Here is a 56,527-nt window from a genome sequence, read left to right as displayed (position 1 = left end):
CCTGAGCTCCGCCGCGACGGTGCGCAGATGGCGCGGCCAGGCGGGCGAGCCGACCAGTTCGAGGGCCGCCTCCTGCAGCGGCCGGGACACGAAGAAGGTGTCGACGACCTGGATGGCCCGCAACCGCTCCAGCACCGGCCCGTGCGCGGCCAGCGCGCTCACCCGGAAGCTGGGCGAGGTCGCCTTGGTCAGCGAGCAGACGTGCACGACGACACCGTCCGGGTCGTCGGCGGCCAGCGGCGGCGGCAGCGGCCCCGCGTCCTCGTGCACCAGGCGCCGGACGAAGTCGTCCTCGACCACGAAGGCGCCGGCCGCGCGGGCGATGCGCAGCACCTCGCCGCGCCGCTCGGGGGCGAGGACGGCGCCGGTCGGGTTCTGGAACAGCGGCTGGCAGACGAAGACGCGGGCCCCGGTCGCCCGGAACGCGTCGGCCAGCAGGGCGGGGCGCACCCCGTCGGCGTCCACGGGCACCGGCACCGGGCGCAGCCCGGCCGCGCGGGCGATGGCCAGCATGCCGGGGTAGGTCGGCGACTCGACCAGCACGGGCGCGCCCGGCGGGGCCAGCGCGCGCAGGGCGGTGGTGAGCGCGGACTGACCGCCGGCGGTGATCAGCACCTCGGCGGCGGTCACCGGACGGCCCGGCCCGCCGATGCCCCGGGCGAACCACTCCCGCAGCTCCGGCAGCCCTTCCATCGGCGGCCGCCCCCAGGCGCCGGGGCGGCGTCCCGCCCGGGACAGAGCCGCGGCCATGGCCCGCTCCGGCTGCAGCGACGGGTGCAGATATCCGCCGTTGAACTCCACGACGCCGGGCGGCGGCGCGGCCAGCGACACCAGGACGCCCGAGGCGTCCACGGAGCGCGGGACCAGATCGGCGGCGCCGTCCGCGCTGAGCGTGACCTCCTGCCAGGAGGTGTCCCCGGTGGGGGCTGCGGCGGGGGGCGGCCCGGCCCGGTACGCCCCGGCGCCGGGCCGGGTCACCACCAGGCCCTCGGCCGCCAGCTGGCCCAGGGCGCGGGACACGGTCACGGGACTCACCCGGAACCGCTCCACGAGGGCTCGGCTGGACGGGAGCTTTCCGCCGGGAGAGTAGCGATCCAACTCCTTCCGCAGCTCACCGACCAGATCACCCACACTGCTACGCTGTTGCATGAGAGCACAGAGTAGCGCTATCGCGCCGACCGGGATAGCGGTCGCCGGCGGCACCGAGGGCCGGCGGTCGCTCGGCACGCTGCAGGCCGCCCTCGGCGTCACCGCTTTCTCCCTCACCTTTCCCGCCACCGCATGGGGCCTGGAGGGCTTCGGTGCCTGGTCCCTGGTCGCGGTGCGCAGCGTCCTCGCCGCGGTGATCGCCGGCGGCTGTCTGCTGGCGCTGCGCGTGCCGCTGCCCGACCGGAGACACCGGCCCGGCCTCGCCGTGGTCGCCGCCGGGGTGGTGGTGGGCTTCCCGCTGCTGACCACGCTGGCCCTGCAGACCTCGACGACGGCGCACGCGGCCGTCGTGGTCGGGCTGCTTCCGCTGACCACCGCACTGATGTCCGCCCTGCGCATCGGCACCCGCCCGTCACGCACCTTCTGGACGGCCTCGCTGGCCGGCGCGGCGGCCGTGGTCGCCTTCACCGTGCAGCAGAGCGGCGGCGCGCTGACCGCGGCCGACGGGCTTCTGTTCGCGGCGCTGCTGGTGTGCGCCGCCGGGTACACCGAGGGCGGGCGGCTGGCCCGGGTGATGCCGGGCTGGCAGGTGATCGGCTGGGCGCTGGTGCTGTGCCTGCCGGTGGCCGTACCGGCGGCCGCGGTCGCGCTGGCCCTGGAGCCGGTGCGGCTGACGGTGCACAGTGTGACCGGGCTGCTGTGGGTGGCGGCGGGGTCGCAGTTCCTCGGGCTGGTCGTCTGGTACCGGGGCATGGCGGCCGTCGGGATTCCCAAGGCCAGCCAGTTGCAGCTGGCCCAGCCGCTGCTCACACTGGTGTGGTCGGTGCTGCTCCTGGGCGAGCACCTGACGGTGGCCGCCCCGCTGACGGCCGTGGCGGTGCTGGTGTGCATCGCGGTCACCCAGCGGGCGCGAGGCTGAGCGGCGCGTGTCAGCAGGTCCCCAACCGGCGTCCTGCGCCCTAGACTCAAGGCCACGGACCGCTGCTCCCGCACCAGGTGAGGAGGCCCCCGCAGATGCGCGCAACCAAGGGCGACCAGCTAGTCCAGCACGGCAGGGTGGTCGGACAGCACGACAAGATCGGCGAGATCGTCGAGGTTCTCGGCGACGAGGGCAACCCGCCCTACCGCGTCCGCTTCGAGGACGGTCACGAGGGCGTGTGCTCCCCCGGCCCCGACACCGAGATCCGGCGCCGCAAGGAGACCCGGCGGTAGCGCGCCGCAGGGTCTCCTGGGATCAGCGCGGGGCGCGGGCCGGCTGCCCGTAGTGGTCGGCGGCGACCCGCGCCATCGCGCCGATCCGGTCCATCGCCACGTCCCGCGCGGCGAAGAAGACGTGCCCGGCCACCTCCGGGCGGTCGGCGGCCAGCGCCAGGTGCCGGGAGAGCTCGTCGGTCCGCTGCCAGGCGGCGGGCTGTGCGGGGTCCCCGGCCCGGTACAGCGCCTCACCGATGTACAGCTTCGTCCGGCTGCCCCGGGCCACCCCGGCCCACCAGGGCAGCAGTTCGGCGTAGTCGGCGCCGTCCGCGCCGAGATGCCAGTACAGCTGCGGCACCACGTAGTCGATCCAGCCCTCCCGCACCCAGGTGCGGGTGTCGGCGTACAGGTCGTCGTACGACTGGAGGCCCGCCCGGGTCGCCGAGCCCCGTGCGTCGGTGGCGGCGTGGCGCCACACGCCGAACGGGCTGATGCCGAACTGCGCGGTGGGCCGCAGTGCCCTGACCCCGGCCGCCGTCTCGCGCACCAGCCGGTCGGTGTTGTCCCGCCGCCAGGCCGCCAGGTCGGCGAACCCGCCGCCGTGGGCCGCGAACGCGGCGGCGTCGTCGAAGGTCTCGCCGGTCACCGGATAGGGGTAGAAGTAGTCGTCGAAGTGGAGGCCGTCGACCGGGTACCGGCGCACGGCGTCCAGCATCGCCTCCAGGACGAAGGCGCGGACCTCGGGCAGCCCGGGGTTGTAGTAGAGCCTCCCGCCGTAGGCCACCACCCGGTCCGGGTGCCGGCGGGCGGGGTGGGAGGCCGTGAGCCGGGACGGGTCGGTGTGCAGGGCGATCCGGTACGGGTTGCACCAGGCGTGCAGCTGCAGGCCGCGGGCGTGCGCCTCGCGCACCGCCGTGCCGAGCGGGTCCCAGCCGGGGTCGCGGCCCTGGACACCGGTCAGCCACTCCGACCACGGCTCGTGGGGGGACGGCCACAGCGCGTCGGCGGTGGGCCGCACCTGGAAGAACACCGTGTTCAGGCGGTACCGGACCGCCAGATCGAGGTGGGCGATCAGATCCTGGCGCTGCACGGCCGTGGTCAGCCCGGGCCGGGACGGCCAGTCGCGGTTGGCCACGGTCGCCAGCCACATCCCTCGCATCTCCGTCACCGCGGCGCCGCCGCGCCGGCGGGGTGCCGCCGACGCCCGGGGCGCCGCCGGCAGCGCGCACAGCGCGGCCACGGCGAACGTCCTACGTGAGACCGGGCCCATCGCGGTGACCTCCCGACGCTGCGGATCCGCACGGTCACGGATCGTCCCCGCGCCCCAGCATGCCCGACCCGGCGGCCCGATCACCGCCGCCTCGGGGGTAACGTGCACGATCGGAGCAGGCGCCGGGGCCCCGGCCGGCCTGCCACAGCCGAAGGACAGCGAAAGGGACGATGTGACCGGCATCTCGGGAGATATCACGCGCGTCGGAGTGGTCGGTTGCGGCCAGATGGGGGCGGGCATCGCCGAGGTGTGCGCCCGCGCCGGTCTGGAGGTGATGGTCGCCGAGACCACCGGCGAGGCTCTGGAGATCGGCCGGACCCGGCTGTTCAACTCGCTCGCCAAGGCCGCCGAGCGCGGCAAGATCACCGAGGAGGAGCGGGACGCCACCCAGGCCCGGCTCGGCTTCACCACGGACCTCGGCGAGTTCGCCGACCGTGATCTGGTGATCGAGGCCGTCGTCGAGAACGAGCACGTCAAGACCGAGATCTTCCAGGTCCTCGACCAGATCGTGACCCGCCCGGACGCGATCCTGGCCTCCAACACCTCGTCGATCCCGCTGGTGAAGCTGGCGGTGGCCACCTCCCGCCCGGACCACGTCATCGGCATCCACTTCTTCAACCCGGCCCCGGTGCAGAAGCTGGTCGAGCTGATCCCGGCGCTGACCACCTCCGAGGGCACGCTCAGCCGGACGCAGCTGTTCACCGAGAAGGTGCTCGGCAAGCACGCCATCCGCGCCCAGGACCGCTCCGGGTTCGTGGTGAACGCGCTGCTGATCCCCTATCTGCTGTCCGCGATCCGGATGTTCGAGTCGGGCATCGCCAGCCGCGAGGACATCGACAACGGCATGGAGATGGGCTGCGCCCACCCGATGGGCCCGCTGAAGCTGGCCGACCTGATCGGCCTGGACACGGTCTCCTCCGTCGCGTACTCGATGTACGAGGAGTACAAGGAGCCGCTGTACGCCGCTCCCCCGCTGCTCCAGCGCATGGTCGACGCCGGCCGCCTCGGCCGCAAGAGCGGGTCGGGGTTCTACTCCTACGGCTGATTACGCTCCGCGACGACTGCGGGCCCGGTACCGGAACAGGTGCCGGGCTCGCGGCATTCGCACACCGTGTGCGCACCGGGCCCGCATATGCCGCTCGCACACGCTCCCCACGCGCCCACCAGGCGAGTTGACTCAGCATGCGCATGCAAGGGATGTCAGACGACTACGGAAAGGAGCGGTTCGTGACCGCCGATCCCGAGCATTCCGTCCATCTGGGAGAACTCGCAGAGTTACGGCGCCGGCTCGATGTGGCGTATGCCCGCGTCGAGGGCGGACTGGCTCTGCTGTCCCATCGCACCGAGGAGACCGCCAAGGAGCTCGAGGACCTCAGTACCCGGCTCACCGCGCTGGAGCATGCCCGCTGGCCGCTGCCCTCGATCGCGGTGATCGCGGCCGTGGGCGCTCTGGTCGTCACCGTCTGGCAGGCCCTGGCACGGTAGCCGGGCGCCGGCTCAGCTGCCGGGCACGGTGTCCTGTCCGAGTCTGAGGTGGTGCAGCAGGAGCAGGGCCGCCGCCATGTTGGCGGCCGGGACCTCGCCGCGGGCGACCAGGTCGGGGACGAGCTTGAGCGGGACCCACTCCCGGCGGTCCGACTCGAAGTCGTCCACGGGGTGCCCGACGTACTCGCCGGCGTCGGCCCAGTAGATGTGGTGCCGGGCGTCGGTGAGGCCGTTGGACGGCTCCACGCTCATCAGGTGGTGCAGGGGTCCCGGACGCCAGCCGGTCTCCTCCTCCAGTTCCCGGGCGGCCGCGACCGCGACGTCCTCGCCGTCCTCGACGACGCCGGCGGCGAGTTCCCATCCCCAGCTGTCGGTGATGAAGCGGTGGCGCCACAGCAGGAGGACCTCGTTGGCCTCGTTGACCACCGTGGCCACGGCGACGGGCCGCAGCCGTATGAGGAAGTGGTCGAGATGCCGGCCGTCCGGGAGCTCGACGTCCGCCAGATTGACACTGAACCAGCGATTTGAGTACACAGTTTGCTCGTTCTGTTTCGTCCACTGCACGGTTCTGCCACCTTCCGACGTGTAGATGGCAATATGGCAGCCGCGGCGGGACGGCAGCAGGCGCACGGGGGCCGCTCCGGGCGCAGCGTCGGGCGCAGTCTCCGCACCCGGGGGCGGGGACCGGGCCCCTACAGCGGTACCCGCAGCGCCCCGTCGATGAGTTCGGCCGCCTCGGCCGTCCCCGCGCAGCCGCTGGTCGCCAGGTGCTCGCGGACCGCCCGGAGCCGGTCGCGCAGCCGCTGCGACTCCATGCCCCGGGCCTGCTCGGCCATCTGCACGGCGGTGGCCACCGCCTTGTCGGCGTGGCCCTGGCGCAGTTCGATGGTGCTCAGCATGGCCAGCCGGTGCACCCGGCCCCGGTCGTGCGCCGGGGTGTCGACGGCAGCCGCCGCATGCTCCGCCGCCGCGGCCAGGTCCCCGAGGCTCAGCAGCGCCTCCGCCACCTGGACGTTGACCAGCCCCGGCTGCACATAGCCGGTCTCGTCGGGTTCGTAACCGCGCCGGATGCGTTCGGCGGCCTGCTCGGCGCGCCGGATGCAGGACAGCGCACTGGTGCCGTCGCCCAGGTGCGCGTAGGCCTTCGCCTGCATCGCGTACAGGTCGGAGGCGAGCGCCGGGGTGATGTGCCGGCCCGCCGCACGCAGCGCGGCCTCCGCGAAGGCGACGGACTGGCGGTACTCCCGCATGTACAGCGTCTGGTTGACCAGCAGCGCGATCACATAGGCGCCCAGTCCCCGGTCCCCGCTGGCCTTGGCCAGGCGCAGCGCCTGGTGGAAGTAGCGCTGGGCCAGACCGTGTGCGTCGGAGTCGTAGGCACAGATACCGGCGACCGCCACCAGCCCACCGGTGGCGCGGTGCAGGTGGCGGCCGGTGGCGTCGGTGTAGCCGCCGCGCAGCAGCGGTGCGGCCTCGGTGTTGAGGAAGCCGACGATCCGGGCGCGGGTCGCGATGCCGCCGGCCTTGCGGTACATCTGCTCGTAGTGCGCGCGGGCGGCGCGCAGCGTTTCCAGATCGGCGGGGGTGACCCGGTGCCGGCCGCCCCGGGAGACGTCCACGTCCTCAGGCGGGTTCTCCCACTCCCACACCGGCATCACCGCGGGGGTACCGGTCAGGGCGGGCGCGCCCAGGATGTGCGGGCGCTGCTGCTGGTCGGAGCGCCACAGCGCGGTGGCCCGTTCCACGAACCCGGACAGCGACCCGGTGTGCGGTGCGGAGGGCTCGCCGGGTACTCCGAGGCCGATGTCGTCGAGCGTGACCGGCCGGTGCAGCCGGGCCGCGAGCACCTCGCAGATCAGGTCGGGCACCTGACCCCGGGGCCGCTGCCCCTTCAACCAGCGGGCGACGGCGGTGTGTTCGTACCTCAGGGCGAGACCCCGGGCCCGTCCGGCCTGGTTGACATGGGCGGCCAGACCCGCGTGCGAGATCCCCGCCTCGTCCAGGATCGCGTCGAGCAGGGTGTTGGGCTGCATACGTGCCCCCGGTGGCTCGGTGCGGACAGAGTAGTGGGTGCGTCTTCACACGGGGTGTGAACGGAGTACTCGCATCCGTAGCGTGTGTGCGCTGTTGCGGAGAGTTCCGAACGGGTTGACTGAGCTGCCTCGCAAGAGGCCGGCCGGGCCGCCGGCTCCCCCTCGTACAGTGCGGCGGCCCGTTCTCGGGCCGTCCGTCCAGCTGCCTGCCCGACACTCCGTGGCTGGGCGGACGGCCGCCCGGCGCTCCGTGGGCCCACGCAGGGGGGCCTATGCGCCGTTCACCAGCGGCCGGGTGCCGGCTGCGGGCGCGCCGCGGCCGGCCGCGCGGTTCCCCGCGCCCCCGGGCTGATGCTCGCAGCCCAGCACCAACAGGGCCACGTCGTCCGCGGGCGCGCCGCGCGCGTGGTGCAGCAGCATGGCGAACGCCCGGCCGAGTACGGCCCGTGCGGTTCCCGGCTCGGCCTGTGCGGCGTCGGCGAGCACCTCCCGCAGCGGGAAGAAGCGGCCGTGCGGGTCCCGGGCGTCCTCCACGCCGTCCGTGTGCAGGACGAGCAGTTCGCCCGGGCGGAGCCGTCCGCAGGGTGCCGCGGGCAGCTCGGCGGGGAGCGGGAGGACACCGAGGGGCGGCAGGGGGTCGTCGCGGGCCACGGGGTCGACCTCGGTGCCGCGTATCAGATGGGGCCACGGGTGGCCGCAGTTCAGGGCGTGCAGGGTGCCGTCGGGGCGGATCTCCAGCAGCAGGACGGTGACGAACTCCTCGGCCGCTGTACCGCCCGGGCCGTCGCGCAGATGCCGGGCGAGGGTGCGGTCCAGCCGGCGCAGCACCCCGTCGAGGGCCGGTTCGTCGTGCACGGCCTCACGGAAGCTGCCCAGGACCGCGGCGGCCGTGCCGAGGGCGGCGAGACCGTGGCCGCGGGCGTCGCCCATCACCACCCGTACGCCGTGCTCGGTGCGGGCCACGTCGTACAGGTCCCCGCCGACCTGCGCACCGCGGTCGGCGGACAGCTGGGCGGCGGCGACATCCAGTCCGCCGATCCGCGGCGCCGGCGGACGCAGCAGCACCTGCTGGGCGGCTCCGGCGGCCTGTCGCGCCCGGCGCAGCTCGCGCAGCAGCGTCCGCCGGACGTGCAGCACCAGGCCGGTGCCGACCGCGAAGAACACGGCGCTGGTGACGATTCTGGGCCCGAGCCCGTCCTGCTGGGCGAGCGGGCAGGTCAGTTTGTAGGTGACGGCCGTGGCGCCCCAGAAGGTGGGCAGCCCGAGCGCGAGCACCCTGCGGGGAGCCCGAGCCTTGATGTGGAACATGCTGGTGGCCCCCCAGTCAGGCCCAGACAGCGCGGACCGGCCCCGAAGGGCCGGTCCGATTCTGTCCACGGGCATGGCCGGGACGGGCCAGATCGCCCGGAATTGTCACCCGTACGAGTGATGTGTCCCTGGTATTCCGGCGAACTAGCTGCGGAGCACCGCCCCGGTCCGCTCACCGGCGAGGGCCACCGCGGCGTCGCGGGCGGCGGACGCCTCGTCGACCGTCAGCGTCCGGTCCCCGGCCCGGAAGCGCAGCGCGTACGCGAGGGACTTGCGCCCCTCCCCCAGCTGCTCGGCATTGTCGTACACGTCGAACAGCCGGATGGCCTCCAGCAGTTCACCGGCGCCCTCGCGCAGTGCCGCCTCGACCTCCGCGGCCGGCACGAAGGCGTCGACGACGAGGGCGACGTCCTGGGTGGCGACCGGGAAGGTGGAGATGCCCGGTGCCTGCGGGGTGGCCCGACCGGCCTTCGCCACGACGTCGAGGTCCAGCTCCATCGCGCAGCTGCGCGCCGGCAGGCCGAGCGTCTTCAGCACCCTCGGGTGCAGCTCGCCGGCGTGGCCGACGATGTGCTCGGTGCCGTCGAGGTCGACCGCCAGCTCTGCGCAGCGGCCCGGGTGCCAGGGACCGTACTGGCCCTTGCGGACGATCAGCTCGGTGCCGGCCTCGCGGGCGACGGTCCGGGCGGCCTCGACCGCGTCGGCCCAGTCGGCCGGGCGGCCCCTGCCCCACCAGCCGGCCTGCTCGCGGGCCCCGGCCAGGACGGCGGCGACATGCCGCGGCTGGTCGGGCAGCGCAGCGTTCAGCGCGGCGAGGTCCTCGTCGCCGGGGCGCCGGTCGACGGGGAGGTGACCGGCGGCGTGCCGCTCCTCGCGCGGCCGGAAGACCAGCCCGGTCTCGAACAGCGCCAGGTCGTGGCCGCCCCGGCCGTCGTTGCGGCGCAGCGCGCCGAGCAGGCCCGGCAGCAGCGAGGTGCGGAGCGCGGGCTCCTCGTCGCTGAGCGGGTTGACCAGCTTCACGACGCGGCGGGCCGGGTCGTCGGCCGCCAGCCCGAGCTGGTCGAAGACCCGCTCGCTGACGAACGGGTAGTTCGGCGCCTCCACGTATCCGGCGCCGGCCAGGGCCCGGCCGACGCGCCGGTGCAGTCGCTGCCGGGCGGTCAGACCGCGGCCGGCCGGCGGCTTGGGCAGGGTGGCCGGCAGGTTCTCGTAGCCCTCCAGCCGGACGACCTCCTCGGCGAGGTCGTTGGGATCGGCGAGGTCGGGCCGCCAGGACGGCACCGTGACGATCAGCTCGTCCTGGCCATACACGTCGCAGCCGACCTGCTGCAGCCTGCGGACGACGGTCTCACGGCCGTAGCTCACGCCCGCGACCCGGTCCGGGTGGTCGGCCGGGGCGGTGATGGTGTGCGGCGTGACCGGGGCGCTGACCTCGGTGACCCCGGCCTCGGCGGTGCCGCCGGCCAGCAGCACCAGCAGGTCGACGGTGCGCTGCGCGGCGGCAGCGGCGGCCTGCGGGTCGACGCCGCGCTCGAAGCGGCGGGAGGCCTCGGAGGACAGCTTGTGCCGGCGGGCGGTCCGGGCGACGGAGACCTGGTCGAAGTGGGCGGCCTCGATGACCACGTCCGAGGTGGCGCTGCCGCCGTTCTCGACGGCGTCGTGGTCGGCGATCTCGGTGTTGGCGCCGCCCATCACGCCGGCCAGCCCGATCGGGCCGCGGTCGTCGGTGATGACCAGGTCCTCGGCGTGCAGCTGCCGCTCGACGCCGTCGAGGGTGACGATCTCCTCGCCCTCCTCGGCACGGCGCACGCCGATGGCGCCCTGGACCAGGCCGCGGTCGTAGGCGTGCAGCGGCTGGCCGAGCTCCATCATCACGTAGTTGGTGACGTCGACGGCGAGCGAGACCGGGCGCATGCCGACCTTCTGCAGCCGCCGCCGCAGCCAGATCGGGGAGCGCGCCTCCGGGCTGAGACCGGTGACCGTGCGGGCGGTGAAGCGGTCGCAGCCGGCCGGGTCGGCGATCTTCACCGGGTAGCCGTAGGCGTTCGGGGCGGGCACGTCGAGCAGCGCGGGGTCGCGCAGCGGCAGGCCGTAGGCGATGGCGACCTCGCGGGCGACGCCGCGGATGGACAGACAGTCGCCTCGGTTGGCGGTGACGGCGATGTCCAGCACCTCGTCGACCAGCTCGAGCAGCTCGACGGCGTCCCTGCCGACCTCGGTCTCGGGCGGCAGCACGATGATGCCGTGGCTGCCGTCCTGGCCCATGCCCAGCTCGTCGCCGGAGCAGATCATGCCGTGCGAGACCCTGCCGTAGGTCTTGCGCGCGGAGATCGAGAAGCCGCCCGGCAGGGTGGCACCGGGGAGGACCACGACGACCTTGTCGCCGACGGCGAAGTTCCGGGCGCCGCAGACGATCTCCTGCGGCTCACCCGTGCCTCCCCCAGTGCCGGAAGCCTGGGAGGTGCCCCCAGCCTGCCCGACGTCGACGGTGCAGAAGCGGATCGGCTTCTTGAAGCCCTCCAGCTCCTCGATCGTCAGCACCTGACCGACGACCAGCGGCCCCTTCAGGTCGGCACCGAGGTGTTCGACGGTCTCGACCTCGAGGCCGGCCGAAATCAGCTTGGCCTGCACGTCACGACCGGTCTCCGTCTCCGGCAGGTCGACGTACTCCCGCAGCCAGGAAAGCGGGACCCGCATCAGATCTCCATCCCGAACGGCCGGGTGAACCGGACGTCACCCTCGACCATGTCTCGCATGTCTTCGACGTTGTGGCGGAACATCAGCATCCGCTCGATGCCGAACCCGAAGGCGAAGCCGCTGTACTTCTCCGGGTCGACCCCGCAGGCGCGCAGCACGCGCGGGTTGACCATGCCGCAGCCGCCGAGCTCGATCCAGCCCTCGGAGGAGCAGGTGCGGCAGGGCCGGTCGGGGTTGCCGACGGAGGCGCCACGGCAGACGTAGCACACCATGTCCATCTCGGCGGACGGCTCGGTGAAGGGGAAGAAGTTCGGCCGCAGCCGGGTCTTCATGTCCTCGCCGAACAGCGACTGGACCATGTGGTCCAGGGTGCCCTTGAGGTCCGCCATGGTCAGGCCCTCGTCGACGGCGAGCAGCTCGACCTGGTGGAAGACCGGAGTGTGGGTGGCGTCCAGCTCGTCGGTGCGGTACACGCGGCCGGGGCAGATCACGTAGACCGGCAGCTCGCGGTCGAGCAGCGAGCGGATCTGCACGGGCGAGGTGTGGGTGCGCAGCACGACGCCGGAGTCGCCGGAGCCGTCGGGTCCCTCGACGAAGAAGGTGTCGGCCTCGCCGCGCGCCGGGTGGTCGGGGCCGATGTTGAGGGCGTCGAAGTTGAACCACTCGGCCTCGGCCTCGGGGCCCTCGGCGACCTCGTAGCCCATGGCGACGAAGACGTCCTCGATCCGCTCCGACAGGGTCGTCAGCGGGTGGCGGGCGCCGGCCGGGACGCGGTCGTAGGGCAGCGTGACGTCCACCGCCTCCTCGACCAGGACGCGGGCGTCGCGCTCGGCCTCCAGCTCGGCCTGGCGGGCGGCGAGGGCCTTGTTCACCGCGCCGCGGGCCTGGCCGACCCGCTTGCCGGCCTCGGCCTTGGCGTGCGGGGGCAGGGCGCCGATCTCGCGGTTGGCCAGCGCCAGCGGAGAGGTACCGCCGGTGTGGGCGACCTTGGCCTCCTGGAGCGCGTCGAGGGAGCCCGCGGCGGCGAAGGCTGCGAGCGCCTCGTCCCGCATGCGCTCGATCTCTTCCGGTCTCAAGGCCTCGACCTCGACAGGGTCGTACGACTTATTGGGTGCCGACATCTCTTCCCGTGCTTCCGATTGGCTGGCTGATGGTCCCCGTCACCGACTGGCCGCCAGGGCGTGGGCCGTGTGCAGGACACAAAGGTGCCAAAGGCCGAGTCTAACGGGGTGGGGGAATGCGGTGGCGCCCGCGGGGCTTCCGGGCTCCTCAGCCGAGGTACGCCGGTGCCGCCACGGGCAGGGTAAATCGGAACTCGGCGCCGCCGCCGGAGGTGCGGCCGACCGTGATCGTGCCGCCGTGGGCCTCGACGATGCCCTTGACGATGTACAGCCCGAGGCCGGTGCCGCCGCGCTTGCTGCCCCGCCAGAAGCGGGTGAAGACGCGGTTCATGGACTCCTCCGGGATGCCGGGCCCCTCGTCGCTCACCGTGACCGACGTGCCGGCGTCCTCGCCCTCCCGGGGCGACGCCGTGGCCGTGAGGTCGATGGTGACGGTTCCCTCGCCGTGGCGCACGGCATTTTCGATGAGGTTGCTGAGCACCTGGTCGATCTTGTCGGGGTCGGCCCACAGGGCGGGCAGCGGCTGGACGAGCCGGAGCAGGAAGCGGTCGGCGGGCTGGCCCGCGGCGACATAGGCCTGGATGTGGCGGCCGACGGCGGCGCCGATGTCGACGGGCTGGCGGCGCACCTCCAGCCGGCCGGAGTCGATGCGGGAGATGTCGAGCAGTTCGGCGATCAGCCGGGTGACCCGGTCGGCGTCGGCGTCGACGGTCTCCAGCATCAGCCGCTTCTGGTCGTCCGTGAACCTCTCCCACTTGGCGAGCAGGGTGGCGGTGAAGCCCTTGACGGAGGTGAGCGGGGAGCGCAGCTCGTGGGCGACGGTGGCGATCAGCTCGGCGTGGCTGCGCTCGGTGCGGCGGCGGGCCTCGGTGTCGCGCAGGGTGATGACGAGGCGGTGGACGGGTCCGGTGGGGCGGGTGCGGACGTAGCGGGCGGAGACCAGCACCTCGCGGCCGCCGGGCAGCAGCAGATTGCGTTCGGGCTGCCGGCTGCGGATGGCGAGCCCGCCGTAGGGGTCGGTCAGCTGCCACCAGCGCCGCCCCTCCAGGTCCTCCAGGGGCAACACGGCCTCCAGGGGGCGCCCGAGGGTGCCGGCCGCGCTGCGTGCGGTGATGCGTGCGGCGGCGCGATTGAAGCACACCACCCGTCCGTGCTCGTCGGCGACGACGAGGCCGTCGGGCAGGTCGTCGGGGTGGACGCCGCTGTGGGCGCCGGGCTGGACACCGGCGTGGGCTTCGGCGCCGACGGGGTCGTCGGGCCGGGGCGCGGGCGGGCGCCGCGCCTGTCGTGCTCCCGGCGCGCTGCTCGTGCCGACGCTCATCCCCGTACCCCACCTCTCGACCGTGCCGGGGGCCCCGAGCTGGTCACCTTACTAGCTGTTGGTGACGGAGCGGCACCCCGTGGCGGCGCGCTGTGCACGCGCCGACGCATAGAGACATACGGCAGCGGCGGTGGCCAGGTTCAGACTCTCGGCCCTGCCGTGGATCGGGACCCGGACGACGGCGTCGGCGAGGGCGCGGGTCTCCTCCGGCAGACCCCAGGCCTCGTTGCCGAAGACCCAGGCGGTGGGCCCGCCCATGGTGCCGGCGTCGAGCTCGGCGTCGAGGTCGTCCCGGCCCGCCCCGTCGGCGGCGAGGACCCGGACGCCGGTGTCCCGCAGCCCGGCGACGGCCCGCTCCACGGGGACGCCGACGGCGACGGGCAGATGGAACAGCGAGCCGACGGAGGCGCGCACGGCCTTGGGGTTGTACAGGTCCACGGAGGCGTCCGTGAGGACGACGGCCTCGGCGCCGGCGGCGTCCGCGCAGCGCAGCACGGTGCCCGCGTTGCCGGGGTCACGGACGTGGGCGAGGACGGCGACGAGTTTCGGCCGGGCGGCGAGAACGTCCTCGAAGGAGGTGTCCAGGAACCGGCAGACGCCGACCAGGCCCTGCGGGGTGACGGTGGTGGAGACGTCGGCGATCACCTGCTCGGCGGCGAGGTGGATCCGGGCGCCGGCGGTGCGGGCGGCGCCGACGATGTCGGCGTGGCGCTCGGCGGCCTCCACGGTGGTGAAGAGTTCGGTGAGGGTGTCGCCGTGCGCGGCGGCCTCCCGTACGGCCTGCGGCCCCTCGGCCAGGAACAGCCGCTCCTTGCCCCGGAAGTTCCGCTTGGCCAGCCGCCGCGCGGCGGACACACGGGGCGAGCGCGGGGAGATCAGCTCGGGGGTGGCGGGGGGCATCTGGTTCACCTTGGAGTGGTTCGGCGGTTCACGGACACAGCAGGACCCGCAGGCCTCGTGGCCTGCGGGTCCTTCGGTCACGTCGGCTCAGGGCCGACGCGGCGTCACGCGGCCTTGGGCGCGTTGACGTCGCTCGGCAGCGCCTTCTGGGCCACCTCGACCAGCGCGGCGAACGCGGTGGCGTCGTTGACGGCCAGCTCGGCGAGGATCTTGCGGTCCACCTCGATGTTGGCGGCCTTCAGACCCTGGATGAAGCGGTTGTACGTGATGCCGTTGGCGCGGGCAGCGGCATTGATGCGCTGGATCCACAGCTGACGGAAGTCGCCCTTGCGCTTCTTGCGGTCGTTGTAGTTGTAGACCAGCGAGTGGGTGACCTGCTCCTTGGCCTTGCGGTACAGGCGCGAACGCTGACCGCGGTAGCCGGAGGCCTGCTCGAGGATCGCCCGGCGCTTCTTGTGGGCGTTGACTGCCCGCTTGACGCGTGCCACTTGTTAACTCCTTGTAGCGGGGCCGTGGTGGTCCTCACACGGCCCGAAAACGACTGGGTCCCGGTCCTGACGTACGGCGCTGACTGATCGGTCGATCACGCGCCGGGGCGTCACTTGCCGAGAAGCTTCTTGATCTTCTTGGCGTCGCCCGGGGCCATCTCGGCGTTGCCGGTGAGGCGCCGCGTCACACGGGACGACTTGTGCTCGAGCAGGTGGCGCTTGCCGGAGCGCTCACGGAGCACCTTGCCGGAGCCGGTGATCTTGAAGCGCTTGCTGGCACCGCTGTGCGACTTGTTCTTCGGCATAGCGCCGTTCTCTCCTCTGGGTGGCGCTCCGGTGCCCGGTCGTGAAACCGGGCACGGTGGAGCGTCGCTCTTGTTTCGGTTGCTGCCTGGGACCGCAGTCCCGGGGGATCACGCCTCGGCGGGCTCCTCGGCGGCGGCCTCCTGACGACCACCCCGGCCCTGGCGCTCGGCCTTGCGGGCCTCCTGCGCCTGACGGGCCTCGGCCATCGCCTCGGTCTTCTTCTTGTGCGGACCGAGAACCATGATCATGTTCCGGCCGTCCTGCTTCGGGTTCGACTCCACGAAGCCGAGGTCCTGGACGTCCTCCGCGAGGCGCTGCAGCAGTCGGTAGCCCAGCTCGGGCCGGGACTGCTCGCGACCACGGAACATGATCGTGATCTTGACCTTGTCGCCCTGCTTGAGGAACCGGACGACATGACCCTTCTTGGTGTCGTAGTCGTGCGGGTCGATCTTCGGCCGGAGCTTCATCTCCTTGATGACCGTGTGCGCCTGGTTCTTGCGCGCCTCACGGGCCTTCATGGCCGACTCGTACTTGAACTTCCCGTAGTCCATGAGCTTGCACACGGGCGGACGGGCGTTCGCCGCAACCTCTACGAGGTCGAGGTCGTACTCCTGCGCAAGCTCCAGGGCCTTGGCAAGCGGAACAATCCCGACCTGCTCGCCGCTGGGACCGACAAGTCGCACCTCGGGAACGCGAATCCGGTCGTTGATGCGGGGCTCGGCGCTGATGGATCCTCCTCGGTAGCACCACGCGACGGTCTGGCAGACAGCCGCGTAACGTCTGTGTTCGTTGGACCTGACCGCGCCGAGACAGAGAAAACGCCCCGGACGATCACAGGCGGGGCTCCTCGAACTACCGGAGCACCGCCGCTTTTGATCGCGGGGCGCGCTTTCGGGTCGGCCACCGCCGCGAGGGCGGTGCCGCCTGACCGGTGACCCGCCGTCCCGGGGGACGGCCAGGTGGGAGTTCGAAAGCCTCCACTTCGTGGGCCGGGCCCGCTGCCGCGAGGCGCGCGTGTCCGACCGGTCGTTGCACCAGGTTAGCAGCTCGTCAGGGGATGGGCTAACCGAGACCGGGTACGACCGTACCGTGCCGGGCGCCTATCGTGTGCGGCATGAGTGACACCCCTGCTGAGTCCCCCGACTTCGACGCCATGACCCGCGACATCGCCGAGGTCCCGGCGGTCGAGGTGATCGTGACGGTCGCCGTCAATCTGATGAGCGCCGCCGCGGTGAAGCTCGGTCTGACCGAGGAGGGTGAGTCGCACAAGGACCTCGACGAGGCCCGCAAGCTGGTGCACGCGCTGGCCGGATTGCTGGACGCGAGTGCGACCGAGATCAGCTCGTTCCATGCGGCGCCACTGCGCGACGGGCTGAAGTCGCTGCAGCTGGCGTTCCGCGAGGCGTCGCTCGTCGCGGACGAGCCGGGGCAGGGCCCGGGCGAGAAGTACACCGGCCCGGTCTTCGGCTGAGGCCTATCCGCGAACGTAGAAGGGCTCGCCCGGCGGCGTCGCCCCGGCCGGCAGCAGTGCCAGGTCGAGGCCGCGCACCAGGCGGGCCCTGAGTGTTTCGTCGGCGGCGAGCCGCTCGGCGACGGCGCGGGCGGCCTCGGCGGGCGCGGCGGAGGAGTCCAGGACGAGGGCGAGGGTGCCGTCGCCCCGGCCGGGGCCGAGATGGGCGCGGAGCACGGCCGGCTCGGTGGCCACGACGCCGCGCACCGCCTCGACGACGGCCGGGTCGGTGAGCGGGTCGGTGCTGGTCCGGCCCTCCGCCAGGGCCAGCAGGGCGGGGCCGGTCAGCTCGAACGGCACCGGGCCGGCCAGGTCCAGCACCACGGTGTCGGCCTTCTCGTGCGCCGCGGCCTGCAGCGCCTGGTGGAGAGGTACGGCCACCGGGCGGGCCGCCGGGTCCCAGCGGGCGAGGGAGCCGGTGGAGGTGAAGGCGGGCAGGGCGGTGCGGTCGCCCGCCCTGAGGGTGGGTACGGCCATGTCGCTGGTCTTCTCCCGGCGCAGCCCGTGCGCGTCCTCCTCCACCTCTCCGAGCACGGCGACGACGGGGACCAGCAGCCGGGCGTCCTTCAGCGCCTCCAGCACCGGCGCGACGGCGGTGCGGTCCTCGGCCCAGGCGGCCAGCGCCGCGCCCAGCCGGGCGTCGGCGGAGCCGTCGTCGTCGGAGAAGCCGGGGTCGGGGATGTTCTTGTTCGCCACGGTCCCGACCCTATCGGGGCCCGGGACCGCCTCGGCGGGCGGCCGAGGGAGACCGCCGGCCGGGCCGTCTAGAAGCGCTCGAACTCGCCGAGGCGCCGTCGTCTGCCGCGCCAGAGCATCACGGAGGCGACCAGCAGGACGCCGCCGGCGCTGCCCGCGAGCGGGGCCGCCCAGGCCGAGGGGCCGTCGTCCGGCTCGGTGGTGTCCGGTCCGGGGCCGAAGTAGCGCTCGCCGTAGGCGGCCGAGGTGAGGCCGTCCGGCTCGAGGCGGCCGGCCTCCTCCAGGGCGGCGGCGGGGTCGACGAAGCCGAAGCCACGGGAGTCGTCCCGCCCGCCGTCGGGGGCGTTGCGGGCGGTGTCCTCCAGCAGCCGTTTGACCTGGGCCGGGGTGAGGCCGGGATGGGCGGCCCGGACGAGCGCGGCGGCGCCGGAGACGAAGGCGGCGGCGGCGCTGGTGCCCCAGCCCTCGTAGTACTTGCGGTCGGGGTCGGCGATGATCACGTCGTCGCCGGGGGCGCTGACCGTGGCGTACCAGCGGCGGGTGGAGAAGGAGGCGCGGGTGCCGTAGCGGTCGACCGCGGTCGCGGCGATCACGCCGGGGTAGGCGGCCGGGTACGAGATGTGGTCGCCCTTCTCGCCGCCGTTGCCTGCGGAGGCGACCACGACCACGCCCTGGGCCAGGGCGTACTGGATGGCCTCGTCCTCGGCGGATTCGGGGTGGGCGGAGGCGGAGTCGTCGCCGAGGGAGAGGTTGATGACGTCGGCGCCGTTGTCGGTGGCCCAGCGGATGCCCTCGGCGAGGGCGTTGCCGCGGGTCTTGCGGGCCTTGGTGCGGGCCGGGTCGCCGTCCTCCAGGATCACGCGGACGGGCAGGATCTTCGCCTCGGGGGCGATGCCGATGACCCCGTCGGCGCCGCCGGGGCCGTGTCCGTGGCCGGCGATGATCCCGGCCATCGCGGTGCCGTGCCGGGCCCAGGCGCGCTCGCCCTCGCTCGCGCCGAAGCCGACGAGGTCCTTGCCGGCCAGGACGTTGCCGGCGAGGTCGGGGTGGCCGGCGTCGACGCCGGTGTCGAGGACGGCGACGGTGACGCCCGCGCCCCGCGTGGTCCGCCAGGCCTCGTCGGTGTGCATGGCCTCCAGGGACCACTGCTTGGCGCGGATGTTGTCGGCGTGCGCCGCGGTGGGCGGGACGAGGGTGACGGCGGCCGCCAGAAGGAGGGTGAGGGCTGCGCCGCGGCGGGTCCCGGCTGGTGTCGCGAGGGTCACGAGGGCGCCTCCGTGGGGTCCGGGTCGGCGGTCTTGCGCAGGCCGCGTTCGACGCGGTCGGCGAGGCCCTGGGCCTCGTGGCCGAGGCCCGCCTGGGCGGGGGCGGCGGTCGCACCGGACGCCATGGCCTCCTCGGCGGGCTGCGGCTTGTCGACGGCGCGGCCGTCGGCCCAGCCGGAGACGGCGTAGACCACGACGGGGGCGTCGGTGAGGACGGAGACCGTCCACGCGGCGCGCTGCGGTGCGCCGAAGCCTGCGGCGACGGTGTCCTCCGCGGCGTACGGCAGCGGCATGAGGTCGGCGCGCAGGCCCAGCCCCTGGTGCTCGAAGCGGCGGGCGAGCGCGGTCATGGCGGCTGCGTCGCCCTCGGTGAAGAGCAGGCCGACGGTGGTGACGTAGCTCTGGGTGGCGTCGGTGTAGGTGGCGCGGAGCAGGCGGGCGCAGCCGACGGGGTCGAGGGCCTTGCGCAACAGCGGGTCGAAGGCGTCGGCACAGCCGCTGTCGGGGGCGACGGCGATACGGGTCCAGGTGCGGTCGGCGCCGCCGGGACCGGCGCCGCGGCCGTCGACGGTGGGAGGGAACAACTGGTCGACGGGCACGCTGTGCCACAGCTCCGCGGCCGCGGCGTAGCCGCTGTGCGCGGGGTCGTCGCCGGAGTCCCCGACGAGCCAGCTCCCGGCCGCGGCCCCGCCGATCAGCCCCATCCCGAGCACGAGGCAGACGCCGGCTGCGACGGCCTGCCCGCGCATCCGTCCTCCGTACGGCGCCGTCCGGGCGCGTGCGGCACCCCCGTCGGGCCCACCGCCGTCCCCGGGCACCGCCGACGGACTGTGCCACGAGTAACCCGGGTCCGGCCCGCCGGGGCCACGGCGCGGCAGATCACCGGCGACGGGGCCGGCGTGGCCCGGGATGCGCGTGCCGGTGGTGAGGTCGGTGGCGGTGGGCGGCGGGGAGCCGCTCCCTGGCCGGGTGCCGCCGAGGGCGCCGGAGACGCGGGCGGTGTCCGGGGTGGAGTCGGCAACGGGGCGCCGGAACGGCCCGGGCCCGCCCTGTGTCCCACCGGCACCACGGGGACCCGACGTTTCGGCGGCACCCGTGGCGGAGGCCTCACCAGGCTGACCGGCCGACTCGGGGCCACCCTGCGCAGTCACGCCACGACCCGGACCCCGCACATCGGCCGCACCCCCAACAGAAGCAGCACCGGGATATCCGGACGACCCGAAAGCACCCTGCACGGGCACACCGCCACGCGAACCCGACGCCCCGGCAGCACCCCCAGCAGAGACAGCACCAGGCTGACCGGCCGACTCGGGGCCACCCTGCGCAGTCACGCCACGACCCGGACCCCGCACATCGGCCGCACCCCCAACAGAAGCAGCACCGGGATATCCGGACGGGTCTGCGGCACCCGTGGCGGAGACAGCACCGCTCAGGCCGGGCTGCCCGGGGAAGCCCGCGGCGGAGGCGGCGGTACGGCTCCCCGACCGGCCGGACGTGCCCGGGGCGGCCGACCCGTGCTCCTGGCGGGGGTTCGGGCCGGATGCCGCAGCGGCGGGCGTCGTCCCCGGGTGGCCGTGCGGCACAGCGCGGGCAGCCCCTGGCCTCTCACGGCGCTCGGCGGGCTCGGGGCCCGGGCCGGCCGGGACCCGGCGCAGGCGGGTCGTCGTCTCCGCCGGGGTCTCCGCAGGGGGCTGGACAGGCTGTGTCCGCGGCGCGGTGCGGAGCGGTTCCACGCCCGCACCTCCGTCACCGACGGTCGGCGGCACGTCGGGAAAGCGGGCGGAGGCGCGCGGCGGGGGCGGAGGCGCGGTGCCGGTCGTCCGGGGCTCGGCGGAAGGGAAACCGGGGAAACCGGACGACGCCGCCACGGGCGACGAGACGTCGGACGTCGACCCACACGCCGCCGGCCCCGAGGACACGACCGCACCCTCGGACCGCGCGGAAGCAGTCGACGGCGCATCCCCGGGACGGGGTTGCGTACCGGCCGGGGCGGGCTCGGCGGACGGGCGGTCCCCTGGGGGCGGGTGCTCCTGCGCGACCTGTTCGGCGGGCGGTGTGCGATCGGCCGGCGGACGGGCGGGGCGCGGCGGGAAGGAGGCGCGGGTGCGCGGCGCTTCCGTGCTCATGCACCCCCCGTTTCCTCGTGCCCGGGCCGTTCCTCGTGACGCGGTACGCGGTGCACGCTCCGTCCGGGCACGCATACCCGCACGGGCGGACCGCCATCCCGGCACGGACGTCGGGCGTGCAGCCCGAGGCCGTTCCGCCGTGCGTGCGCGTCACTCTACGGCGTGCCCCGGCGCGAGGGGGAACCAGTCCACGCCCCCGGGGCATTGGCCCGGAACGTCCCCCTACCCTGCGGTAATCCCGTCTGGCAGGCTGCGCCCATGACTGCGCCCTCCGCCGACCGGGCCCGATACGACCGGGCCACCGCCGCCCTCGACGCCCCGTTCGCGATCGTGGACCTGGCGGCCTTCGACGCCAACGCGGACGATCTGGTGCGCCGGTCCGGCGGGAAGCCGGTCCGGGTCGCCAGCAAGTCCGTCCGCTGCCGGGCCCTGCTCGAACGCGTCCTGGCCCGGGACGGTTTCGCGGGCGTCATGTCGTTCACACTGGCCGAGTCCCTGTGGCTGGCCCGCTCCGGCGTGGAGGACGTCCTGCTCGCCTACCCGTCCGCGGACCGGGCCGGGTACGCCGAGCTGACCGCCGACCCGAAACTGGCCGCCGCCGTGACCGTGATGGTCGACGATCCCGCGCAGCTCGATCTCATCGACGCCGCGCGCGGGGGCGGAGGTGAAGTGGTCCGGGTCTGCCTGGAGTTGGACACCTCGCTGTGGCTGCTGGGCGGGCGGATGCGGGTCGGGGCCCGCCGCTCGCCGCTGCGCTCCCCCGGCCAACTCGCCGGCCTGGCCCGCTCGGTGGCCCGGCGGCCGGGGTTCCGAGTGGTGGGGATCATGGCGTACGAGGGTCATGTCGCCGGAGTCGGGGACGCGCTGGCGGGCCGGCCGCTGCGGTCCCGTGCGATCCGGCTGATGCAGGCCGCGGCCCGGCGGGAGCTGGCCCAGCGGCGCGCGGAGGCGGTGCGGGCGGTGCGCGCGGTGGTGCCGGAGCTGGAGTTCGTCAACGGCGGCGGCACCGGCAGCGTGCAGTACACGGCGGCCGAGGGTGCGGTCACCGAGGTCGCCGCCGGGTCGGGGCTGTACGTACCGCGGCTGTTCGACAACTACACGTCGTTCCGGGGCCGTCCGGCGGCGCTGTTCGCACTGCCGGTGGTGCGCCGCCCGGGGGTGGGGGTGGTGACGGTCCTCGGCGGTGGCTACCCGGCCTCCGGTGCGGCCGCGGCGGACCGGCTGCCGGTGCCGTGTCTGCCCGAGGGGCTGCGGTACGACCCGCAGGAGGGGCCCGGTGAGGTGCAGACGCCGCTGCTCGGCCCGGCCGCCGACGATCTGCTCATCGGCGACCGGGTGTGGTTCCGGCACGCCAAGGCCGGTGAGCTGTGCGAGCGGTTCGACGCGCTGCACCTCGTGGAGGGCGACGCAGTGACGGCGACCGTGCCGACGTACCGGGGCGAGGGGCGTACGTTTCTCTGACGGTCCTCGGCCGGGTCCATGGTCGTCCACCGATTTCTCCGACGTGTTCCACCGCACCGACTCCCTGACGGTGTCCCACCGGCTCCCTGACGGCGGTCGGTTCGTGGACGGCGGCTCGTCCGCGTACCGCCGTCCCGCCCTCCCCGCGCGCCGGTCAGTCCGTCGGGCCGAGGCTGCTGCCCACGCCGCCGCCGGTGTCCGCGTCTCCGGCGGGGCGGATTCCCTCGGTGATGGTGTCCATCGCGGCGAGCGGCGGGCCGTCCTCGCCGGCGTCGAAGACGTAGCGGACGAGGATCGGGGAGCCGGTGCCGACGCTGGACGGGAACACCATCGACTGCACATAGCCGCCGGGTCCCTTGGCGGTCGTCACCCGCCAGCGGACCAGGTACCCGGCGCGGCCGGCGACGGCGACCGGCCCGGACTTCACGACCTCGTGGGACTCGAGGCCGCCGAACGGCCGGTTGCCTATCAGGTCCTCGTGGAAAGCGTCGTCTGCGGCGTCCGCTATGTCCTGCTTGGCGAGAACCTCCGGGGAGGTCTCGTCGGTCACCGTCACGGTGCGGGAGATGACCATGCCGCGCCGGCACACGGCGCCGTCGCCCGGGCACTCGTAGGTGCCGTCCGTCGTCATCATGACGTCGTCCTCGACGACGTTCTCGGGGCGGACCCAGCCGTCCGGCAGCGGGAAGGTGATGCCGTTGAGCTGGTCCTCGACGACGGCCGGGTCCTCCGCGTCGGGCCCGGAGCCGGACGGCGAGGCGGCGGGCGGCCCGCTCGGCGGTGCCGGGACGGTGCCCACGGTCGCGGTCACCGGGGGGTCGGCGACGGTGCCGCCGTCGTCGCCCCGGCCGAGGAGCAGCGCACCGCCGACCACCGCCGCGACCAGGACGGCCGCGGAGACGGTCAGGGCGACCGCCCTGCCGCGGCCGGTGCCGCCCCGGAACGGCGCCGGACCGCCGGTGCGGAGCGGAACCGTCGGGTGCGGCTGCGGAGGCGGCGGCTGCCCCGCGGCCGCGGGGGCGCGCCGGTGCTCGGTCCAGGCCCGGCCGTCCCACCAGCGTTCCTGGTGCGGGACCGACGGGTCGCGGTACCAGCCGGGCGGAGGCGTCATGGTCATGCACGCACTGTAGGACGGCCGCTACAGCGGCGTGACGTACGCCCCCGAGATCCCGCCGTCGACCAGGAAGTCGGTGGCGTTGACGAACGAGGAGTCGTCGCTGGCCAGGAAGGCGACGGCGGCGGCGATCTCCTCGGCCTCCGCGAACCGTCCCAGCGGGATGTGCACCAGGCGGCGCGCGGCCCGCTCGGGGTCCTTGGCGAACAGCTCCTGCAGCAGCGGGGTGTTGACCGGTCCGGGGCACAGCGCGTTGACCCGGATGCCGTCCCGGGCGAACTGCACGCCCAGCTCCCGGGACATGGCGAGGACGCCGCCCTTGGAGGCGGTGTAGGAGATCTGGGAGGTCGCCGCGCCCATGCGGGCCACGAAGGACGCGGTGTTGATGACGGAGCCCCTGCCCTGCTGCCGCATGTAGGGGATGGCGGCCTTGCAGCACAGGTAGACGGAGGTGAGGTTGACCTCCTGGACGCGCTTCCACGCCTCCAGCCCGGTCTCCAGGATCGAGTCGTCGTCGGGCGGGGAGATACCGGCGTTGTTGAAGGCGATGTCGACGCTGCCGTAAGTGTCGTACGCCGTCCGGAACAGGGCCTCGACCTGCTCGGGGTCGGTGACGTCGACGGAGACGAAGGTGCCGCCGACCTCCTCGGCCGCGGCCTTGCCACGGGTCTCGTCGACGTCGCCGCAGACGACCCGGGCGCCCTCGGAGGCGAGCCGGCGGGCGGCGGCGAGTCCGATGCCGCTGCCGGCGCCGGTGACGACGGCGGTACGGCCGACCAGGCGGCGGCAGACGATGTCCTCGGTCATGAGTGGATCAACCCTCCGTGCTGATGAAGACGTTCTTGGTCTCGGTGAAGGCGGCGAGCGCGTCCGGGCCCAGTTCACGGCCCAGGCCGGACTGCTTGAAACCGCCGAAGGGGGTCCAGTAGCGGACAGCGGAGTGGGAGTTGACGGACAGGTTCCCGGCCCGCACGGCCTGCGAGACGCGCAGGGCGCGGCCCACGTCCCGGGTCCACAGGGAGCCGGCCAGTCCGTACTCGGTGGCGTTGGCCAGGCGGATCGCGTCGGCCTCGTCGTCGAACGGCAGCACGACGGCGACCGGGCCGAAGACCTCCTCGACCGCCACGCGCGCGTGCGGCTCGACGCCGGTCAGCACGGTGGGCGGGAACCAGAAGCCGGGGCCCTCGGGTGCCTTTCCGCGGATGCCGTCGGCGCTCTCGGTGACGTAGGAGCGGACGCGTTCCAGCTGCACCCGGGAGATCAGCGGGCCCATCTGGGTCTGCTCGTCGGCCGGGTCGCCGACCCGGACGGCTTCGATCGCGGGGGTGAGCAGCTCGAGGAACCGGTCGTGGACGGAGCGCTGGACGAGGATGCGGGTGCGGGCGCAGCAGTCCTGGCCGGAGTTGTCGAGGAAGGACATGGGGGCGGCGGCCGCGGCGGCCTCCAGGTCGGCGTCGGCGAAGACGATGTTGGGGCTCTTGCCGCCGAGTTCGAGGGTGACGCGCTTGAGCCGTGCCGAGCCCTTCGCCAGCACCTGCTTGCCGACCGCCGTCGACCCGGTGAAGACGATCTTCGCGACGCCGGGGTGCTCGACCAGGGCGTTGCCGGCGACCGGACCGTGGCCGGGCAGCACCTGGAACAGGCCCTCCGGCAGTCCGGCCGCCAGGGCGAGCTCGGCCAGGCGCAGGGCGGTCAGCGGGGTGGTCTCGGCCGGTTTGAGGATGACCGCGTTGCCCGCCGCGAGGGCCGGGGCGGCACCCCAGGCGGCGATGGGCATGGGGAAGTTCCAGGGCGCGACGACGCCGACGACGCCGAGCGGCTCGAGGACGGTGATGTCGAGGCCGCCGGGGACCGGGATCTGCCGGCCGGTGAGCCGCTCCACTCCCCCGGCCGCGTAGTCGAGCAGGTCGCGTACGTTGCCCGCCTCCCAGCGGGCGTTGCCGAGGGTGTGGCCGGCCTCGCGGACCTCGAGCCGGGCCAGTTCCTCCAGGTGGTCGTCGACCTGGGCGGCGAACCGGCGCAGCAGGCGGGCGCGGTCGCCGGGGGCGAGGGCGGCCCAGGACGCCTGGGCGCGTGCGGCGTGCACGACGGCCGTGTCGACGTCGGCCGCGGTGGCGCCGGGGACGGTGGCGACGACCTCCTCGGTCGCCGGGTTCAGTACTTGGAGCTCGTACGACACCGGGGCCTCACATGCGTTCGAAGGAGCGGCGCAGCTCCCAGTCGGTGACCGCCGCGTCGAAGGCGTCCAGCTCGACGCGGGCCATGTTGCGGTAGTGCGCGACGACCTCGTCGCCGAAGGCGGCCTTGGCGACGGGGCTGTTCTCCCAGAGTTCGGCGGCCTCGCGCAGGGTGGTGGGGACGTGCTCGAAGTCGGCGGTGTAGGCGTTCCCCGGGCAGGGCTCGGGCAGTTCGAGCCGCTGCTCGACGCCGTACAGGCCGGCGGCCACCATGCCCGCGACCGCCAGGTGCGGGTTGACGTCGCCGCCGGGCAGCCGGTTCTCGAAGCGCAGTGAGCGGCCGTGGCCCACCACACGCAGGGCGCAGGTGCGGTTGTCGTAGCCCCAGGCGACGGCGGTGGGGGCGAAGGAGCCCGGCTGGAAGCGCTTGTAGGAGTTGATGTGGGGGGCGTAGAGCAGGGAGAAGTCGCGGAGTGCGGCGAGCTGGCCGGCCAGGAAGTGCCGCATGACGTCGGACATGCCGCCGGGTCCGGCGCCGGGCATGGCGCTGTTGCCGTGTTCGTCGGCGAGGGAGAGGTGGATGTGGCAGGAGTTGCCCTCGCGGGCGTCGTACTTGGCCATGAAGGTCAGGGAGACGCCCTCCTGGGCGGCGATCTCCTTGGCTCCGGTCTTGTAGACGGCGTGCTGGTCGCAGGTGACCAGGGCCTCGTCGTAGCGGAAGGCGATCTCGTGCTGGCCGGGATTGCACTCGCCCTTGGCGGACTCGACGGTCAGCCCGGCGGCGGCCATCTCGTTGCGGATCCGGCGCAGCAGGGGTTCGATACGGCCGGTGCCGAGCACGGAGTAGTCGATGTTGTACTGGTTGGCCGGGGTCAGGCCGCGGTATCCGGCGTCCCAGGCCTGCTCGTAGGTGTCCTTGAAGACGATGAACTCCAGCTCGGTGCCGACCTGGGCGGTGAGCCCGAGCTCGGCCAGGCGCTCCAGCTGGCGGCGCAGGATCTGGCGGGGTGCGGCGACGACCGGGCTGCCGTCGCTCCAGGCGAGGTCGGCGATCAGCAGGGCGGTGCCCTCGTTCCAGGGCACCCGGCGCAGCGTGGCCGGGTCGGGGTGCATGGCGAAGTCTCCGTAGCCGCGGTCCCAGGAGGACATCTCGTAGCCGTCCACGGTGTTCATCTCGGCGTCGACGGCGAGGAGGTAGTTGCAGCCCTCGGTGCCGTGGTGGAGCACCTCGTCGAGGAAGAAACGGGCGGCGAACCGCTTGCCCTGGAGCCGCCCTTGCATGTCGGGGAAGGCCAGGACGACAGTGTCGATCTCGCCGCCCGCGACGAGGGCGTGCAGCTCCTCGACGGCGAGCGGGGGTGTGCGGTCTGCCACGGGAAGGCCTCCTTCGGGCTTCTTCGGTCAGCCGGAAGCCATAAGGTATTGCCGAGAACCATTTCTTGGGAAGGGGGTACGGCTGCATGTCGCAGGCGGACGCGGAGCGCGCGGGGGTGGAGGCGGCGGTCCGGGCCGGGGACCGGCTCGCCCCCGTGCTGCGGCCGGTGCGGGCGGGCAACGGCTTCGAGGAGGCGCTGGAGCAGATCCTGCAGGTGGTGCGGCTCGGGCTGGTGCCGGGCGGCGAGCGGCTGCCCTCGGAGCGGGAGCTGGCGGAGCGGCTCGGGATCAGCCGGGTGACCCTGCGCGAGGTGCTGAAGGTGCTGCAGGACCAGGGCCTGGTCGAGGCCCGGCGCGGGCGCTACGGCGGCACGTTCGTGCTGCCGCGCACCGACACGCCCGGGGAGGAGGAGCTGCGGCGCCGGCTGCAGGACCTCGACGTCGAGGACACGCTGCGCTTCCGTGAGGTGCTGGAGGTGGGCGCGGCGGAGCTGTGTGCGGCGCACGGCCTGACCGACGGGCAGGCGAAGCGGCTGCGGGAGGCGCTGGCGCGCACGCACGACGCGCCGCTGACGGACTACCGCCGGCTGGACACGCTGCTGCACCTCACCCTGGCCGAGCTGTCCGGCTCGGCGACGCTCACCGCCCAGTACGCGGCCGTCCGCGCGAAACTCAACGACCTGCTGGACTGCATCCCGCTGCTGGTGCGCAACCTGGAGCACTCGCAGCGCCAGCACACCGCACTGGTGGAGGCCGTGCTCGACGGGGACGCCGACGGGGCGCGGGAGATGACCCGGGAGCACTGCGCGGGCACGGCGGCGCTGCTGCGCGGCTTCCTCACCTGACCCGGGCGCGTCCCGCGGCGTGCGTGGTGCGGCGCCCGGGTCTGCAGAAGGGCCGTCCGCGTTAACCACGACGTTACGCACGGGTCTTGATTTCCCGCCCTCGGCACCGCAAAGGTATGGAGCCATTCCATTGAGCTTCCGCCCGTGTGGGGAGTCGTGCCATGACCGTGGAATCGACCGAGCAGCGCTCCGCCTCCGAGGCGGACCACTACCTGGAACGCAGAGCCCTGCGCCGGGGCAGCGCCGGCTGGCTGCTGCTGACCGGCCTCGGCGTCGCCTACGTCGTCTCCGGCGACTACGCGGGCTGGAACTTCGGCCTGGCCGAGGGCGGGTTCGGCGGCCTGGCCATCGCCATGGTCCTGATGGGCCTGATGTACACCTGCATGGTGTTCGCGCTGGCGGAGCTGTCGTCGATCCTGCCCACGGCGGGCGGCGGCTACGGTTTCGCCCGCCGGGCGCTCGGCCCCTGGGGCGGCTTCCTGACCGGCACGGCGATCCTCATCGAGTTCATCCTGGCGCCCGCCGCGATCTCGATCTTCATCGGGGACTACGTCGAGTCCCTGGGCCTGTTCGGCCTGGAGTCCGGATGGCCGGTCTACCTCGCCTGCTTCGTGATCTTCATCGGCATCCACCTGTGGGGCGTGGGCGAGGCGCTGCGCTTCAGCTTCGTGGTCACCGGCATCGCGGTGGCCGCGCTGCTGGTGTTCGCCGTCGGCGCCTTCGCGGAGTTCGACGCCTCGGGACTGGACGACATCCCGGTGGACCCGGAGGCCTTCGGCGCGAACTCGTGGCTGCCGCTGGGCCTGCTCGGCATCTGGGCCGCGTTCCCGTTCGGGATGTGGTTCTTCCTGGGCGTGGAGGGTGTGCCGCTCGCCGCCGAGGAGACCCGGGACCCGGCCCGTACGCTGCCCCGGGCGATCCGCTGGTCGATGGGCATCCTGGTGCTGCTGGCCCTGGTGACGTTCTTCGCCGCGGCCGGGAGCAGGGGCTCGGCGGCGATCCAGGAGGCGGGCAACCCGCTGGTCGAGGCGCTGCAGCCGGACGGCGAGGCCACGGCGCTGAGCCGGATCGTGAACTACGCGGGCCTGGCCGGCCTGGTCGCCTCGTTCTTCTCCCTGATCTACGCGGGCTCGCGGCAGCTGTTCGCGCTGTCCCGCGCGGGCTATCTGCCGAGGTTCCTTTCGCTGACCAGCAGCCGCAAGGCCCCGTATCTGGGCCTGCTGGTGCCGGGCGCGATCGGCTTCGCACTGGCCGCGGGGACGGGCGACGGTGCGCGCATGCTGAACGTGGCGGTCTTCGGCGCCACGATCTCCTACGCCCTGATGTCGCTGTCCCACATCGTGCTCCGGCGCCGCGAGCCCGGACTGGAGCGGCCGTACCGTACGCCGGGCGGGGTCCTGACCTCCTCGGTGGCGCTGGTGCTGGCCTGCGCGGCGCTGGTCGCCACCTTCCTGGTCGACGTGACGGCGGCGTTCATCGCGCTCGCGGTGTACGTGGTCGCCGTGGCGTACTTCGGGCTGTACAGCCGCAGGCGGCTGGTGGCGAAGGCACCGGAGGAGGAGTTCGCGGCACTGGCCGCGGCCGAGGCAGAGTTGGCACGGGACCGAGGTCCGAGGACGACGTGAGGCACGCGTGACGACTGAGGAGCACAGGGTGGCCAGACCGCTGATCGGGGTCAGCACCTACCGGGAGCCCGCCCGCTGGGGGGTGTGGGAGCTGGAGGCGGCACTGCTGCCCGCGGGCTATCCGCGGCTGGTCCAGGCGGCCGGCGGCCTCGCCGCGATGCTGCCGCCGGACGACCCCGCGCACGCCGCGGCGGCGGTGGCCCGGCTGGACGGTCTCGTGGTGGCCGGCGGACCCGACGTGGAGCCGGTCCGCTACGGCGCCGAACCCGGGCCCCGCACCGGGCCGCCCGCCCGGGACCGCGACATGTGGGAGCTGGCCCTGATCGAGGCGGCGCTGGCCGCGGGCGTGCCGCTGCTCGGCATCTGCCGGGGGATGCAGCTGCTGAACGTCGCCCTGGGCGGCACCCTCGTCCAGCATCTCGACGGCCATGCGGAGGCGGTCGGCGTCTTCGGCGGCCACCCGGTCGAACCGGTGCCGGGCACGGTGTACGCGCGGCTCGTGCCGGAGACGGCGGTCGTCCCGACCTACCACCACCAGGCGGTGGACCGGCTCGGCAGCGGTCTGGTCCCGTCGGCGCACGCGGCGGACGGCACGGTGGAGGCGCTGGAGCTGCCGTCCGCCGACGGATGGGTGCTGGGGGTGCAGTGGCATCCGGAGATGGGCGAGGACGTGCGGGTGATGCGGGCGCTGGTGGAGGCTGCCGCCGCGAGCGCCGGTTGACCTCGACCAAGGTCGAGGCGCCAGGGCCGAGTCATGACGACTCGGGACGACACCTTGCTCCTCTTCCGCAGCACCCTGTGGATCACCGGCGGCCATCCGGAGGGTTTCCGCGGAGCCCGTCCGCGCGGGCCGTGGCGTTCGCGGAGCAGCACGGGCCGCAGCTCATGGTGCAGACCTTCGTGGACGAGGAGCGGATGCCGGCGCACAGCTTCCAGCTCTGCCGGGACTCCGACACGGTCCGCACGCACTGAAGCCGGCGGACCCGTACGTCCAGGAGGTGATGGAGCACTGCCGGGTGGAGCGCTTCGAGGTGTTCGGCCGGCCGGACGCCGAGGTCACGGCCGAGGTGCGCGCGGCGCTCGGCGAGCAGTGCGAGGTCACGTTCGCCCCGCGCGCCGCCGGCTTCGTCCGCTTCGTCACGGCACGCCGGGAGTGAGGGCCCGTCACCGGCTCCCTCGCCGGCTGCGGGCACCGGCCGGGCTCAGCCCCGCGTCAGGGACAGCAGCTGGCGGGCCGGGCCCGTCGGGCGGTGGCCGGTGGGCCAGACGGCACGCAGGTCACGGGCGAGGGTGATGTCGGCGAGGGGGACGCTCACCAGGCGGCGCATGGCCAGTTCCTCACCGACGGCGAGTTCGCTGAGCACGGCCGGGCCCGCCCCGCTCACTGCGGCGGCCTTGACCGCGGTGGTGGAGGACAGCTCGATCAGCGGGCGGGCCAGTCCGCCGAGGGCAGCGTCCAGGACCTGCCGGGTGCCGGAGCCCTTCTCCCGCAGGATCAGCGGGGTCGCCGCCAGTTCCGCGGCGGCCAGCGGACGGCGCCGGCGGGTCCAGGGGTGACCCGGCGCGGTCACCACGATCAGCCGGTCGTGGGCGATCACGGCGGAGTCCAGTCCGGCGGGGACGTCCAGCCCCTCCACGAAGCCGAGGTCGGCCTCGTCGGTCAGCAGCCGCTCGGCCACCGCCGCCGAGTTCCCGGCGAGCAGCGACACCGCCGTGTCCGGCCGCTGTGCCCGCAGCGCGAGCAGCCAGCCGGGCAGCAGGTACTCGGCGATCGTCATGCTCGCCGCCACCCGCAGCCGGGAGTCACGGCGGTCCCGCAGCGCCTGCGCACCCGCGTCGAAGGCCTCGGCCGCCTCCACGATCCGCCGCGCCCAGTCGGTGACCAGCGCACCGGCGTCGGTGAGCCGAGACCCCCGCGGTGAGCGGTCCACCAGGGCGACGCCCAGCTGGCGTTCCATGGAGCGGATCCGGCTGCTGGCGGCGGGCTGGGTGATGCCCAGCTCGCGCGCCGCCCCGCCCAGACTGCCCAGCCGCGCCACCGCCAGCAGCAGCTCCAGCGCCCCCAGGTCCGGCACCCGGTGCGCCAGCGATCCCGGAGGTGTCCGGGCCGCGGCCGCACTTCCGTTCCTGCTGCCCGTCTCCGTGTCCTCCGCCCTGCCCATAACCCCAGTTTATGTCCTCATAGAGGCATGGTCCCTGGTCGGCGCATTCGGCTCCGGCGACTGTGGGGATCATGGTCACCGCAGCCCAGCCGCTTCCCCGTGCCGCCGCCCGCCCGCCCCGCGTCCCGGCCGTCCGCCATCTCGGCCCCAACTGGTACGCGTGTGTCATGGGCACCGCCATCGTGGCCACCGCCGGGGCCTCGCTGCCGCTGCGTCTGCCCGCGCTGCGCACGGCCTGCACGGCGATCTGGGTGCTGTCGGCACTGCTGCTGGCGGCGTTGCTCGTCGCCCGGGCACTGCACTGGCGCCACCACCGCGATCAGGCCCGCGCCCATCTGCTGGACCCCGCGGCGGCCCCCTTCTACGGCTGTCTGGCGATGGCGCTGTCCGCCGTCGGCGGCGGCGCACTCGGCGTCGGCCGCGACTGGACCGGCCTGCGCGCCTCGGTCGCCCTGGGCGCCGTGCTGTTCGTCGCCGGTACGGTCGTCGGGCTCGCGGCCGCCGTGGCCGTGCCGTATCTGATGGCCGTGCGCCACCGGATCGAGCCGGCGCAGGCCAGCCCGGTGTGGCTGCTGCCGCTGGTGGCGCCGATGGTGTCCGCAGCCGTCGGACCGCTGCTGGTCCCCCGTCTGCCGGGCGGCCAGCCGCGGGAGACCCTGCTGCTGGCGTGCGTCGCCCTGTTCGGGGTGAGTCTGCTGGCCACCCTGGTGATGCTGCCGCTGGTCTTCGCCCGGCTGCTGACCTCCGGACCGCTGCCGCTCGCGCTGACCCCGACACTGTTCCTCGTCCTCGGCCCGCTCGGGCAGTCGACCACGGCCGCCGGCCAGTTCGCCGACGCCGCCCCTGGTGTCCTGCCGGCCCCGTACGCGGCCGGCTTCGGGGTGCTCGCGGTGGCGTACGGCGTGCCGGTGATGGGGTTCGCGCTGCTGTGGCTCGTACTGGCCACCGCGCACGTCGTGCGGGCCGGGCGGCTCGGGATGGGCTTCTCGATGACCTGGTGGTCGTTCACCTTCCCCGTGGGCACCTGTGTCACCGGCGCCGGGGCGCTGGCCCGGCACACCGGGCTCGCCGTGTACGGGGCACTCGCCGTCGCCCTGTACGCGGTGCTGGTCACCGCCTGGGCGGTGGCGGCCGTGCGGACCGGGCAGGGGCTGGTCAGCGGCGCGCTGCTCGCAGGGCCGCGGACAGCACCCGCGGAGCCTGGGCCAGCGACGGCCCGTACCAGGTGAGATGCCGACCGCTGACCAGGGCGCACGGCAGGCCCGGGAAGGCCTCCGGGCCGTCGTCGGCGGCGAAACGGTAGGGCTCGTCCGGGAGCACGACGACATCGGGGGCAGCGGCGCGCAGCTCCTCGACCGGGATCCGCGGGTAGCGCTCGGCGTGCCCGGCGTACAGCTGGTCGACACCGAGGCGGGCCAGGACGTCGCCGGCGAAGGTGTCCCGGCCCAGGACCATCCACGGGCGGCGCCAGACCGGAACGACGGCGGTGCTGCGCCGCTCCGGCGGCGGCGCGGCCCAGGCCGCCTCCGCCTCGTCCAGCCAGCGGGGCCGGGCCCCGGCGCCGCACGCCGTGAGTACCCGGGCCAGCTCGGCGAAGGACTGCGGCACGGAGCGCACCTCGGTCACCAGCACCTCCAGACCCGAGGCGCGCAGGGCGTCCAGGTCGACGGCCCGGTTCTCCTCCTCGTTGGCGATCACCAGATCGGGGGCGAGCGCGAGGATCCGCTCGGCCTCGGGGTTCTTGGTGCCGCCGACCCGGACGACGTCGAGGTCCGCGGGGTGGGTGCACCAGTCGGTGGCGCCGACCAGGGCGCCGGGGAGGGTGTGCGCGACGGCCTCGGTCAGCGACGGCACCAGGGAGACGATCCGCGCCGGGCGGCTCACGGGCGCTTCCGGTCCCGGACGGCCTCGATGTGCTCGGCGACGGCGACGACGACCAGCCGGGTGTCCGGCACGGTCGCGCGCCAGCGGTGCCGGACCCCGCCGGTGAGGTACAGCGTGTCGCCGCGGCCCAGCCGGTAGGCACGGCCCTCGGCCTCGATCTCCACCGCGCCCTCGGCGACGTACATCAGCTGGTCGTTGCGGTAACGGAGCTCGCGGCCGGCGTCGTGGTCGCCGGTGAACTCCGAGGCGTGCATCTGGTGGTGGCCGCGGACCAGCGACCGCACCCGGGGGGCGAAGGCCGCCTCGAGATCCTCGGCGCGGACCACGTCCACACTGCATGCGGGGTCGGCGGCGGCCAGCAGCTCCACCGCGGTGGTGCGCAGCGCGTCGGCCACCTTCTCCAGGGAACTGCGACTGGGCCGGGCCCGGTCGTTCTCCACCTGGCTCAGGAAGGGGACCGACAGCCCGCTGCGCTCGGCCACGACGGCAAGGGTGAGCTCCAGGGCGCGGCGGCGACGCCGCACGGCCGCGCCTACCCGAAGGGGCTGTTCTTTGTGGTCGCCCATCGCTCCGGCTCCCTCCTTCACCCGTCGTCGTGCCGCCGCTGTGCCGGTGCCCGGGCGCAGCTCTCCTGATGAGTTCTCTGCACCCTACGCATGTTCGGCAAACCGTTTCCCGTGCCCGTCACATCGTCGTCGTTCCGCAGCCGCCCCGAGCTCACAGTTCGCGCCACCGATCCGGTGCACGGGCCCGGCCGGGCGGGCCGTCCCGGACGCTCTACCGGGTTCCCCTTCCGCGTCGTTGTGCCCGAACCGGTCGCGGTTCGGGCTCCGGCATTGCGCTCCGTGGTTGTCCGGATCCTTACCGTCGTCCCTCGCCGTCCGGGCAGGGCCGCGACGCCTCGAGGGGCGGGCCGGCCGCACTGCGGTGCGCGGTGGCCCGCACCTCGGGCGGTGGCTCGGCAGGGGTGCTGCCGTCGGGAGGCGATCAGCAGGCGGTCATCCGCTCGGCGACCTCCGGGCGCTCCTCGAGCCAGGCGGCCACCGCTTCCTACGTGTCCCTGGCCGCGGTTCTTGATCTCCGCCTCCAGGGTCGCGAGCTCCTCCTCGCCCATGGTGAAGTTCTTGATCCACTCGGTGAGCTGCGGATACTGCTCGGGGAACTTCTTGCTCGCGATCGTGTGGATCGTGTAGTTCTCGCCCCAGAGTTTCCTGGGGTCCTCGACCTTGGTCAGGTCGTACTCGGCGTACGCCCAGTGCGGCGACCACAGGGTGACCGCGACCGGCTTCCTCTCGGCGTAGGCGCGCTCCAGCTCGGCCGGCATCGCCGGGGTGGAGCCGTCCACGACCTCGTACTCGTCGTCCAGGCCGTACCCGGGCAGGACCGAGTTCCTGACCAGGTCCATCTCCCCGGTGCCCGGCTCGATACCGATGATCTTCCCGTCGTAGAGGCCGGCCCTGCCCTCGAGGTCCGCCATGGTCCTCACGTCCTCGACGTAGGCGGGCACGGCGATCTCCAGCGAGGTCGGCTCGTACCAGGTGCCCAGGTCCGTGAGGTGGTCCTTGCTCTTCTCCCGGTAGTTCTTCTGGGCGTGCGGCAGCCAGGCGTCGAAGTTGAGGTCGAGGTCGCCGGAGGCCAGGCCGGTGTAGACGGGGCCGACGTCCGTCTGCTTCAGGTTCAGCCGGTAGCCGCGGCGCTCCAGCACGTTCTTCCACAGGTAGGTGATGGCGATGTCCTCGTCCCAGGGGAACCAGGCCACGTCCAGGGCCGCCCGGTTCGCGGCATGGTTACGGTCCCGCCGCCCGGGCTGCGGCATGATGCGGGACGTGACCGGACGACTGATGCTCCTCGACACCGCCTCCCTCTACTTCCGCGCCTACTTCGGCGTCCCGGAGTCCGTGAAGGCTCCCGACGGCTCGCCGGTGAACGCCGTGCGCGGGCTGCTCGACTTCATCGACCGGCTCGTCCGGGACCACCGCCCGGACCGGCTGGTGGCCTGCATGGACGCCGACTGGCGCCCGCACTGGCGGGTCGAGCTGATCCCCTCGTACAAGGCGCACCGCGTCGCCGAGGAGCACGAGGCCGGCCCGGACGAGGAGGAAGTGCCCGACACGCTGTCGCCGCAGGTGCCGGTGATCGAGGCAGTTCTCGACGCGCTGGGCATCGCCCGGGTCGGCGTGGCCGGGTACGAGGCGGACGACGTGATCGGCACCTACACCGGGCGCGCCGCCGGCCCGGTCGACATCGTCACCGGCGACCGGGACCTGTACCAGCTCGTCGACGACGCCCGCGGCGTGCGGGTGCTGTACCCGCTCAAGGGGGTCGGCACCCTGCAGCTCACCGACGAGGCGCTGCTGCGGGAGAGGTACGGCGTCGACGGCTCCGGCTACGCGGACCTGGCGCTGCTGCGCGGCGACCCCAGTGACGGGCTGCCCGGCGTGGCCGGTATCGGCGAGAAGACCGCGGCGAAACTGCTGGCGGAGTTCGGGGACCTGGCCGGCATCCTGGCTGCCGTGGAGGATCCGCGCGCCCGGCTCACCCCCACCCAGCGCCGGCGCCTGACCGAGGCCCGGCCCTATCTGGCGGTGGCCCCGAAGGTGGTGCGGGTCGCCGACGACGTCCCGCTGCCGGACGTCGCCACCGCCCTGCCCCGTTCCCCGCGCGACCCCGCGGCCCTGCGCGAGCTGGCGGCCCGCTGGGGCCTCGGCGGATCGCTGGAGCGGCTGCTCGGCACGCTCACCGCCTGAGCCCGCGCGCGACGCATCAGGATCCCGCCCAGGGGAACGCGGACGGCGAGGTGTGTGTCCATGAGGCGCCGGGCAGCCGGGAGATGCTAACTTAGGCGAACCTAACTCAGGTGAGCCTAACTCAGGGACAGGGAGACCGTGATGGCAGACCGACCGGGACGCAAGCCGCCGCGGAAGCCGCACACCGCACAGGTCGTCCGCACGGAGCGGCTGACCCCGCATATGCAGCGCGTGGTCCTGGGCGGCGACTCGCTAGTCGGCTTCTCGGCGGACACCTGCACCGACCACTACGTGAAGCTCCTCTTCCCCGCCGGGGGCGCCGTCTACCCGGAGCCCTTCGACCTGGAGCGCATCCGCGCGGAGTTCCCCCGCGAGCAGTGGCCGGTGACCCGCACCTACACCGTGCGCCACTGGGATCCCGAACACCGGGAGCTGTCGCTGGACTTCGTGGTGCACGGCGACGAGGGGCTGGCCGGGCCGTGGGCACTGCGCGTCCGGCCCGGCGAGACCGTGCGCTTCCTCGGTCCCGGCGGCGCCTACGCTCCCGATCCCGCCGCGGACTGGCATCTGCTCGCGGGTGACGAGAGCGCACTGCCCGCCATCGCCCGCTCCCTCGAGGCCATGCCCCGGGGCGCCCGGGTCTTCGCCTTCGTGGAGGTGGCCGGCCCCGAGGAGGAGCAGAAGATCGACTCCGACGCCGGGATCGTCTGGCTGCACCGTGGTGACCGCCCGGTCGGCCGGGCCCTGGTGGAGGCCGTACGGGGGCTGCGGTTCCCCGAGGGCCGGGTGCACGCGTTCGTGCACGGCGAGGCGGGCAGCGTGAAGGAGCTGCGCAGGCTGCTGCGGATGGAGCACCAGGTGCCCCGCGAGGACCTCTCCGTCTCCGGCTACTGGCGGCTCGGCCACAACGAGGACGGCTGGCAGGCGTCGAAGCCGGAGTGGAACGCCCGGATCGAGGCGGAGGAGCGGGGCGCGGCACCGGCGTCCGCGGCCTGAGCGCTCCGCTGGAGGTGCCGCGCTGTGCCGTCGCTCGTCCGCGGCGCCGCCGGGGCTGGTCGCGCAGTCCCCGCGCCCCTTCAGGGCGCTGCCGAGCCGCAGGGGACTTCGCCCGACCTGCTTGGCGACGCGAACATCCTGCTGCTGAGGCAGGCGCTCCGCACCGCCCGGCCGGCCGCAGTGTGGTCCGCGGCGGGGCCCGGCGCGGGTGTCCCTTCCGTGTCCGGTGGCGTCTCCCGGGGTCCTTTCCCGGGATCCGGCTCCGGCTCGTACGCTGGCGGGCGATGAGCCGCCGTCGTACCCCTCCGCCGCCCGCCCCGCTCCCTCAGCGCGACGGGGTCGACCCGGTGCGGGTACGGCTGCCCGTCGACGGTCGGTGGGCCACGGTGCGCGCGCATCTGGTGGAGCGGTTGTCCGGGGCGCCGCCGGGAGCCGTCGCACGGATGATCGACGCGGGGCTGGTGGTCGACGCCGCCGGGCGGCCGGTGCCGGCGGAGGCGCCGTACCGGCCCGGCGCGTATGTGTGGTTCCACCGGGAGCTGCCCGCCGAGCCCCGGGTGCCCTTCCTGCTCGACGTGGTGTACCGCGACGAACACATCGTCGTCGCCGACAAACCGCACTTCCTCGCCACCACTCCGCGGGGCAGCCATGTCGTGGAGACGGCGCTCGCGCGGCTGCGCCTGGAGCTGGGCATTCCGGCGCTCACCGCCGCGCACCGCCTCGACCGGCTCACCGCCGGGCTGGTGCTGTTCACGGTCCGCCCAGAGGAGCGCGGCGCCTACCAGACGCTGTTCCGAGACCGGCAGGTGCGCAAGGAGTACCAGGCCGTGGCCCCGTACGATCCCTCGCTCGCTCTGCCCCGGACGGTGCGCAGCCGCATCGTGAAGGAACGCGGGGTGCCGGCCGCCCGGGAGCTTGAGGGCGAGCCGAACGCCGTGAGCCGTATCGAACTGCTCGGGCACCGGCCGGCACCCTGCGGCACGCTCGGCCGTTTCCGGCTGGAGCCCGCCACCGGGCAGACGCATCAGCTGCGCGTGCACATGAGCGCGCTCGGTGTGCCGATCCTCGGCGATCCGCTGTACCCCGCGGTGACCGACCCGGTGCCGGCCGGTGATTTCCGCCGCCCGCTGCAACTGCTCGCGTGCGGGCTGGCGTTCACCGATCCGGTCACCGGGCGGGAGCACCGGTTCCGCAGCGGCCGGGAGCTGGAGGCCTGGGCCTCCTACGACGCCTGGGCCACGGGTCAGTAGCCGCGCCACCAGCGCAGGAATCGCTGCCAGACGCCGCGCGGCCGGTCCGGCACGGGAACCGGTTCCGGCTCGGCGACCGGCTGGGGCTCCGTCGCGGGCGGCGTGGCCGGGGAGTCGGCGGGCTCGGCCGGCTGCGGCACGGACACCGAAGGGGGCTGGGGGGCGCCGGAGTACCAGATGCTGTGCCCGATCGGCACCGGGGAGTGGCTCGGCGGCATCGACACCTCCTGCTGCTCCTTGGGCTCGAACCGCACCGGCAGCGACACGAGGTGCCGGGACGCGATCGACGCGCGCCAGCTCAGATCCTCCTCCGGGCAGTCGAGCCGTACGTCCGGCAGCCGCATCAGCAGCGCGTCCACGCCCGCGTCGGCGATGACACGGCCGATGTCCTGGCCGGGGCACTCGTGGGGGCCGCCGCCGAAGGCGAGGTGGGAGCGGTTGCCCATCATGCTGGCGGCCAGGTCGGGCCGGATGCGCGGGTCGACGTTGCCCGGCGCGATGCCGAGCAGCAGACCGTCGCCCTGGCGGATGCGCTGGCCGCCCAGCTCGGTGTCCTGCTTGGCGAAGTAGGCGAAGATCGTGCTGAACGGCGGCTCGTCCCACAGCGACTGCTCGACCGCCTCCGGCACGGTCATCTCGCCGCCGCTGAGCCGGGCGCGGAACCGCGGGTCGGTGAGCACCACGCGCAGCACATTGGAGATGAGGTTGACGGTCGCCTCGTAGGCGGCGAAGAGAACCAGCCGCAGATGCTCCCGGACCTCGTCGTCGGTGAGCCCCGCCGGGTGGTTGATCAGGTAGGAGGTGAAGTCCTCGGCGGGCTCGGCGCGGCGGCGGGCGGTGTGCCGCTGCAGGATCTCCATGACGTAGGTGTGGCTGGCGATCGCGGTCTCGGTGCCCTTGAGCGCGTCCCGGGCGGCCTCCACCAGCCGGTCGCTGTACTCGCCCGCCATGCCGAAGATCTCGCACATCACGGCCATCGGCAGATGCTCCGCGAACCGGCCGACGAGATCGGCACGGCCCCGTTCGCAGAACTGGTTGACCAGGATCTGGCTGTGCCGGCGGACATAGCGGCGCAGCCCCCGGTAGTCGATCGTGGACATGGCGCCCGAGACCGCGCCGCGCAGCCGCTTGTGCTCGTCGCCCTCGGCGTGCGAGGCGATCGGCTGCCAGGCGATGTGCGGCATCAGCGGGTGGTCGGGCTTGACCATGCCCTCCTTGAGCGGTGTCCAGATGCGGCTGTCCCGGGTGAACTTCGCGGGTGTGGACACCAGCTGCAGATTCTCGGCGTGCCCGAGGACCACCCACATCGGCACGTCGTCGTGGAGCAGCACGGGCGCCACGGGGCCGTACTCGTCCCGGAGTTTGACGTACAGGTCGTTGGGTTCCTCGGCCTCGTACAGCCGGTGCAGTCCTCCGGGGCCGAGGCCATGGGCGGGGCAGCCGGGGGGTGGGTCGAGGATGGGGTCGCCCGTTCCGGTCAGGGGGTGGGATTCAGCCGTCACAGTGGTCGCTCCGAAGCTGGGAAAGCGGAGTATTCGGGTTGCGGGAATGGGGGGTTGCGGGTTCGGGGAGGGTGGCGGGGAACGTGGGTCGTGGGAGTGCTGTTGCTGGTTGCTGCTTGCTGGTTGCTGGTTGCTGGTTGCTGGTTGCTGGTTGCTGGTTGCTGGTTGCTGGTTGCTGGTTGCTGGGATGGTGGGGCGCGCGGTCAGCGCAGCGCGCCCGCCATGGCGAGGGAGTGCAGGAAGCGCATCAAAGTCATCAGGACGTCGCGACTGGAGGCCCGGCGGCGCACATCGCACTCCATGATCGGGATCTCCTCGGAGAGGTCGAGCGCCGTGCGCAGCTCCTCCACGGGGTAATGCGGCGCGTCCGGGAAGGCGTTGACGGCCACCACGAACGGCACGCCGCGCTCCTCCAACCGCCCCATCACGTCGAAGCTGACCTCGAGCCGACGCGTGTCCACCAGTACCACCGCGCCGAGGGCGCCCTCGAAGAGTCCGTTCCACAGGAACCAGAAGCGCTCCTGGCCGGGTGTGCCGAAGAGGTAGAGCACCAGCTGGTCGGTGATGCTGATGCGGCCGAAGTCCATGGCGACGGTGGTGGCCGTCTTGGTGGCGGAACCGAAGTTGTCGTCGACGCCGATGCCGGCCTGGGTCATGGTCTCCTCGGTGGTCAGCGGTTTGATCTCGCTGACCGAGCCGACCATGGTGGTCTTGCCGACACCGAAGCCGCCCACGATGACGAGCTTCACGGCGGCCTCGGTGGACTGCGGAAGCCGGTCCTCGGTGCGTGGTCCCGGAATCGTGTCAGAGCTTTTGAAGTCCATGCATCACCGCTTCGAGGAGGGATCGGTCGGCGACCTTCTGGCGGACGATGGGGGCGCGTGCCTGCACCAGCTCCGCCACGAGCAGATCGGTGAGCAGTACGGTCACCACACTGAACGGCAGGTTCAGGTAGGCCGACAGCTCCGCGACGGAGAGGGGGGCGACGCACAGCCGGAGCAGGGCGGCCTGCTCCGGGGTCGCGGACGCGGGCGGAGTGTCGCGGTTGGCCACGATCAACGTCACCAGGTCGATCTCGGCACGCCCGCCGTCCCCGTCGCCGATCACGTATAACCGCTCGGGGTTCTTCTTCTCGCCCTCCTTGGGCGGCTGGCCTGCCGGAGGGGTGGGGGCGGGCGGCTGCGGTTTGGGGTGTCGCCGCTGGCGTCGGGGAGGAGTCATACGGTCTGCCCGTTACGCCGGGCCGGACTGGTCAGGTGCGGGCCGATGCGGGCGACCAGGTCGCGCATGCGGTTGCTCATCATGCCGGGCTCGCATCGGATGTCGGAGAGCACGGCGAGGTAGGCGTTGGCACCCGCGGCCATCAGATAGAAGTAGCCGCCGTTGATCTCGATGATGACCAGCTTCATCTTGCCGTCGCTGGTCGGAATCTCCTCGGCGACGGCGCTCGCGAGGCTCTGCAGTCCCGCACACGCGGCGGAGACCCGGTCGGCGGCGTCGGGGTCGCCGGAGTAGCGGGCGATGCGCAGCCCGTCGGCGGACAGCACCACGATCATCTCGATGCCGGGGACACCGTCGTAGAGCTGCTTGAGCATCCAGTCGAACTTGCCTTGCTGCTGGATCACTTGAGGTCCCCCTCGTCGTCGGCCGGGGCGTGGGCCGGCTCATTGGGCGGCTGGGTGAATGCGTTCGGGTCCGGGTCGCCCTTCAGGCCCTCCCAGAAGGCCTCGACCCACAGCCCCGGCGGGGTCTCGTCGTCGTCCTGCTTCTCCTCGGGCTCCGGTTCGGCCGTCTCCCACTCGCCGTTGCGGGCCCGCTCGGCGGCCTCGCGGGCCTCTCGCTCGGCCTCCTCCCGCTCCCAGGCGGCCTGTTCGGCCAGGCGCTGGCTGAGCGGCATCTTCACTCTGCTGCGGCGCTGCGGCAGGCCGCCGGCCGTCCACTCGGTGACCTCGGGGACGTCGTCCTCGAAGGAGACCGAGTCGGGGATGCGCGGACTGGTCGGGCGCCGCTTCTTGGGCCTGCGCGCAGGGCCGGGGAGTGCGTCGGGGCCCTGGGACGGCAGCGAGGCGGCGCCGATGCCGTGGGCCAGTCCGACGCCGGGCTCCTCGGTCATCATGTAGCTGGGGATGATCAGGATGGCGCGTACCCCGCCGTAGGCGGAGGCCCGCAGGGAGACATGCATGTCGAACGCCGCGCACAGTCGGCCGACGACGGCCAGGCCGAGCCTGGGGTTGCCGCTGATGTCATCCAGGTCGGTGCCCTGCTTGGCGCTCTCCAGCATGCCCTCGATGCGCAGCCGGGCGTCCTCGCTGAGATTGACACCGGCGTCCTCGATCTCGACGGCGACGCCGGTCTGCACCTCGGTGGCGGTGACATGCACCTTGGTGTTGGGCGGGGAGTAGCGGGTGGCGTTGTCGAGGAGTTCGGCCGCGGCGTGGATGACCGGCTCGACCGCGGTGCCCTTGATGTTGACCTTGGCGATGGAGGACAGGTCGATCCGGCGGTACTCCAGGATCCTGGACATGGCGCCGCGCAGCACGCTGTACAGCGCCACCGGCGAAGGCCACTGGCGGCCCGGCCGGCCGCCGCCGATGACGGCGATGGAGTCGGCGAGCCGGCCGATCAGCGCGTTGCCGTGGTCGATGCGCAGCAGGTCGTCGAAGACCTCGGGGTTGCGGCCGTGGTCCTCCTCCATCTCGCGCAGTTCGTTGGCCTGCTGGTGGACGATGGCCTGGACCCGGCGGGCGATGTCGACGAAGGAGCGCCGCGAGGCTTCGAGCGCGGTGTCCTCGTGGTCGATGACGTCGAGGACCCGGCGGAGCAGGGCGAGCTGCGGCTCGGCGAGCGTGGCGTACGAGGGGTCGAGCAGCCCGAGCCGGGTCATGACGTCCCGGGGGTGGTTGCCCCTGCGCATGTAGGCGAGGGTGGCGGGGAGGATCTCCCGGCCCAGGCGGAGGAGCTCCGCGTCGTGCTGGCTGATCCGCCGCTCCAGATACGCGCTGTGACGGGCGTGGTCGGCGCGTGCCGCCCGCAGGACCCGGCCGCGGCGCACCGCTTCGGCGGCCGTCGCGGTGACCAGGAGCGTGGCGACGGCGCCGCAGATCCCCACGGCGATCCGGGCCGGTTCGGTCACCAGGGCGACGGCGGCGCCGGTGGCCGCGGCCATCAGTATCGCGGGCAGCAACAGCACACGTGCGTAAGGGAGTTCACGATTGCCGGGCGGGGAAGCAACACTCACCATGTAGGCCCTCTGAAAACGGTTCGGCTGGGGATGGGGGAGCTTGCAAGGGGGTATGTCATGGAACTGTCGGGACGGTTCGGCATACGAGGGAACAAGCGCGCGAATTCACCGCAACTCGGCGCGCTGCGGGCGAGCTTAGTCCGAGCGGATCATCGCCGTGTCATATTCAGCAACCACCTGAAACGGGCACCGGGACAGGAGTAACCTCAAGCCCATTTGCACGCTTCGAAGTTGATCGAACACACATAGTATCCACGCAGGAGCGTCCGAAAGTCACTCACCGTGACGAGTGAATCAAGAGGGCCCGACATGACGCGGGCGCCCGAGCAGCAGTGCTCGGGCGCCCGAGATGGGACAGCCGGCGAGGGCGTCGGAACGCTGGGCGCGTCGGGGTCATCCGACGGACGAGTAGGCCACCACCCCGCGCAGCAGTCCGTCGACCGCCTTGCGCGCGTTCTTCGGGACCGTCGAGCCGTCGGCCGGTGCCGCCGCCGCGATCTGGCCGAGCACGTCGATGACCTGCTTGCACCAGCGCACGAAGTCACCGGCCGGCATCTCCGCCTCGCGCAGCACCTCGTCCAGACCCTTGCCGGACGCCCACATGTAGGCGGACCAGGCGAAGCCGAGGTCCGGCTCGCGCTGGCCGACACCCTCGGTCTGGGTGATCCGGAACTCCTCCTCCAAGGCGTCCAGCCGTCCCCAGATGCGGACCATCTCAGCGAGGGCGGCCTTCGCCTGCCCGGAGGGCAGCTTGGGCGCCATCGCGTCGTCGGCGACCCGGGACTCGTACACCAACGCCGACACGCACGCGGCGAGTTCGGCCGGGCCGAGTCCCTCCCAGACCCGCTCGCGCAGGCACTCGCTGGCCAGCAGGTCGAGTTCGCCGTAGAGCCGGGCGAGCCGCTTGCCGTGCTCGGTGACCTCGTCGCCGCGCAGATAGTCCAGCTCGGTCAGCAGGGCCACGATGCGGTCGAAGGTGCGGGCGATGGTGTTGGTCCGGCCCTCGATCCGGCGCTCCAGCTGGGAGGTGTCGCGTAGCAGCCGGTGGTAGCGCTCGGCCCAGCGGGCGTGGTCCTCGCGGTCGCTGCACCCGTGGCAGGGGTGGGCGCGCAGGGCCTTGCGCAGCCGGGCGATCTCCCGGTCGTCGGCTGCCTGGGAGCGCCGCTTGCGGTGCCGCTCGGCCGGGATGTGCCCGGCCTTGGTGCGCAGCGCGGAGGCCAGGTCCCGACGGGACTGCGGGGAGCGCGGGTTGAAGGACTTGGGGATCCGCATCCGCTCCAGCGGCTCGACGGGCACCGGGAAGTCCATCGACGCCAGCCGCTTGACCTGCCGCTCGGCGGTGAGCACCAGCGGGCGCGGGCCGTCGTGGTGATCGAAGCCGCGATGGCCGTTGGACCGCCCCGCGGGCAGGCCCGGGTCCAGCACCAGAGCCAGGCCGGCGTACTTGCCGGTGGGCACGTGGATCACATCGCCGGGCCTGAGCCGCTCCAGCGCCACGGCGGCCTCGGCACGCCGCTGCGCGGCGCCCTGCCGGGCCAGCTCCGTCTCGCGGTCCTTCAGTTCGCGGCGCAGCCGCGCGTACTCCTCGAAGTCGCCGAGGTGGCAGGTCATGGAGGCCTTGTAGCCCTCCAGGCCCTCCTCGTTGCGCTGCACCTGGCGGGAGATGCCGACGACGGAGCGGTCGGCCTGGAACTGGGCGAAGGAGGTCTCCAGCAGCTCCCGGGAGCGGTGCCGGCCGAACTGCTCCACCAGATTGACCGCCATGTTGTACGACGGCCGGAAGCTGGAGCGCAGCGGGTAGGTCCGGGTGCCGGCCAGTCCTGCGAGGTGCTCGGGGTTCATACCGCGCTGCCAGAGCACCACGGCATGGCCCTCGATGTCGATGCCGCGCCGGCCTGCCCGGCCGGTGAGCTGGGTGAACTCGCCGGGCGTGATGTCGGCGTGCTGCTCGCCGTTCCACTTGACGAGCTTCTCCAGCACCACCGAACGGGCGGGCATGTTGATGCCCAGCGCGAGGGTCTCGGTCGCGAAGACGGCCTTGACCAGACCGCGCACGAACAGCTCCTCGACCACCTCCTTGAAGGTGGGCAGCATGCCCGCGTGGTGCGCCGCTATGCCCCGCTCCAGGCCCTCCAGCCACTCGTAGTAGCCCAGGACGTGCAGGTCCTCGGGCGCAAGGGTGGCGGTGCGCTCCTCCACCAGGGCACGGACCTTCTCCCGCTCCTCCTGGTCGTTGAGCCGGAGCCCCGCGTACAGGCACTGCTCGACGGCGGCCTCGCAGGCGGCACGGCTGAAGATGAAGGTGATCGCGGGCAGCAGGCCCTCGGCGTCCAGCCGTTCGATGACCTCGGGCCGGCCGGGCGTCCAGATCCGCGAGCGCTGTCTGCGCTCCCGCTCCCGGTCGGCCTCGCGCATGGACCGGCCGCGCCGCCGGTCCTGGTACGACGGGCGGCTCGCCTCCATGCGCGCCATCCGCATCAGATCGGGGTTGACGGCCTTCTTGTGGCCTTCGCCCTCCTCGAACAGGTCGTACATCCGGCGGCCGGCGAGCACGTGCTGGAACAGCGGCACGGGCCGGTGCTCGGAGACGATCACCTCGGTGTGGCCACGGACGGTGTCCAGCCAGTCGCCGAACTCCTCGGCATTGGAGACGGTCGCCGACAGCGACACCAGCGTCACCGACTCGGGGAGATGAATGATCACTTCCTCCCAGACGGCGCCGCGGAAGCGGTCGGAGAGGTAGTGCACCTCGTCCATGACCACATAGCCGAGGCCCAGCAGGGTCTGGGAGCCCGCGTACAGCATGTTCCGCAGGACCTCGGTGGTCATCACGACCACCGGGGCGCCGGAGTTCACGCTGTTGTCCCCGGTGAGAAGGCCGACCTGGTCGGTGCCGTAGCGGCGGCACAGGTCCGCGTACTTCTGGTTGGACAGCGCCTTGATGGGCGTGGTGTAGAAGCACTTCCTGCCCTGCTGGAGGGCGAGGTGGACGGCGAACTCGCCGACGATCGTCTTGCCCGAGCCGGTGGGCGCGGCCACCAGAACGCCCTTGCCCGCCTCGAGCGACTGGCAGGCCTCGATCTGGAAGGGGTCGAGGCCGAATTCGTACATCTCGCGGAAGGAGGCGAGCGCGGTGGCCTGCTCGGCAGCGCGCCTGCGGGCTGCCGCGTACCGCTCGGCCGGTGAGAGGTCCTCTGTCATCGTGCTTTCGAGCGTACCGGGCCGCACTGACAACAGGACGATCATTATCCGGACCGGTGCCGTGGGCCGGGGATCCGCCCAGTTCAGCGAGTGGACGGGGCCGGATCGCGGACCGCCCCGGACCGGCGGCGCGGTCCGGGGCGGATGCGGGCACTCGGGGCCCGGGACTCCTTGTGACGCGTCAGGTCACATCGTCGTAGCCGTTGACCCGGTCGGTCCGGGACTGCTCGGGCAGGGCCTTGCTGGTGGACACCGGCTCGACGTCGCCGATCTCGTCGGGGGACAGGTCCAGCTCGGAGGCCTCGTCGTCGCCGAGCGCCAGCGACTCACGGCGGTCCCTGCGGCGGTCGTTGAGCAGCGCGACCGCGACGGCGCCGAAGTACAGGACCCAGATCGGACCGGCCAGCGCCATCATGGTCAGCGGGTCGGTGCTGGGGGTGACGACGGCCGCGAACAGCGTGATGCTCATGATCATCGCGCGCCACCAGCCGAGCATCCGCTTGCCGCTCAGCACCCCGGTGATGTTGAGCATGACCAGCAGCAGCGGCAGCTCGAAGGAGAGGCCGAACACGACCACCATGCGCGTGACGAGGTCGATCAGCTCGTCCAGCGGAAGCAGGTTGTCGACGTCGTAGGGCGTGAAGTCGATCAGTACCTTCGCGGTGGTCGGCAGCACCTTGTACGCGAAGAAGGCACCACCGAGGAACAGCGGGACACCGGTGCCGACGAAGGCGTAGGCGTACTTCCTCTCGTGCCGGTGCAGACCCGGGGCGACGAACGCCCACAGCTGGTAGAGCCAGACCGGGGAGGCGAGCACGATGCCGGACATCAGAGCGACCTTCAGGGCCAGTGTGAAGGGGCCGAGCAGACCGTTGATCGTGATCCTTGCGCACCGCTCGTTCTCGGGGAGCTGGGCGAGCTCCTCGAAGGACTTCGGGCAGCCGACCGCGTCGAGGATCGGCTTGGTGAAGAAATTGATGATCTCGTTGTAGAAGAAGGCGGCGCCCACCGCGACGACCACGATGGCCAGCAGCGCCTTCGCGAGCCGGTTGCGGAGCTCACGGAGGTGCTCCGCAAGGGGCATCCGCCCCTCCGGATCCTTCTCCTTGTTGCGGGCAGGCTTCAGCAACCCACGTTCCCATCTCGTGCGGCGGGCCGGAGGTCACCGGCCCTGCGTCAGCGCTTGGTCGTGTCCGTCGGCTCGGTGACCGGGCGGGAGCTGGTCACATCACCGGGGGCCGCCTGGATGGTGCGCTGAGCAGGGGGCTGCTCGCCGGGATTCGGCGGGTCCGCCGGGGCGGAGGACTTGCTGTCCTCCTTCATCGCCTTCGCCTCGCTCTTGAGAATGCGGGCCGACTTGCCGAGCGACCTCGCCATGTCCGGAAGCTTCTTCGCGCCGAACAGCAGGATGATGACGACGAGGATAAGAATGATCTCGGTAGGTCCGAGCCTTCCGAACATAAGTCTTTACCTTCTCACCGAGGCGGCAGGGTGGGGGAGCTGTCCGACCGGTCGGACATGCGTCCGATCAATCGGGTTGTGCAGCGATCGTAACGCTCTGGGGTAAACGTCGGGCAATCCCCATGCGTACTCACGTACGTGCTCCCGTCCGCGACCGGGCCTCGCTATCCGGGCCGCGATCAGCAGCGTACCCGCCCGCAGCGGCCCGGTGACAGGGCTGTGGACGGCGCGGCCTCTCGCACAGCGTCACCGCGCGCCGGCGTCCGTGTCACGGCGCCCCGCGTCCCAGCCCGCCCTTCTCACAGCCGGTCCGCGTCAGAGCGCGTCCGCCGAGCGGGCCGCGCTGGTCGCCGCACGCTCCAGGTCGTCCGCGGCCCGGCTGATGCGGCGGGCGGAGTCGGTCACCTGCCGGCCCAGCCGCTGGGCCTCCACAAACACCCGCACCGCGAACACCGCGAGAACGGCAAGACCCAGGAACCCCACGGCAACCGCGAACATCGGCCAGAACATGACGCCGAGCCTAGACCGTCGCGCGGACCCGTGCCGAAGCGGAGTCCCTACGCCGTGGAGTGCAGGCGCAGCGTACTGACCCCACCGCCGGTGAGCAGCTGCACGATCCGTTCCCCGGCCGGCTTCCGGACGGCCGCACCGCACTCCGGGCAGGTGAACGAGTAGAAGGTCGTACGGCGGCTGGCGCCGATGGCCAGCCGCAGCGCACTCGCGGCGAGTTCGAAACGCCCTCGGCAGTCGGGGCAGCCCGCCTTGAACACCACCGGCGTCGCGTCCGTCATCCCGGCGAACGCCGACTCCACCGACATGCCCGGCACCCCGGATCCCGCCGACTCGCTCAACGCCCCGACTCCTGCCTCTCGTCCTGCCCCGAGCCCACCGCCGGCCCCGGCCGGACCGGCGGCTCGATGCCCTCGTACGCCGCCAGCGCCTCGTGCGCCGCCTCCCGGGCGCTGTCGGCCAGCGCGTGCGGCGCGACGATCCGGCCGTCGCGTCCCAGCCGCAGGGCCAGCCGTCTGAGCGACGCCGGGTCGGGGGTACGCAGGGTGATACGCAGCCCGCCGTCCGGAAGCTCATCGGCACTGTCGTGCGGGTAGTACTCGGCCACCCACCGGCCGCCCGGGCCGACCTCCACCACGACCTCCGGGTCCTCGGCGGCGGGCTGCACCAGCCCCTCCGACAGGTCTCGCAGCTCGACCTCCGGCGGCGCCGACGGCTCATCGAGGATCCTGATCTCGGCGACCCGGTCGAGCCGGAAGGTGCGCCGCGCCTCGGAGCGCCGGCACCACGCTTCCACATAGGTGTGCCCGACGCTGACCAGGCGGATCGGGTCGATCTCCCGCTCGGTGACCTCGTCCCGGGCCGGGGAGTAGTAGCGGATCCACAGACGGCGCCGCTCCGAGATCGCCCGGTCGACGTCGGCGAAGACTCCGCCCTCGGACTCGAAGGTGACCGACAGCCGCGCGCTGGCGCCGGCCGTCTCCCCCGCGGCGGCCTCGACCTTGGCGGTGGCGCGCAGCAGCGCCTGCCGGTCGCTCTCGCGCAGCCCCGGCAGCGTGGCCACGGCGCGGGCGGCGACCAGCAGCGCGGTCGCCTCGTCGGCGGCCAGCCGGAGCGGCTCGGCGGCGTCCGCGCCGAGCGCGGCCGGATTGTGCCACCAGATACGCTCGCCGTCGGTGTCGATGTCGAGCAGATCACCGCCGCGGAAGCTGGTGCCGCACATGGGCAGCACATCCAGGTCGGAGACCAACTCGTCCTCGGTGATGCCGAAGGCACGCGCGACGTCCTCGACCCGGGCGCCCGGGCGCTCCCGCAGATACGTCACCAACGACAGCATCCGCCGGGTCTGGTCGATGGCGTTCACGGCCCTGACCGGTTTGCCTGCCACTGTGTGTCCGCTCCCCCTCAGCCCTTGGCCACGGCACGCAGCCGGTCCACCACGTCGGCCCGCAGCTCGGCGGGCTCCAGGACCACCACGTCCGGCCCGAACTCCACCAGCCAGGCGTCCAGTCCGTGCCCGTACGGAATCTCCAACTCGTCCCAGCCGTCGCCGAGTTCCCGCACCGCAGAGGCTTTCGCCCGAAGGGGGTAACCGGCCCCGGAGCGCAACCGGATCAGCGCGGACCGGTCGGCGGTCTCACCCGCCCAGCTCGCGACCGTCTCCCGGACGGTGACCACGTCCGGGACGGGCTCGGTGAACCGCCCGCCGCGCGACCGCACCCTGCCCGTGATCCGCGACAGCCGGAACACCCGCTCGGCGCCGCGGTCCCGGTCGAATCCGGCCAGATACCAGTGGCCGCGCCAGCACTCCAGGGCCCAGGGCTCGACATGCCGGGTCTCCGGGCGGGCGGCGGTGGCCTTGCGGTAGTCGAAGGCAACGGTACGGCGGTCCCGGCAGGCCAGCATCAGCGGCTCGAAGGCGGCCTCGTGCACCGGGATACGCGGTTCCAGCGCGCCGTGCGCCTCATAGGGGTCGACGTCCTCGGGCAGACCGGCGGCGCGCAGCTTCTGCAGGGCGCCGCTGGCCGCACCGGCGAGCCGGGCCTGCTGCCACACCTTGGCGGCCAGCCCCAGCGCGGCGGCCTCCTCGGCGTCCAGGGTGATGGGCGGCAGCCGGTTGCTGTCGCGGCGGGCGAGATAGCCGACCTCGCCGTCCAGGCCCTCGACGGTCTCGATGACCAGGCCGAGCTCGCGCAGATCGTCCTTGTCCCGCTCGAACATCCGGTTGAAGCTGTCGTCCGAGCCCGCCTCCAGATAGGCCTCGATCGACTCACGCAGCTCGTACTTGCTGAGCGGTCGCCCGGTCCCGAGCAGGCACAGCGCCAGGTTCATCAGCCGCTCGGCCTTGGCAATGGCCATCGACGCCCTTCTCCCTATGGTGCTTACAACCGATGACCGTACCGCCCCGCCAGGGCCGGGCAAAAGCCGAGGGCCCACGCCCGGACAGGCATGGGCCCCAGGTGATCGGGTCCGATCGGATTCCGCTCAGACCCCGAGCAGGTCGACGACGAAGATCAGCGTCTCACCGGGCTTGATCGCCGGAGTCGGGCTCTGGTTGCCGTAGGCGAGGTGGGCCGGGATGGTCAGCTCGCGCCGGCCGCCGACCTTCATGCCCTGTACACCCCGGTCCCAGCCCGCGATGACGCGGCCGGCACCGAGCGGGAAGCGGAACGGGGTACCCCGGTTCCAGCTGGCGTCGAACTCCTCGCCGGTGCTGAAGGCGACACCGACGTAGTGCACGGTGACGGTGTGGCCCGCCTGTGCAACCTCGCCGTCGCCCTCCCAGATGTCCTTGATCTGGAGGTCCGCCGGGGGCTCGCCGCCGGGGAAGTCGATCTCGGGCTTGTCGATGCTCACGTGTTCAGCTCCTGCTTGTCTGCGAAAAGGCAACGCCCGCCAGTCTTTCATCCCCGGGCGTCACATCTTCGCCAGGATGTCGACGGAGAAGACCAGGGTGGAGTCCTTCCTGATGTCGCTGCCCTGCGGCGGGTTGTCGCCGTAGCCCAGGTCCGGCGGCACCACGATGAGGACCCGGCTGCCGACCTTCTTGCCGGTCAGGCCCTGCGACCACCCCTTGACGACCTGCTGCAGCGAGAACGACGCCAGCTGCTTGCGCGCGTAGGTCGAGTCGAACTCCTCACCGCCGTCCCACAGCACGCCCTTGTACTGCACGAGCAGGCTGTCCTGGGCGCCGACCTCGGGACCGTCGCCCTCCAGCACGTAGTTCGCCACCAGTTCGGTCGGCGCGTCGGCGTCGGGGATCTCGATCGAAGGCGCCTTGCCGTCGGTGTTCGTACCGACCTTGGGCAGCGCAGCGTCGTCCTGCGGGACCTCCGTGCCATCGGCGGAGCTCTTGCTGTTGAGGGTGTCCTGCAGATCGACGACGAACACCAGGGTGTCGTCGCCCGCGATACCCGCCTCCTCGTTGCCCTGCTCGCCGTACCCCCACGTGGGGGGCACCGAGAACTCGACCCGGCTGCCGGTCTTCTTGCCCGTGAGCGCATACCGCCAGCCGTCGATGATGCTGCCCTGCGCCAGCTGGATGACGATCGGCGCATCGCGGTCGTAGGAGTTGTCGAAAACCTTGGCGGTGGCCCAGATCTGGCCCAGGTAGTTCGCCACCACGTAGTCGTTCTCCGCGACCGTCCGGCCGCCGCCCGCGATGACCGTCTTCACCGCCAGCTGGTCCGAGGGGTCGCCGCTGCCCTTGGCTACCGTGGGCTTCTGGCCGAACTCCGTGCCCGCCGTGATCGCCGGCAGCGGTCCGTCGACGATCTTGGGCGAGGGCGCCGCGGACGTGGCCGCCGCCGTGGGCGAGGCGGTGTCGCCGGCCTGGCCCGCGTCGGCCCCCTCGTCACCGCATGCGGCGAGGGTGACCAGTCCGGTGGGTACGGCGATGAGAAGTGAGCGTCGGCGCACGGTGAGGGCCTCGTAATCGGTCGGTCTTCGGGTGACGGCGTGCGCGCAACTCTACGCGTGAGCAGGGCGCCGTACGGCAAACGTACGGCGCCCGTGTGGCGTTCCGGTCCTGCGCATCCGGAACACGCGTCCGGGGGCACAGCTGCGGGAACGCCTCACCCGCGTCCCCGGGCCGGAGCCCGGCTCACATCCCGGCGATCAGCTTCTCCACCCGGTCGTCCACCGCCCGGAACGGGTCCTTGCACAACACCGTGCGCTGCGCCTGGTCGTTGAGCTTGAGATGCACCCAGTCGACCGTGAAGTCCCGGCGCTGCTCCTGGGCCCGCCGGATGAAGTCCCCGCGCAACCGGGCCCGAGTGGTCTGCGGGGGAACGGACTTGCCCTCGAAGATCTTCAGATCGTTGCAGACCCGGACCGCCTGCCCCTTCTTCTCCAGCAGGTAGTACAGCCCACGACGGCGGTGGATGTCGTGGTAGGCGAGGTCTATCTGAGCGACCCTCGGATGCGACATGGTCATGTTGTGCTTGGCCCGGTACCGCTCCAGGAGCTTGTACTTCATCACCCAGTCGATCTCGGTGTCGATCCGGTCGAGGTCCTCGGTCTCGACGGCCTCCAGGGTGCGCCCCCACAGCTCCAGCACCCGCTCCACCGTGCCGGTGCGGATACCGCGGCGCTCGCAGAAGTCCACCGCCTTCTCGTAGTACTCCCGCTGCACCTCCAGCGCCGAGGCCTCCCGCCCACTGGCCAGCCGCACCTTGCGGCGGCCGGTGATGTCATGGCTGACCTCGCGGATCGCCCGGATCGGGTTCTCCAGAGTGAGATCCCGCATCACCGTGCCCGCCTCGATCATGCGCAGCACCAGATCGGTGGCACCGACCTTGAGCAGCATCGTCGTCTCGGACATGTTCGAGTCGCCCACGATCACATGCAGCCGGCGGTAGCGCTCGGCGTCCGCGTGCGGCTCGTCGCGCGTGTTGATGATCGGCCGGGACCGGGTCGTCGCCGAGGAGACGCCCTCCCAGATGTGCTCGGCCCGCTGGCTCACGCAGTACACCGCACCCCGCGGCGTCTGCAGCACCTTCCCCGCCCCGCACAGCAACTGCCGCGTCACCAGGAACGGGATGAGGATGTCCGCCAGCCGGGAGAACTCCCCGTGCCGCGCCACCAGGTAGTTCTCATGACACCCGTACGAGTTCCCCGCCGAGTCGGTGTTGTTCTTGAACAGATAGACGTCGCCCGCGATCCCCTCCTCGTGCAGGCGGCGTTCGGCGTCCACCAGGAGTCCTTCGAGAATGCGCTCGCCCGCCTTGTCATGGGTGACGAGCTCGATCACGTTGTCACACTCAGGAGTGGCGTACTCCGGATGCGACCCCACGTCGAGATAGAGGCGGGCGCCGTTGCGCAGAAACACGTTGCTGCTGCGGCCCCATGACACGACACGGCGGAAGAGGTATCGCGCCACCTCGTCAGGCGACAGGCGGCGCTGTCCCCTGAACGTGCACGTGACGCCGTACTCGTTCTCCAGCCCGAAAATGCGGCGGTCCATGAGGGAACATTACGCCCGATCACCCGAACTGAAACGGGGTTCGACGGCACGGTTCGGATCATTTTCCGATGAAGCCGCAACCACCCCCCGACCCGCCGGAGCTGCGAGGACCCCTCCCGTGGCGATCAGCACCAGCAGGGACACCGCCCCCGCCACCGCCGGCACCGCGAACCCCCACACCGCACCGCCCGCCTCCACGACCGGCCCGGCCAGGCCCGTACCCACCGACGCACCCACCGTGAAGGTGGTCACCAGCCAGGAGAACGCCTCCGTGACCGTGCCCCTCGGAGCATGCCGGTCCACCAGCACGAACGCACACGCGATCGCCGGAGCCAGGAACACCCCCGCCACCACGGTCAGCAGCACCATGGGCACCACACCCGGCATCAGCATCAGCGGCACATAACACACCGCCAGCAGCGCCACCAGCACCTGCAGTCGCCGCGCCGGCTCACCGCTCCACCGCCGCGCCCCGTACACCACCCCGCCGACCAGCGCACCCAGCCCCACACCGGCCATCAGCCAGCCGTACACCGCATCACCGCCACGGCCGTCCGCATACGACAACGCCGCCACCGTGATGGAACCCAGCGCACTCCCCACGAACAGAAACGCCACCAGCAGCGCCACCAGCCCCGGCGAGCGCAGCGCCCCCAGCCAGTGCGCCTCACGAGGAGCGGACCGCCACGCCCGCGACGGCGGCGACACCACCACCGACAGCGCACCGAGTACCCCCAGCACATTCAGCACCAGCAGCGCAGACTGCGCCGACCACAGCGACACACACAGCGTCACCAGAAGCGGCCCGACGGTGAACATCACCTCCTGGGCCACGGCATCCATCGCATAGGCCGTGTGCACCTGGTCCTCCCGGCGCAGCACTCCCGGCCACAGCGCGCGCAGCCCGCCCTCCAGCGGCGGCGTGAACAGCCCCGCCAGCGCCACGGAGGCGTACGCCACGCCGATCGGCCCGAGCCCGGAGAAGGCGAACACGGCCATCGCGGCCGCCGAGGCCAGCGCGGCGGGCAGCTGGACCCGCGGCTGCCCGTACAGATCGACCAGCCGCCCCAGCACCGGCTGCCCCACCGCATTGGCAACGCCGTACACCGCCGCCAGCACACCCGCCAGGCTGTACGACCCGCCCTCCGCACGCACGAAGAGGACCACCGCGATCGCCGCGGTGGCATTCGGCAGCCGCCCGACCAGTGTGCCGACGAGCAGCCGCACGGCATGCCGCGCCCGGAGAATCTCCAGATACCCCGTGACCATGCCGCACTCCCCTCGCCGACGGCGACGTTTTACGTATAACTTCCGTGCTCATACGTACCATGTCCGCTGTTCACCAGTCCAGACGAAGGAGCGCCCCCGGTGGCACCAGGCAGCACCCGCCCGACCAGCCGGGACGTCGCCCAGGCAGCAGGCGTCTCCCAGGCCGCGGTCTCCCTGGTCCTCGGCGACAAATGGCGCGGACGCGTCTCCGCGGCCACCGCCCAGCGCGTACGCCAGGCCGCGGAGGATCTCGGCTACCGCCCCAACCTCGCAGCGCGCAACCTGCGCCTGGGCCGCACCCGCACCGTCCTCCTCGTCGTCCCCGCCTTGACCACCGAATTCTTCGCCGGCGTCTACACCGGCGCCGCACGCATCGCCGCCGAACACGGCTTCGGCGTCGTCCTCTACCCCTCCCCCGAAGGAATCGGCCCCGCCCGCGACCCGTTCGCCTCCGCCCAGGCCGCACTCGACGGCGTCATCGCGTCCTCCATGGCCGCCGACGCGCTCACCGCGATCCGCGGCGACCAGCTCCCCCTCGTCATGCTCGACAGCGATCCCGACGGGAGCCTCGGCGCGGCCACCGTCAACCTCGACATCGCCGACGGGATCCGCCAGGTGGCCGACCATCTGCTGGCCCTCGGCCACCGGAGGATCCTCCACCTCGCGGCGGACGTCGCCTCCTGGACCTTCGAGGTACGAGCCCGCGAACTCGCCGGCCGGCTCGCCCGCGTTCCCGGCGCCGAGCTGCGCACCGCGCACGCGCCCATCTCGATCGACGGCGCCCGTGCGGCCGTGGACGCCGTGCTGGCGGGCCCTGGCCCGCTGCCCACGGCCCTCGTCTGCGACGACGACAAACTCGCCGCCGGCGCGTACAAGGCGCTGCGGCGCCGAGGGCTGCGCATCCCCGACGATGTCTCCGTCACCGGGCTGGACGACCTGGCCCTCGCCACCGCGATCGATCCCGAGCTCACCACCGTCCGCCTCGACGCGGAGGCGTTCGGTGAACGCGGGATGCAGGCCCTCCTGGCCGTCCTGGACGGCCGCGAGCCCGCGGGCGGCGACATCCCGGTGGAGCTGGTGGTCCGGGGCTCCACGGCTCCCCCGGACGACCGACGGCGCCGGTGACCGCCGGCGCTGGGGCGGGTGAGCCGCGCGGCCCGGGTTTGTCGGGCCACCGCCCTGTGCCTACCCGTGCCGCCCCCTGGAGAGGCACGACTGCCCCGCGGCGGGGCGGACCCCGCCACCCGGACGGGTGGGCACCCACGCGCAGCGGCGGCGTCCGCTGCGGAACGGATGGGCGTCGCCCCGGGGGCCGACGGGCTGCATCGCTCCAGGGGCCTGGTGGGGGGCGGGCCCGCGGACGCGTACGGCGAGA

Annotated in this window: 53 protein-coding genes and 1 pseudogene (1 of these 54 cut by a window edge); 15 read left to right on the top strand and 39 right to left on the bottom strand. The window is 72.9% G+C overall.

The genetic code is table 11. The features are described 5' to 3' along the window. Positions 1-1,149 carry the 5' portion of an aminotransferase-like domain-containing protein gene (locus V5O46_RS17725; protein ID WP_332885575.1) on the bottom strand. It extends 312 nt beyond the left edge of the window, so only the first 1,149 of its 1,461 coding nucleotides appear in the window; the start codon lies at positions 1,147-1,149; its stop codon lies off the left edge, out of view. On the opposite strand from V5O46_RS17725, the gene V5O46_RS17720 reads away from it, so the two are divergent. Both V5O46_RS17720 and V5O46_RS17715 read left to right on the top strand, forming a co-directional pair. Further along, the gene (locus V5O46_RS17720; RefSeq protein WP_332885574.1) at positions 1,148-2,068 is read left to right on the top strand and encodes a DMT family transporter; all 921 of its coding nucleotides are present in this window, start codon (positions 1,148-1,150) and stop codon (positions 2,066-2,068) included. The genes V5O46_RS17725 and V5O46_RS17720 overlap by 2 nt on opposite strands. A gap of 95 nt (positions 2,069-2,163) precedes the next feature. Beyond that, the gene (locus tag V5O46_RS17715; protein WP_332885573.1) at positions 2,164-2,361 is read left to right on the top strand and encodes a DUF1918 domain-containing protein; all 198 of its coding nucleotides are present in this window, start codon (positions 2,164-2,166) and stop codon (positions 2,359-2,361) included. Positions 2,362-2,383: 22 nt separating this feature from the next. Here the strand turns inward: V5O46_RS17715 and V5O46_RS17710 are convergent, their stop codons facing one another. Then, the gene (locus tag V5O46_RS17710; protein WP_332885572.1) at positions 2,384-3,613 is read right to left on the bottom strand and encodes a glycoside hydrolase family 10 protein; all 1,230 of its coding nucleotides are present in this window, start codon (positions 3,611-3,613) and stop codon (positions 2,384-2,386) included. Positions 3,614-3,785: 172 nt separating this feature from the next. Here V5O46_RS17710 and V5O46_RS17705 point away from each other — a divergent pair, with 172 nt between their 5' ends. Together V5O46_RS17705 and V5O46_RS17700 are read left to right on the top strand one after the other, a co-directional pair. Continuing rightward, positions 3,786-4,658, top strand: a complete 873-nt coding sequence (locus V5O46_RS17705) for a 3-hydroxybutyryl-CoA dehydrogenase (RefSeq protein WP_332885571.1) — start codon at positions 3,786-3,788, stop codon at positions 4,656-4,658. Between the two features lie 182 nt (positions 4,659-4,840). Next, entirely contained in the window at positions 4,841-5,098 is a 258-nt protein-coding gene (locus tag V5O46_RS17700) for a hypothetical protein (protein WP_332885570.1), read from the top strand. A gap of 12 nt (positions 5,099-5,110) precedes the next feature. Here the strand turns inward: V5O46_RS17700 and V5O46_RS17695 are convergent, their stop codons facing one another. The 10 genes from V5O46_RS17695 to infC form a co-directional block, all read right to left on the bottom strand. Continuing rightward, a complete protein-coding gene (locus V5O46_RS17695) occupies positions 5,111-5,662 on the bottom strand; it encodes an NUDIX hydrolase (protein ID WP_332885569.1) in 552 nt (183 codons plus the stop codon). Between the two features lie 128 nt (positions 5,663-5,790). Beyond that, on the bottom strand, positions 5,791-7,131 hold the full coding sequence (locus tag V5O46_RS17690; RefSeq protein WP_332885568.1) for a transcriptional regulator: 1,341 nt from the start codon (positions 7,129-7,131) through the stop codon (positions 5,791-5,793). A gap of 270 nt (positions 7,132-7,401) precedes the next feature. Further along, a complete protein-coding gene (locus tag V5O46_RS17685) occupies positions 7,402-8,439 on the bottom strand; it encodes a PP2C family protein-serine/threonine phosphatase (RefSeq protein ID WP_332885567.1) in 1,038 nt (345 codons plus the stop codon). A 144-nt stretch (positions 8,440-8,583) separates the two neighbouring features. Next, positions 8,584-11,136, bottom strand: a complete 2,553-nt coding sequence (gene pheT, locus V5O46_RS17680; RefSeq protein WP_332885566.1) for a phenylalanine--tRNA ligase subunit beta — start codon at positions 11,134-11,136, stop codon at positions 8,584-8,586. After that, complete coding sequence (gene pheS, locus V5O46_RS17675; RefSeq protein WP_332885565.1) at positions 11,136-12,257, bottom strand: phenylalanine--tRNA ligase subunit alpha; 1,122 nt, start codon at positions 12,255-12,257, stop codon at positions 11,136-11,138. Before pheS ends, pheT begins: the two co-directional genes overlap by 1 nt. A 148-nt stretch (positions 12,258-12,405) precedes the next feature. Beyond that, on the bottom strand, positions 12,406-13,578 hold the full coding sequence (locus V5O46_RS17670) for a sensor histidine kinase (protein WP_332885564.1): 1,173 nt from the start codon (positions 13,576-13,578) through the stop codon (positions 12,406-12,408). Between the two features lie 51 nt (positions 13,579-13,629). Then, positions 13,630-14,478 carry a TrmH family RNA methyltransferase gene (locus V5O46_RS17665; protein ID WP_332885563.1) on the bottom strand — a complete coding sequence of 283 codons (849 nt, stop codon included), beginning with the start codon at positions 14,476-14,478 and terminating at the stop codon, positions 13,630-13,632. Positions 14,479-14,582: 104 nt separating this feature from the next. Beyond that, positions 14,583-14,966, bottom strand: a complete 384-nt coding sequence (rplT, locus tag V5O46_RS17660; RefSeq protein ID WP_055470307.1) for a 50S ribosomal protein L20 — start codon at positions 14,964-14,966, stop codon at positions 14,583-14,585. Positions 14,967-15,076: 110 nt separating this feature from the next. Then, positions 15,077-15,271, bottom strand: a complete 195-nt coding sequence (rpmI, locus tag V5O46_RS17655) for a 50S ribosomal protein L35 (protein WP_030577024.1) — start codon at positions 15,269-15,271, stop codon at positions 15,077-15,079. Positions 15,272-15,379: 108 nt separating this feature from the next. Then, a complete protein-coding gene (infC, locus tag V5O46_RS17650) occupies positions 15,380-16,000 on the bottom strand; it encodes a translation initiation factor IF-3 (RefSeq protein WP_332885660.1) in 621 nt (206 codons plus the stop codon). Between the two features lie 386 nt (positions 16,001-16,386). On the opposite strand from infC, the gene V5O46_RS17645 reads away from it, so the two are divergent. Continuing rightward, positions 16,387-16,743 (top strand): DUF1844 domain-containing protein, encoded by a 357-nt coding sequence (locus V5O46_RS17645; protein WP_332885562.1) that lies wholly within the window; start codon positions 16,387-16,389, stop codon positions 16,741-16,743. 3 nt (positions 16,744-16,746) lie between these two features. On the opposite strand, the gene V5O46_RS17640 is transcribed toward V5O46_RS17645, so the two are convergent. From V5O46_RS17640 to V5O46_RS17630, 3 genes are all read right to left on the bottom strand, one after another. Beyond that, on the bottom strand, positions 16,747-17,478 hold the full coding sequence (locus V5O46_RS17640; protein ID WP_332885561.1) for an SseB family protein: 732 nt from the start codon (positions 17,476-17,478) through the stop codon (positions 16,747-16,749). Between the two features lie 68 nt (positions 17,479-17,546). After that, positions 17,547-18,743: a type VII secretion-associated serine protease mycosin gene (gene mycP / locus V5O46_RS17635; protein ID WP_332885560.1), complete on the bottom strand. Its 1,197-nt coding sequence runs from the start codon at positions 18,741-18,743 to the stop codon at positions 17,547-17,549. Continuing rightward, positions 18,740-19,492 carry a hypothetical protein gene (locus tag V5O46_RS17630; RefSeq protein WP_332885559.1) on the bottom strand — a complete coding sequence of 251 codons (753 nt, stop codon included), beginning with the start codon at positions 19,490-19,492 and terminating at the stop codon, positions 18,740-18,742. Before V5O46_RS17630 ends, mycP begins: the two co-directional genes overlap by 4 nt. 1,635 nt (positions 19,493-21,127) lie before the next feature. Between V5O46_RS17630 and V5O46_RS17625 the strand changes: the two genes are divergently transcribed. Next, positions 21,128-22,330, top strand: a complete 1,203-nt coding sequence (locus tag V5O46_RS17625; RefSeq protein ID WP_332885558.1) for an amino acid deaminase/aldolase — start codon at positions 21,128-21,130, stop codon at positions 22,328-22,330. A 154-nt stretch (positions 22,331-22,484) separates the two neighbouring features. On the opposite strand, the gene V5O46_RS17620 is transcribed toward V5O46_RS17625, so the two are convergent. Genes V5O46_RS17620 through V5O46_RS17605 form a run of 4 tightly spaced genes read right to left on the bottom strand, consistent with a single transcriptional unit; the run spans position 22,485 to position 26,995 of the window. Beyond that, positions 22,485-23,441 (bottom strand): DUF2510 domain-containing protein, encoded by a 957-nt coding sequence (locus tag V5O46_RS17620; protein WP_332885659.1) that lies wholly within the window; start codon positions 23,439-23,441, stop codon positions 22,485-22,487. A 27-nt stretch (positions 23,442-23,468) separates the two neighbouring features. Next, positions 23,469-24,251: a 3-oxoacyl-ACP reductase gene (locus V5O46_RS17615; protein WP_332885557.1), complete on the bottom strand. Its 783-nt coding sequence runs from the start codon at positions 24,249-24,251 to the stop codon at positions 23,469-23,471. Positions 24,252-24,258: 7 nt separating this feature from the next. Beyond that, positions 24,259-25,623 (bottom strand): aldehyde dehydrogenase family protein, encoded by a 1,365-nt coding sequence (locus V5O46_RS17610; protein ID WP_332885556.1) that lies wholly within the window; start codon positions 25,621-25,623, stop codon positions 24,259-24,261. Between the two features lie 7 nt (positions 25,624-25,630). Further along, complete coding sequence (locus V5O46_RS17605; RefSeq protein ID WP_332885555.1) at positions 25,631-26,995, bottom strand: glutamine synthetase family protein; 1,365 nt, start codon at positions 26,993-26,995, stop codon at positions 25,631-25,633. 86 nt (positions 26,996-27,081) lie between these two features. On the opposite strand from V5O46_RS17605, the gene V5O46_RS17600 reads away from it, so the two are divergent. The 4 genes from V5O46_RS17600 to V5O46_RS17585 all read left to right on the top strand — a co-directional run bounded on the left by V5O46_RS17600 (position 27,082) and on the right by V5O46_RS17585 (position 30,622). After that, positions 27,082-27,840, top strand: coding sequence for a FadR/GntR family transcriptional regulator (locus V5O46_RS17600; protein ID WP_332885554.1), 759 nt, complete (start codon positions 27,082-27,084; stop codon positions 27,838-27,840). A 161-nt stretch (positions 27,841-28,001) separates the two neighbouring features. Continuing rightward, complete coding sequence (eat, locus tag V5O46_RS17595; protein WP_332885553.1) at positions 28,002-29,465, top strand: ethanolamine permease; 1,464 nt, start codon at positions 28,002-28,004, stop codon at positions 29,463-29,465. A gap of 28 nt (positions 29,466-29,493) precedes the next feature. After that, positions 29,494-30,186: a gamma-glutamyl-gamma-aminobutyrate hydrolase family protein gene (locus V5O46_RS17590; RefSeq protein WP_332885552.1), complete on the top strand. Its 693-nt coding sequence runs from the start codon at positions 29,494-29,496 to the stop codon at positions 30,184-30,186. A 280-nt stretch (positions 30,187-30,466) separates the two neighbouring features. Further along, positions 30,467-30,622 (top strand): hypothetical protein, encoded by a 156-nt coding sequence (locus tag V5O46_RS17585; protein ID WP_332885551.1) that lies wholly within the window; start codon positions 30,467-30,469, stop codon positions 30,620-30,622. 45 nt (positions 30,623-30,667) lie between these two features. On the opposite strand, the gene V5O46_RS17580 is transcribed toward V5O46_RS17585, so the two are convergent. Then, entirely contained in the window at positions 30,668-31,627 is a 960-nt protein-coding gene (locus V5O46_RS17580) for a LysR family transcriptional regulator (protein WP_332885550.1), read from the bottom strand. A gap of 71 nt (positions 31,628-31,698) precedes the next feature. On the opposite strand from V5O46_RS17580, the gene V5O46_RS17575 reads away from it, so the two are divergent. Next, positions 31,699-32,856, top strand: coding sequence for a TDT family transporter (locus V5O46_RS17575; protein WP_332885549.1), 1,158 nt, complete (start codon positions 31,699-31,701; stop codon positions 32,854-32,856). On the opposite strand, the gene V5O46_RS17570 is transcribed toward V5O46_RS17575, so the two are convergent. From V5O46_RS17570 to V5O46_RS17560, 3 genes and pseudogenes are all read right to left on the bottom strand, one after another. Beyond that, positions 32,783-33,511 carry a helical backbone metal receptor gene (locus V5O46_RS17570; protein ID WP_332885548.1) on the bottom strand — a complete coding sequence of 243 codons (729 nt, stop codon included), beginning with the start codon at positions 33,509-33,511 and terminating at the stop codon, positions 32,783-32,785. The genes V5O46_RS17575 and V5O46_RS17570 overlap by 74 nt on opposite strands. After that, positions 33,508-34,077, bottom strand: coding sequence for a helix-turn-helix domain-containing protein (locus tag V5O46_RS17565; protein WP_332885547.1), 570 nt, complete (start codon positions 34,075-34,077; stop codon positions 33,508-33,510). Before V5O46_RS17565 ends, V5O46_RS17570 begins: the two co-directional genes overlap by 4 nt. A 421-nt stretch (positions 34,078-34,498) precedes the next feature. Then, positions 34,499-35,279: pseudogene (locus V5O46_RS17560) on the bottom strand (glycine betaine ABC transporter substrate-binding protein); the annotation flags it as partial. A 49-nt stretch (positions 35,280-35,328) separates the two neighbouring features. Here V5O46_RS17560 and V5O46_RS17555 point away from each other — a divergent pair. From V5O46_RS17555 to V5O46_RS17545, 3 genes are all read left to right on the top strand, one after another. Continuing rightward, positions 35,329-36,258, top strand: a complete 930-nt coding sequence (locus V5O46_RS17555) for a 5'-3' exonuclease (RefSeq protein WP_332885658.1) — start codon at positions 35,329-35,331, stop codon at positions 36,256-36,258. A 141-nt stretch (positions 36,259-36,399) separates the two neighbouring features. Next, positions 36,400-37,254, top strand: coding sequence for a siderophore-interacting protein (locus tag V5O46_RS17550; protein WP_332885546.1), 855 nt, complete (start codon positions 36,400-36,402; stop codon positions 37,252-37,254). A gap of 284 nt (positions 37,255-37,538) precedes the next feature. Then, positions 37,539-38,504, top strand: coding sequence for an RluA family pseudouridine synthase (locus V5O46_RS17545; protein WP_332885545.1), 966 nt, complete (start codon positions 37,539-37,541; stop codon positions 38,502-38,504). On the opposite strand, the gene V5O46_RS17540 is transcribed toward V5O46_RS17545, so the two are convergent. From V5O46_RS17540 to V5O46_RS17465, 16 genes are all read right to left on the bottom strand, one after another. Then, entirely contained in the window at positions 38,498-40,006 is a 1,509-nt protein-coding gene (locus V5O46_RS17540) for a cytochrome P450 (RefSeq protein ID WP_332885544.1), read from the bottom strand. The genes V5O46_RS17545 and V5O46_RS17540 overlap by 7 nt on opposite strands. A gap of 203 nt (positions 40,007-40,209) precedes the next feature. Further along, complete coding sequence (locus V5O46_RS17535) at positions 40,210-40,830, bottom strand: GTP-binding protein (RefSeq protein ID WP_332885543.1); 621 nt, start codon at positions 40,828-40,830, stop codon at positions 40,210-40,212. Further along, positions 40,811-41,227, bottom strand: coding sequence for a DUF742 domain-containing protein (locus V5O46_RS17530; RefSeq protein ID WP_332885542.1), 417 nt, complete (start codon positions 41,225-41,227; stop codon positions 40,811-40,813). The genes V5O46_RS17535 and V5O46_RS17530 overlap by 20 nt, the downstream gene beginning before the upstream one ends. After that, on the bottom strand, positions 41,224-41,631 hold the full coding sequence (locus V5O46_RS17525; RefSeq protein ID WP_332885541.1) for a roadblock/LC7 domain-containing protein: 408 nt from the start codon (positions 41,629-41,631) through the stop codon (positions 41,224-41,226). Before V5O46_RS17525 ends, V5O46_RS17530 begins: the two co-directional genes overlap by 4 nt. After that, a complete protein-coding gene (locus V5O46_RS17520; protein WP_332885540.1) occupies positions 41,628-43,247 on the bottom strand; it encodes a sensor histidine kinase in 1,620 nt (539 codons plus the stop codon). Before V5O46_RS17520 ends, V5O46_RS17525 begins: the two co-directional genes overlap by 4 nt. 393 nt (positions 43,248-43,640) lie before the next feature. Then, entirely contained in the window at positions 43,641-46,493 is a 2,853-nt protein-coding gene (locus tag V5O46_RS17515; RefSeq protein WP_332885539.1) for a DEAD/DEAH box helicase, read from the bottom strand. Positions 46,494-46,629: 136 nt separating this feature from the next. Further along, a complete protein-coding gene (gene tatC / locus V5O46_RS17510) occupies positions 46,630-47,577 on the bottom strand; it encodes a twin-arginine translocase subunit TatC (protein WP_332885538.1) in 948 nt (315 codons plus the stop codon). Between the two features lie 47 nt (positions 47,578-47,624). Continuing rightward, positions 47,625-47,909: a Sec-independent protein translocase subunit TatA gene (gene tatA / locus V5O46_RS17505; protein WP_332885537.1), complete on the bottom strand. Its 285-nt coding sequence runs from the start codon at positions 47,907-47,909 to the stop codon at positions 47,625-47,627. A 315-nt stretch (positions 47,910-48,224) separates the two neighbouring features. After that, complete coding sequence (locus V5O46_RS17500; RefSeq protein ID WP_332885536.1) at positions 48,225-48,419, bottom strand: hypothetical protein; 195 nt, start codon at positions 48,417-48,419, stop codon at positions 48,225-48,227. A 47-nt stretch (positions 48,420-48,466) separates the two neighbouring features. After that, a complete protein-coding gene (locus V5O46_RS17495; RefSeq protein ID WP_332885535.1) occupies positions 48,467-48,760 on the bottom strand; it encodes a CpXC domain-containing protein in 294 nt (97 codons plus the stop codon). Further along, entirely contained in the window at positions 48,757-49,806 is a 1,050-nt protein-coding gene (locus V5O46_RS17490) for a helix-turn-helix transcriptional regulator (RefSeq protein ID WP_332885534.1), read from the bottom strand. Before V5O46_RS17490 ends, V5O46_RS17495 begins: the two co-directional genes overlap by 4 nt. A 17-nt stretch (positions 49,807-49,823) precedes the next feature. Beyond that, entirely contained in the window at positions 49,824-50,777 is a 954-nt protein-coding gene (locus V5O46_RS17485) for a helix-turn-helix transcriptional regulator (protein WP_332885533.1), read from the bottom strand. 126 nt (positions 50,778-50,903) lie between these two features. After that, on the bottom strand, positions 50,904-51,275 hold the full coding sequence (locus V5O46_RS17480) for an FKBP-type peptidyl-prolyl cis-trans isomerase (protein ID WP_332885532.1): 372 nt from the start codon (positions 51,273-51,275) through the stop codon (positions 50,904-50,906). A 60-nt stretch (positions 51,276-51,335) separates the two neighbouring features. Continuing rightward, positions 51,336-52,337 (bottom strand): FKBP-type peptidyl-prolyl cis-trans isomerase, encoded by a 1,002-nt coding sequence (locus tag V5O46_RS17475; protein ID WP_332885531.1) that lies wholly within the window; start codon positions 52,335-52,337, stop codon positions 51,336-51,338. A gap of 184 nt (positions 52,338-52,521) precedes the next feature. Further along, a complete protein-coding gene (gene pafA / locus V5O46_RS17470; RefSeq protein ID WP_332885530.1) occupies positions 52,522-53,883 on the bottom strand; it encodes a Pup--protein ligase in 1,362 nt (453 codons plus the stop codon). Positions 53,884-53,892: 9 nt separating this feature from the next. Continuing rightward, positions 53,893-55,152: an MFS transporter gene (locus tag V5O46_RS17465; RefSeq protein WP_332885529.1), complete on the bottom strand. Its 1,260-nt coding sequence runs from the start codon at positions 55,150-55,152 to the stop codon at positions 53,893-53,895. Between the two features lie 99 nt (positions 55,153-55,251). Here V5O46_RS17465 and V5O46_RS17460 point away from each other — a divergent pair, with 99 nt between their 5' ends. Beyond that, positions 55,252-56,277 carry a LacI family DNA-binding transcriptional regulator gene (locus V5O46_RS17460; protein WP_332885528.1) on the top strand — a complete coding sequence of 342 codons (1,026 nt, stop codon included), beginning with the start codon at positions 55,252-55,254 and terminating at the stop codon, positions 56,275-56,277. Positions 56,278-56,527 lie beyond the last annotated feature (250 nt).

Source organism: Streptomyces poriticola (assembly GCF_036689765.1).
Classification (GTDB): Bacteria; Actinomycetota; Actinomycetes; order Streptomycetales; family Streptomycetaceae; genus Streptomyces; species Streptomyces poriticola.
This window is presented reverse-complemented; position numbering and strand designations above follow the sequence as displayed.

Coding starts and splice junctions, on each gene's coding strand:
- V5O46_RS17720 (WP_332885574.1), top strand. CDS start 1,148: ATGAGAGCACAGAGTAGCGCTATCGCGCCGACCGGGATAGCGGTCGCC.
- V5O46_RS17715 (WP_332885573.1), top strand. CDS start 2,164: ATGCGCGCAACCAAGGGCGACCAGCTAGTCCAGCACGGCAGGGTGGTC.
- V5O46_RS17710 (WP_332885572.1), bottom strand. CDS start 3,613: ATGGGCCCGGTCTCACGTAGGACGTTCGCCGTGGCCGCGCTGTGCGCG.
- V5O46_RS17690 (WP_332885568.1), bottom strand. CDS start 7,131: ATGCAGCCCAACACCCTGCTCGACGCGATCCTGGACGAGGCGGGGATC.
- V5O46_RS17685 (WP_332885567.1), bottom strand. CDS start 8,439: ATGTTCCACATCAAGGCTCGGGCTCCCCGCAGGGTGCTCGCGCTCGGG.
- pheT (WP_332885566.1), bottom strand. CDS start 11,136: ATGCGGGTCCCGCTTTCCTGGCTGCGGGAGTACGTCGACCTGCCGGAG.
- pheS (WP_332885565.1), bottom strand. CDS start 12,257: ATGTCGGCACCCAATAAGTCGTACGACCCTGTCGAGGTCGAGGCCTTG.
- V5O46_RS17670 (WP_332885564.1), bottom strand. CDS start 13,578: ATGAGCGTCGGCACGAGCAGCGCGCCGGGAGCACGACAGGCGCGGCGC.
- V5O46_RS17665 (WP_332885563.1), bottom strand. CDS start 14,478: ATGCCCCCCGCCACCCCCGAGCTGATCTCCCCGCGCTCGCCCCGTGTG.
- rpmI (WP_030577024.1), bottom strand. CDS start 15,271: ATGCCGAAGAACAAGTCGCACAGCGGTGCCAGCAAGCGCTTCAAGATC.
- V5O46_RS17645 (WP_332885562.1), top strand. CDS start 16,387: ATGAGTGACACCCCTGCTGAGTCCCCCGACTTCGACGCCATGACCCGC.
- V5O46_RS17630 (WP_332885559.1), bottom strand. CDS start 19,492: ATGCGCGGGCAGGCCGTCGCAGCCGGCGTCTGCCTCGTGCTCGGGATG.
- V5O46_RS17625 (WP_332885558.1), top strand. CDS start 21,128: ATGACTGCGCCCTCCGCCGACCGGGCCCGATACGACCGGGCCACCGCC.
- V5O46_RS17620 (WP_332885659.1), bottom strand. CDS start 23,441: ATGACGCCTCCGCCCGGCTGGTACCGCGACCCGTCGGTCCCGCACCAG.
- V5O46_RS17615 (WP_332885557.1), bottom strand. CDS start 24,251: ATGACCGAGGACATCGTCTGCCGCCGCCTGGTCGGCCGTACCGCCGTC.
- V5O46_RS17600 (WP_332885554.1), top strand. CDS start 27,082: ATGTCGCAGGCGGACGCGGAGCGCGCGGGGGTGGAGGCGGCGGTCCGG.
- eat (WP_332885553.1), top strand. CDS start 28,002: ATGACCGTGGAATCGACCGAGCAGCGCTCCGCCTCCGAGGCGGACCAC.
- V5O46_RS17585 (WP_332885551.1), top strand. CDS start 30,467: ATGGAGCACTGCCGGGTGGAGCGCTTCGAGGTGTTCGGCCGGCCGGAC.
- V5O46_RS17580 (WP_332885550.1), bottom strand. CDS start 31,627: ATGGGCAGGGCGGAGGACACGGAGACGGGCAGCAGGAACGGAAGTGCG.
- V5O46_RS17575 (WP_332885549.1), top strand. CDS start 31,699: ATGGTCACCGCAGCCCAGCCGCTTCCCCGTGCCGCCGCCCGCCCGCCC.
- V5O46_RS17565 (WP_332885547.1), bottom strand. CDS start 34,077: ATGGGCGACCACAAAGAACAGCCCCTTCGGGTAGGCGCGGCCGTGCGG.
- V5O46_RS17555 (WP_332885658.1), top strand. CDS start 35,329: ATGCGGGACGTGACCGGACGACTGATGCTCCTCGACACCGCCTCCCTC.
- V5O46_RS17550 (WP_332885546.1), top strand. CDS start 36,400: ATGGCAGACCGACCGGGACGCAAGCCGCCGCGGAAGCCGCACACCGCA.
- V5O46_RS17545 (WP_332885545.1), top strand. CDS start 37,539: ATGAGCCGCCGTCGTACCCCTCCGCCGCCCGCCCCGCTCCCTCAGCGC.
- V5O46_RS17535 (WP_332885543.1), bottom strand. CDS start 40,830: ATGGACTTCAAAAGCTCTGACACGATTCCGGGACCACGCACCGAGGAC.
- V5O46_RS17530 (WP_332885542.1), bottom strand. CDS start 41,227: ATGACTCCTCCCCGACGCCAGCGGCGACACCCCAAACCGCAGCCGCCC.
- V5O46_RS17520 (WP_332885540.1), bottom strand. CDS start 43,247: ATGGTGAGTGTTGCTTCCCCGCCCGGCAATCGTGAACTCCCTTACGCA.
- V5O46_RS17515 (WP_332885539.1), bottom strand. CDS start 46,493: ATGATCGTCCTGTTGTCAGTGCGGCCCGGTACGCTCGAAAGCACGATG.
- tatA (WP_332885537.1), bottom strand. CDS start 47,909: ATGTTCGGAAGGCTCGGACCTACCGAGATCATTCTTATCCTCGTCGTC.
- V5O46_RS17500 (WP_332885536.1), bottom strand. CDS start 48,419: ATGTTCTGGCCGATGTTCGCGGTTGCCGTGGGGTTCCTGGGTCTTGCC.
- V5O46_RS17485 (WP_332885533.1), bottom strand. CDS start 50,777: ATGGCCATTGCCAAGGCCGAGCGGCTGATGAACCTGGCGCTGTGCCTG.
- pafA (WP_332885530.1), bottom strand. CDS start 53,883: ATGGACCGCCGCATTTTCGGGCTGGAGAACGAGTACGGCGTCACGTGC.
- V5O46_RS17465 (WP_332885529.1), bottom strand. CDS start 55,152: ATGGTCACGGGGTATCTGGAGATTCTCCGGGCGCGGCATGCCGTGCGG.